Genomic DNA, 57,306 nt, shown 5'->3' on the forward strand with positions numbered 1-57,306 from the left:
GCACCGGCGTTTTCGGATGTCAAATAGCGGCAAGGGCGACAGCGAACCGCTCGCGCCGTTCGATGGAGCCGTGCTGGCGTACCACCCCGATCACATTGATCTGGGCGGTGTGACGGTTTGTGAGAGGAGCCAAAGAGGCTGTGCCTGGCAGATTCTGCAGGTATTGAGAGCAGAAGATGATAGGGGGCAACGAGTTCACCTGAAGAGCACGGCCCTGGCCCGCCGGCTCAAACCCCAGCCCATGCAGAACACGTTATTCCGCGCGATATCCACGCTCCGGTCACGATGCACCAAGGCGATGAATCGTTGCGGCAAACAATGCGATCCGGAAAACGTGATCGCTCGGGACGACGGTGGCTATCACTTGACAGAACGGATCGTCGTGGAAGTGTACGACGAAGGCGGCACCATCGTAGGTGAATCAGACCGGCTCGAACAGAAGGCTAGCCCACCGAAGGGTGCCGGATCGCCACTGCGGCTCAACGATAAACAGCGATGGGTGATGGCTCAACTGGCGTCCGAGGGCAAGCTGACTCGGCGTGAGGTCGAAAAAGAATTCGGCATCAGCGACCGCACTGCCAAGCGCGTGCTGGGCGAGCTCACGGATGCGGGGTTGGTCGAGTTTGACCGGACGACGCATCCCGGCTTCTACCGGCTCAAGCGAGTGTAGCCCATGACCACTGTGCAACAGCCTGGAGGAGCCGAAGGTCCGCCGAAAACAATGGCAGCGATGGAGGCGGCGTGGATCAACGATGAGCTGATTGCTCGCACGCAGGACGTTTGGGGTCGCCATCTCCGGCGTCGGGTGAACCGGGGGGAAGCCATCGAGATGCTGCTCAACGTCCAAAGCCTGGCGATGGCCTTCAACCTGGCCAATACCGAAATCGAGCCGTCCGCATGAACGTCGTGATCTGGGCACGGGTATCGTCACGCGAGCAGAGCGAGGGGTATTCGCTGGACGCCCAGATACGCATCAACCGCGATAGGGCCGAACGCGAGGGCTGGACGGTCCTTCGGGAATTCGTCGTGGCCGAGTCCGCACGTCGTGGCGTAGAGCGTGCGGCCTTCAATGAGATGTACCGGTGGGTCAAGCAGCAGGCCAAGCGGAAGAAGATTGAGGCGGTCCTGGCCCACAAGCTCGACCGCATCTGCCGGAATATGCGCGACGCGGTGCGGATGCAGGAACTCGAAGACGCCACCGGGGTCAAGATGGTCTTCGTCGACAATGAATTCGGCCCCGGTGCAGCCGGCGCTTTCAGCTTCAACGTCATGGCGGCCGTCAGCCAGTATTACAGCGACAACCTTCGCCAGGAAGTCCGCAAGGGCCAGGACGAGAAAATCCGCCAAGGCTGGATGCCGTGCGGCGTTCCTTATGGCTACATGAACACGCGCGACCCGGACGAGCCGATCCGGCCGGACCCGGAGAAGGCGAAATTGATCGTGCGCGTCTTCCAGCTCTATTCGCAAGGCGGCCTGACGATGCGAATGATCGCCGACCAATTGCACCGCGAAGGGTATGTCCATCGACCAAGCCAGCCTCGACTGTCACCCGGCACTATCTCCTACATGCTGGCGAACCGCTTCTACGTCGGCGAGCTTCCTTGGCGGGGTCAGGTCTATCCCGGCAAGCATCAGCCCTTGATCGACCGGCACACCTTCGCTCTGTGCCAAGCGAATCTTGCGGGCAAGAACCGCCGTACCCGGCGGATCACGCACACATTCGCCAGCGGGCTCTTTCGCTGCAGGCACTGCGATGCCACGATGACGGGCGAGCGCATCCGCCGCAAGCAGATGGACGGCTCGGTCAAAATCCATTGTTACTACCGATGCGCGAACAACCGCCCTCCGGCAAGGCATCCACGCGTTCGGTGGCGTGAAGCGGACATCGAGCAGGCGGTGCTCGATCAGTTGAACTACCTGCGAATGCCCACGCCCGAACTGCGTGATTGGCTTTTGGACGTTCTCAAGCAAGCGACGGGTCAACTGCACGACGAGCAGGTGAAGCAGATACGCATGTTGAAGCGGCGGGCGACTGAGCTGTCAAAGCAGCGCGATCGGTTAATGACGCTGTACCTGCAGGACGAGGTCAACACGGCCAGGTTCCGGGAGATGAGAGACAACCTGCAGCAACAAGTTAACCAGATCGAAGCAGCGATCTCCAGGCTCGGCAGCGAGGGGGCAGTCGGTTCGGGCGTCGCCGAGCGAGCGTTCGACTTCACGCAGAACCCAGTGGAAGGATGGCGGCAGCTCGATATGGCCGGCAAGCAGCGGATTCTGCGGGCGGTGTCGACGCGCCGCACGCTGACCAGAAAACGTGTCAACTTGGAGTTGCGAAAACCGTTCAGCTTGGTCAAGTTCCACCGGCTTGGTAACGCCGAGCATGTGGACTGATGGCGGTGGGGGGCGGAGAATGCGAAAAGGTGAGATTTTGAGACTTCGGCCCAAAAACCGACGTTATTGGCTTTGAATCGCGGCTTTTGGATGTCTCAAAAGTCTCAATGTGCAGCGGCGATGAGACTGCTTGGCAAGGAGAGGCGGAGAACTCGAAAACGGGCGATTTTGGCACTTTGGGTCGAAAATCGGCCCTCGTAAGCTGGAATCGAGGGTTTTGGCAGTGTCATGATTCGCGCCGCTGGCACTCTTTTGACACGCGCCCCGCCGTCATCGGAAGCGGGATTATGGTCCCAGTTGCTTGAAGGCCTCGCGCGGTTTGCCGTAGTGACGGGACTTATCACACGCCAGTGCTGACAGTAGATAGTCGTTGAGCTTAAACCCGACATCGTGTGGCGCGATATCCCCATCGGCGAGCAAATCCTTGGCAGCAGCGACGAGTTCATTCATCGATCCGGTGACCGTTCGGTTCAGCGCCTTGCGGAACCGGATCGTTCCGGTGGCGGGCGCGATGAACTGCCGGTAGACAAATACCAAACCGTCATCCTGCATGAACTCACGAATGCTGCTGAACGCGCGCACAATGAATTCGTGGTCGCTGGTGATGCCTCTGCCGTACATCACGGACGAGTAGAGTGATCGGGTGTTGCTGATGAGGATGTACTGCGTCCGGTCGGCGGTGAACAGCCGGGCCGACCAGTCCACGTAGGGATTCTCGTCGAGCGGTGCGGCTGCCATGGAGCCGACTTTGATCTTGGTGTTCAGGTTCTGCGCGAGTCGAAAGATCATCGGGTCTCCCCAAGCGCGGCGCGTTCATCCTTAATTGTGACGGCGTCGATCGATCCGCCGTGGTAGTAGGTGGCAACCTTGAGCAGAATCAGGTCGGAGTCGTCACAGAATGGTTTGAGTTGATCCGCGATGGCCAAGGCGTCATTGGTGCTGGCGGCTGACCATTGCATGTCCCGCACGCCTTCCATTTCGGTTGTCTCGAACGGGTCTTGGCCGGCGGCTTTGATCAATTGCTCGAGCAGGCCGGGTGCATCAGCCGATACACGAATCCAAGCGGTCACGATGCACTGTGTCGTCTTCATTCGCTCATCGTACAACGCCAGCGGATAGGTGAAAACCGATCTACGGTGGATCATGGATCGTAGCTTGTCCCCGGTCCCGGTCCGCAAGACGAAGCAGTGCCAGGCCGGTGCCATTGCAGTGCCAATCCACGATGGCACCGGTGCCAAGTCGTCTCTGTCACCGGTCGAGACGCGAAATCGGCCCGCCAAAGAGCCCAATTTGCCGGTTTCGGGGCCACTCCGATGATCTTCGCGTGTCCCGGTATTTCCCTCCATTGTGCGACACTGAACGAAGTCCGACGCCGCCGACGGCGGGCCATGCACGGTTTCGTGACACTCCGGCCGGAGGCACGCCATGCCGCATCGCATTTCGCGTCGCACGTTCCTGACCACCAGCGCCGCCGCCTTGGCCGGCGCACCGCTCTGCCGTGCGGCGGGCCACGCCCCCGCCCCGACGGCGGAAGAGGCCATCGCGTTTTTCCACATCGGCGATACGCACTACCGCGCCGACGAGAATACGCCGACGAAACTGCTTGAGGACTCCGCGACGACGACCCGGGGCCTGATCGACACGCTCAACCGACTGCCCGGCGAGGCGATTCCCGATGCCGCCGGCGGCGGGCAGGTCGCCGTGCCGCGCGGCGTGATCCATGCCGGCGACCTGATCGACTCCGGCGACAAGAACGGCGACGTCCATCAGACGATGCAGCAGACGGAATGGGCGGCCTACGCGGCCGACTTCGGCGTGGTCGGCGGCGACGCTCGGCTCCGGTACCCCGTTTACGAAGTGCATGGCAATCACGACGGACCCGGCGGCAGGGGACTGGTCATCGACCGCATCATCGAGCGCAACCGCCGCCGCACCGGCATCGATCACATCAGCGCCAACGGACTGCATTACGCATGGAGCTGGGGAGCTGTACGGTTCATCAACCTCGGCATCGTCGTCGGGTCGGACCCGGCGGTGAAACAGCACCGCCGCTACAACCCGCTGGACAGTCTGGACTTCCTAGTCGACGATCTGCGGGGGCACGTCGCCGACAAATCGACGCCCGTCGTCATCACGCATCACATCGACGTCGCCCGCTACTGCACCGCGCCGGACCCGGCGGATGCCGCCAACGAAAACCGCGAGTGGAACCCCTGCGATGTCGCCGCGTACTTCCGCGCGATTGAGCCGTACAACATCGCGGCGATTCTCTACGGTCACACGCACGCGCGGAACGTCTTTACATGGGACGGCCGCTCCGCCAAGGCCGCCGAGGGCATCGGCGTCTTCAACGTCGACAACTCTTCGCACTTCCATTCCGAGACGCAGAGCTTTTTCTATTTCGAGATCTCGCCGCGGCAGATCGTCGCCCGCGAGTACACGACCAAGGACCGCTGGCGGAGCGGTTTCTGGACCCCGCAGGTCTGGCGCAAGACGTTCGCCTGATTCCCGGGCCATCGACGCAGATCATGGGCAAGAGGGCTTTTTGCCCCGCCGGTGCGTTCCCGCGCTTCGATTAGGGAAATCTCGCACGCGCAAAACATATCTATTTGGATATACTTAACCAAAATATGCCGATCATGGCACTAGCGGGACATTCGTATCTACAGACAGCAGCAGGAGTCCACGATGAACGGCTCGTTTGGCAAGGACGCCCCACCGGCGGCGATCGGGCGGAGCGGGAAAGATGGCGGGTCGGGCGGTGCGGCGGGGGCGGAGGCCTCCGCCCCCGCGCCGATCCTTGAGCGATTCACTTACGACGACGCGATCGTCCGCATGTTCGCCGCGGCGACGGTGATCTGGGCGCTGGTGGCGATGGCGGCGGGCGTGTTCATCGCGCTGGAATTGGCGTTTCCGAATCTGAGCGGGGGCATCGGCTACCTGAGCTTCGGCCGGCTCCGCCCGCTGCACACCAACGCCGCGATCTTCGCCTTCGCCGGCAACGCCATCTTCGCCGCCATCTACTACTCGACGCAGCGCCTGTGCAAAGCCCGCATGTACAGCGATACGCTCAGCCGCCTGCACTTCTGGGGCTGGCAGCTTGTCATCGTCTGCGCGGCGCTGACCTTGCCGCTGGGCATCACGCAGAGCAAGGAGTACGCCGAGCTGGAGTGGCCCATCGACCTGCTCATCGCGGTCGTCTGGGTGGGGTTCTTCGGCGTGAACTTCTTCGGCACGCTCGCCCGCCGGCGCGAGCGGCACATGTACGTCGCGCTCTGGTTCTACATCGCCACGATCATCACCGTCGCGGTGCTTCACGTGTTCAACAACCTTGTCCTGCCCGCCAGCTTTCTCAAAAGCTATTCGATCTACGCCGGCGTGCAGGATGCGTTCATGCAGTGGTGGTACGGACACAACGCCGTGGCCTTCTTTCTGACGACGCCGTTTTTGGGGTTGATGTATTACTTTCTCCCGAAGGCGGCGCAGCGTCCGGTGTTCAGCTACAAGCTGAGCATTCTGCATTTCTGGTCGCTGGTGTTCATCTACATCTGGGCCGGTCCGCACCATCTGCATTACACCGCGCTGCCCGAGTGGGCGTCCTCGCTGGGCATGGTGTTCTCGCTCATGCTCTGGATGCCCTCCTGGGGCGGCGGGATCAACGGGCTATTGACGCTTCGCGGCGCCTGGCACAAAGTCACCGCCGACCCCGTGCTCAAGTTCTTCGTCGTCGGCATCACGTTCTACATGATGTCCACCTTCGAAGGCCCGATGCTCTCCATCAAATCCGTCAACGCGCTGAGCCACTACACTGACTGGACCATCGCGCACGTCCACTCCGGCGCGCTGGGCTGGAACGGATTTCTCGCGTTCGGCATGATCTACTGGCTTTTACCCCGTATTTTTCAGGCCCCGCTGCATTCGCAGCGCCTCGCCAACACGCACTTCTGGCTCGCCACCATCGGCATCCTGCTCTACGTCATCGCCATCTACGTCGCCGGTCTGACGCAGGGGCTCATGTGGCGCGCGATGGATGATCAGGGCGGGCTGACCTACAACTTCGTCGAAACGCTCACCGCGATCCTGCCGATGTACTACGTCCGCGCCGTCGGCGGGGGCATGTACCTCATCGGCGCGTTCATGCTCGGGTACAACTTCCTTCGCACATGGCAGGCCCGCCCCGCCGTGTACGAGACCCCCGAGCACACCGCCCCGCCGCTCGACCCCGGTTACATCGAGCCGCCGGTCAAGTCCCGCCTCACCGGGCACACCACCGCGGAGTGGGGCAAGAAGATGGACATCTTCACCCGTCTCGGGTGGCACCGGAAGTGGGAAGGACTGCCCGCTCGATTCACAGTCTGGGTGCTCATCGCTGTGCTGACCGCGTCGCTCTTTGAGATCATTCCAACGTTCCTGATCCGCTCCAATGTGCCGACGATCACCTCGGTCAAGCCGTACACTCCGCTGGAGCTTGCCGGGCGCGACATCTATGTGTCGGAGGGTTGCTACAACTGTCATTCACAGATGATCCGTCCGATCTTTGCCGAGACGCAGCGTTACGGGAAATATTCGCAGGCGGGCGAGTTCGTGTATGACCATCCGTTCCAGTGGGGCTCGCGCCGGATCGGGCCGGACATGGCGCGCGAAGGCGGACTCAAGTCGGACCTGTGGCACGTGCTGCACTTCCGCAATCCGCGCGACATGACCGCTCAGTCGATCATGCCGGCGTATCCCTACCTGCTGACCAACCCGATCGACTTTGACGCACTGGCCCGCGCGGTGCGTGCGAATGCGGCGTTGGGCGTCCCCTACACCGACGACGAAAAGGCGCATGCCGTCGAACTCGCCAAGGTGCAGGCCGCACGGATCGCCGCCGACATCGTCGCACAGGGCGGCCCGGCGGACCTCGCCGACAAACAGGTCATCGCCATCACCGCTTACCTCCAGCGCCTCGGCACCGACCTGACCGGCAAACCCGCACCCGCACCGACCTCAACCCCCGCCCCCGCCGTCAGCGCCGCACCGCACGAAGGAGCACGATGATGCTCAGCGAATCCGTCGCACAAAGCGGCACCGCCCTCTTCGCCATCGCCGCCCTGGTGATCTTCTTCACCTTCTTCACCGCGATGTGCTTCTGGGTCGCCCGCCGACCCGCCGATCAGATGGACCGCTCCGCTCATCTGCCCATCGACGACGCCCCGCTCTCCAACGAAAGCGCCAACCATGAGTGACGAACACAAACCCGACATTCTCTCCGACCACGAATACGACGGCATCCGCGAGTATGACAATCCGATGCCCGGATGGTGGGTCGCCGTCTTCTGGATCACCATCATCTTCGCCGGCCTTTACATGATGTGGTACCACGGCAGCGTGTACGGCTCGTCCGTCCGCGGCGAATATCAGGCCGCCGTCGAAGCCAACATGCTCAAACAACTCGCCGCCTTCGGCGAACTCAAGCCCGACGCCCCCACCCTGATCAAACTCACCGAAAACGAAATCGCCATGAACCGCGGGCGCACCATCTTCCAATCCTACTGCATCGCCTGTCACGGCCCCGAAGGCCAGGGACTCGTCGGCCCCAACATGACCGATGACGCCTACAAGAACGTCAAGGTCATCGCCGACATCCCCAAGGTCGTCGCCAACGGCGCCGCCAACGGCACGATGCCCGCATGGAAAGCCATGCTCTCCGAGCCGGACATCATCATCGTCTCCGCCTACGTCGCCACGCTGCGCGGCAAGAACCTCCCCGGCCCGCGACCGGCCGAGGGAAACGTCATCGCCCCGTGGAGCGCCGACGAAAAGTGAGCGACACGCATCATGGGCGAACCCCAACGCACATCCCTGCTTGACGCGCCCGAGCATGTGCTCTCCACGCTCCAAAAGGACGGCTCGCGCCGATGGCTGCGCCCCCGACTTTCGCATGGACATTTTCTGACCGCCCGCCGCATCGCCGCCTATCTCCTCATCGTGATCTTCACGGCGATTCCCTACACCTCGATCAACGGCAAGCCGACGATCCTGCTCGATGTCGTGCACCGGCAGTTCACGCTGTTCGGCAAGACGTTTTTACCGACGGACACCGTGCTGCTCGCGCTGGGCATGGTCGGATTCATCATCACGATCTTCCTGTTCACCGCGGTGCTCGGGCGCGTGTGGTGCGGGTGGGCATGCCCGCAGACGGTCTACATGGAATTCGTCTTCCGCCCCATCGAACGCCTCTGTCACGGCACCGCCGGCCGCGGCGGCGCCGCCAATCGACCCGTCCCCAAATGGCGCATGGCCCTCAAGCACGTCCTCTACTTCCTCATCAGCATCTATCTCGCGCACACCTTCCTCGCCTACTTCGTCGGCGTCGAAAACCTGCGACATTGGATCCTCGGCTCGCCGTTCGAACATCCCGTCGCGTTCGTCGTCATGACCGTCACGACGCTTTTGATGCTTTTCGACTTCGGCTACTTCCGCGAGCAGATGTGCATCCTCGCCTGTCCCTACGGCCGCTTTCAGTCCGTGATGCTCGATCGCCAGTCACTCATCATCTCGTACGACCCGCAGCGCGGCGAACCCCGCGGGAAATTCGAAAAACACGTCGCATCGGGCGCCCGCAGGTTCGGCGACTGCGTCGATTGCCATCAGTGCGTGACCACCTGCCCGACCGGCATCGACATCCGCCAGGGCCTGCAACTTGAATGCATCGGCTGCGCGCAGTGCATCGACGCCTGCGACGCGGTCATGGTCAAGCTCGGCCGCTCACCGGGACTCATCCGCTACTCCTCGCAGGACGCCATCGACGGCAAACCCCGCCGCCGGTTCCGCCCGCGCCTCGTGTTCTATCCGACGCTGCTTGTCATCATCGCGGCGCTGCTGGCCGTGGTGGTGTCGCATCGACAGCCCGCCGACATCACGCTCATGCGCAATCCCGGTCTGCCCTTCGTGCTCAACCCCGACGGCCGCGTCGCCAACAACCTCCGCGTCAAGATCACCAATCGTCAATCCTCCCCCGCTTCGTTTTCCGTTTCGATCATCGACGACCCGCAGGCCCAGCTCACCATGAGTTCCAACCCCGTCATGGTCAAGCCCGGCGAAAGTCTGACCGTCGGCCTCGTCATCACGCTGCCGCGCGAGGTCTTCGTCGCAGAAAAACACCCCCTCAAACTCCGCGTCACCGACGGCGACGCGGTCAATCGGCAACTGGACTATCAGATGATGGGCCCCAGCAATGGAGCGAACCATGAATGACACGACTCTTCCATCGCGCGGTCTGTTCTGGCCCGGCCTGGTCATCGGGCTCATCGTGATGCAGATCGCATTGTGCGTCATCGCCGCCGTGCTCGCGACACGCGCCCCGGGCGGGCAGATCGTGCGCGACGTTCCCGTGACGCCCGCACCCTCCGCCGCTGTGTCGGAGCACGGGCGATGACCGCACTTTTGATCACCGTCGCCCTGGCGAGTCTCGTCGGCTCCCCGCATTGCGCCGGCATGTGCGGCGTGTTCGTCGCTTTCGCCACCGGCGCCCCCGACGCCCGCGCCATCCCGCAGCGCGATCTCATGCTCGCCTATCACGGCGGTCGCCTGCTGACTTACACCCTGCTCGGTGCGATCACCGGCGCGATCGGCGGCGCGATCCAGACCGGCGGCGCGCTCCTCGGCGTGCAACAGGCCGCCGCCGTCGCTGCGGGGGCGATCATGGTCCTCTTCGGTCTGACCGCCATCGCCCGGCACATCGGTCTGACCGTCGCCCCCCTCTCGATCCACACGCCCTTCAAACGCCTGCTCATGAACGCCAGCGCGCCGCCATGTCCATGTCGCCGATCCGCCGGGCGATGACGATCGGCATGCTCACCACGCTCCTGCCGTGCGGATGGCTCTGGGCCTTTGCCGTCACGGCGGCGGGCACGGCCTCGCCGCTGATCGGCGCGGCCGTGATGGCGGCCTTCTGGATCGGCACCCTCCCGATGCTCGTCGCCCTCGGCGCCGGCATGCGACAGTTCGCCCGGCGCGCCACGCCCCGCCTCGCCCTCCTCATGTCCATCCTCATCGTCCTCGTCGGCCTCTACACCATCTACACCCGCGCCGGCATGAGCATCGAGCCCGTCGCCGCCGCCGCCACGCCGACCGACGCGGCGCAACAGGTGCGGATGCTCAGCCCCGACAAAACCTGCTGCAAACCCCAACCGTGACGAACCTCGCCGCACATCCCGGCTCGATCCTCCGCTCGCCATCGGCGGCGAAGGCGCTCTGTACGCACTGCCGTCTGCCCGTCCCCGCCGGTCTGATCGAACCGGGCGCCGCGCAGCAATTCTGCTGTAGCGGCTGCCGCACCGCGCATCAGATCATTCACGAATGCGGCCTCGATGCGTTCTACAAGCTGCGCGAATCCGGCGACGCCTTCAACGAGCCGACCCGCGGGACCGATGCCGCGTACGGCGAATATGACGATCCGCAGTTCATCGCGCTCTACGCCGCGCCCGCGCCGGCGGGGTGCCGGAGCATCGACCTGCGCCTCGAAGGCGTGCACTGCGCCGCCTGCGTCTGGCTCATCGAGAAACTGCCGCGCGTGCTGCCGGGCGTAATCGAAGCGCGGCTCACGATGCACAAGGCGACCGTCCGCATCGTGTGGGACCCGTCGCGCCTCGCCCTCTCGCGCATCGCCCGCGTGCTCGACAATCTCGGCTACCCCTCGCATCCGTCGCGCCGCACGCCCGCGCAGCAGATCAACACGCTCGAAGACCGCCGGCTTCTTTGGCGCATCGCCGTCGCCGGCGCGATCGCCGGCAACGTGATGCTCATGGCCGTCGCCCTCTACGCCGGGATGTTCAGCGGGATGGACGCGTGGGAGCGCACGCTCTTCCGATACGGCAACATGCTGCTGGGCGTCCTGGCGCTGGCCTGGCCCGGGCGCGTGTTTCTGCGCGGGGCCGTCGCCGCCGTCCGCACCCGCACGCCGCACATGGACCTGCCCATCGCGCTGGGCCTCATCGCCGGGGGCGTGGCGGGCGCGGTCAATACGATTCGCGGCTCCGGGGAAATCTACTTCGATTCGCTCACGGTGCTGATCTTTCTGCTGCTCGTCGGCCGCTGGCTTCAGCATCGCCAGCAGCGCCGGGCCGCCGACGCGCTGGAACTGCTCTTTTCGCTCACGCCCCGCAGCGCCCGGCGCATCGTCGGCGACGCCATCGAATCGATCGCCGTCGAATCGTTGAACGTCGGCGACCTCATCGAGGTGCGGGCCGGCGAGAATCTCCCGGCGGACGGGCGGATCGTGGAAGGTCATTCGGAGTTGGACCGCTCGCTGTTGACGGGCGAATCGGCCCCCTGCGCGGTCGGACCCGGCGACGCGGTGCTGGCGGCGATGGTGAATATCGCCGCGCCGCTGCGCGTGCGCGTCGAGGCCTCCGGCGCGGACACGCGACTCGGACAGCTTGTCCGTCTCGTGGAGGAATGCACCAGCCGTCGCGCCCCGATTGTCCAGTTCGCCGACCGCATCGCCGGCGTGTTCGTCATCGTCGTCATCGCGCTGGCGATAGGAACGTGGGGCGTGTGGCAATGGATCGATCCGGCGATGGCGATTGATCACGCGGTGGCGCTGCTGATCGTGGCGTGTCCCTGCGCGCTGGGGCTGGCCACGCCGATGGCGCTGGCCGTCGGCATCGGCCGCGCCGCCAAACGGCACATCCTCATCAAAGGCGGCGACACGCTCGAACGCCTCGCCGCCCCGGGTCCCGCCGGCCTGCTCCTGCTCGACAAAACCGGCACGCTCACGACCGGCATCGCGGCGATGCGCCTCTGGCACGGCGACCCATCGCTCAAAAGCGCCGTGCTCGCCATCGAATCGCAATCGACGCATCCGCGCGCCAGGGCCATCGTCGCGGCGCTGCAAGCCGAGGGCGTCACGACGAGCGACGAAACATGGCAGGTCCGCCAACTCACCGACGGCGGCATCCGCGCCGACCTTCAGGGCCGCCGAATGGTCATCGGGTCGATCGACCTGATGCATCGATTCGCCATCACGATCGACGAGGTCCGCGGCGCATGGATCAACGATTGTCTGGACCGCGGGCTTTCGCCGGTCTGTGTCGCGATCGGCGATCGCATCGAAGCGGTGATCGGCTTCGGCGACGAGTTGCGCGAAGACGCCCGCGCGGCGATCCGGGCGCTGCGCCGGATGGGATGGCGCATCGGCATCGCGTCCGGCGATCATGCGCGCGTCGTGCAACGCATCGCGCACGAACTGGAGATCGATCCGGCGATGGCGATCGGGCGGATGTCGCCGGAGGACAAGCTGACGATGGTCGAGCGCGAGCGGGAGCGCGGGCCGGTCGTCATGATCGGCGACGGCGTCAACGACGCGGCCGCGCTGGCCGCGGCGACGGTCGGCATCGCGGTGCACGGCGGAGCGGAAGCGAGCATGGCGGCGGCGGATGTGTACCTCGGCGAGCCGGGACTGGCGGGGATTGTGCGGATCATGCACGCGGCCCGGCGGACGGTCCGCGCGATTCACCGCAACCTGTACGTCTCGCTGGGCTACAACGCCGCGGCGGTCGGACTGGCGATGCTCGGCCTGCTCAACCCGCTCATCGCCGCGGTGCTGATGCCGCTCAGTTCGCTATCCGTGCTGGGCCTGTCGATGGGCGTCCGCACGTTCGGGGAGGACGGGCCATGAGCGTGCTGTACCTGGTGGTGCCGTTGGCGATTCTGCTGGCCGGCGGCGCGCTGGCGGGCTTCGCATGGGCCCTGCGCGGCGGGCAGTACGACGACATGGAAACGCCGGCGGTTCGCATGCTTTTTGATGATGAGGATGAACGCGGCGCGTCATGAAAGAGGCCCGCGGCGCGACGGAGCGATTGGGGCATTTCACCCACTTGGCGCACCGCGGTGGCGCGATGGGCGCACGGGGATGACACTTCGGACGCGGTTATGCGCAAGCAATGATGTAAGTCCTTATTCGATCGCGCACCGGCGCGCCGAGGTTTCCGCGCCGGTGCGCACAGGACCGCCCGGTGCGCGCGTGATGCAGCGAAACCGCGGTAAAATCCCCGATTCCGGCGCAGGAACGAAGGCGCACAGGAGGGTCAGAATACCGAGGGGCGGGCGCGCCGGTGCGAATGGGCAATGGAACACAGGCGCGAGCGCAAGAAGAAGCCCACGGCGCCACGCCGTGGGCTTCGGGGTTGAAGTTGTTGGACCGGTTCAGCGGTCGAACTGGCCGTCGAAGGCGATGTTCGAGCGGGGGAAGTCGACGTCGCGGACGAAGGCGGCGGCTTCGGCGGCGCCGTGCTCGCGGTCCATGCGGCTGTCCTCCCATTCGACCGACAGCGGCCCGTTGTAGCCGACGTCGTTGAGGGCGCAGATGATCTGCTCGAAGTCCACATCGCCATGTCCCAGCGAGCGGAAGTCCCAGTAGCGTCGCGGGTCGGCGAAGGTGGTGTGCCCGCCGAAAACGCCGACGGTTCCGTCGCCGCGGTTCCACTGAGCATCCTTCATGTGCACGTGATAGATGCGCTTGCCGAACGTGTAGATGAACTTGACGTAGTCGACGCCCTGATAGCCCAGATGCGACGGGTCGTAGTTGAAGCCGAAGCGCTTGTGGTTCTTCACCGCTTCGAGGGCCCGCTGGGCGCTGGCGATGTCGAAGGCGATTTCGGTCGGGTGCACTTCGAGGGCGAAGTTCACGTTGACCTTGTCGAAGGCATTGAGAATCGGCGTCCACCGCTTGGCGAAATCGTCGAAGCCGCGCTGCCAGAATTTCTGATCGGTCGGCGGGAAGGCGTAGATGCTGTGCCACACGCTCGAACCGGTGAACCCGTTGACGACGGCGGGGAACGGATCGGCCTTGCCCTTCTTGTTGGGATTGGCGTCGACGAATCGGCGGCAGGCCTTGGCGGTGTCGATCATCTCCTTGGCCGCGCGCTTGCGAACGCCTTCGGGCTTGCCGTCGCCCCAGAGACGCTTGGGCAGAATCAGCTTGTGCCGCTCATCGATCAGGTCGCAGACGGCCTGGCCCACGAGATGATTGGAGATCGCGAAAGCGGTCAGCCCGTGATCGAGCAGAATCTCCCAGCGGCCCTTGCAGTAGCTCTTGTCCTTGAGCGCCTTGTCGACCTCGAAGTGGTCGCCCCAGCAGGCCAGTTCGATGCCGTCGTATCCGAACTCGGCGGCCTTGGCGCACATGGTTTCAAAGGGCAGGTCGGCCCATTGGCCGGTGAAAAGCGTGACGGGTCGTGACATGGTGAGCGTACCTCCAGGGGGATGAACGGATGATTTATCCAGCTTGCCTAAACGGAAGTTCACATGATCGCTGCGAAAGCCCGTGGCGTCAATTGGCCGTTTTCACGCTGAAAATCGCGCCGCGGGAATGTAAGTTTTCCTCAAGGCGGGCCGATGATTTGGATAGCCCCATCTCGGACACGCCTATGACCACCACCCACCAAACCGTCTGCGCTCCGTCACTGGTGGTGCACCGCAATCGGCTGTGCGCGATCCTGCGTCTGCCCGCCTGCAGCCCCGTCGTGCTCGCCACGCCGGAGGCGCTGAGCAAACTCGTGGAGGATCATGGCCTGACGCTCACGGACGAGATGGAGGCCCTGCTCAAGGAAGTCGCCGCCCGCTTCGCCACGTATCGACAGGACATCAACGAGATTGTTGCCGAGGGCGTCGCGCCAAAGCCCGGTCGCGATGGCGACATCGAATGGGTCCCGCAGTATTCGCCCGATCATGTCGCTCGCCCCGAAGCGCCGAACGGCGAGGCGATCAACTTCTATGAAGTCTCCGCGTTCCAGTTCGTCGAGGCGGACGTGCATGTGGCGACGCTACTGCCGCCGCGTCCGGGCAAGGCGGGCGTCGACGTGTTCGGTCAGCCGATCGCATCGGAAGCCGGCAAGCCCTTCCCGCTGGTCTGCGACAACTCGATCAACGTGCTGCCCGACGGACGCGTGATGACCGCGAAGGCGGGCATCATCGAACATCGTGATCAACATCACCTGCGTGTCAGCCCCATCCTCCGCATCCCCGGCCACGTCGACTTCTCCACCGGCAATGTCCGCTTCGACGGCACCGTGCAGGTCGGCGGCGATGTGCGCGATCAATTCGAGGTCGACTGCACGGGCGACGTGCAGATCGGCGGATCCATCGAAGCGGCGCACATCCGCTGCGGCGGCACGCTCCGCGCCGCCGGAGGCATGGCCGGCAAGGACACCGGCCGCGTCGAAGTCGGATCGCACATGTGGGCGCGCTACCTCGATGGCGTGCGCGGCACGGTGCGCGGACGGCTTTGCGTCACGCGCGAAATCCTCATGTCCCAGCTCATCGTGCTCGGCGACGTGCAGCTCATCGGCGGCGCCGGCTCGGGCAACGCCATCATCGGCGGACTCCTCTGCGCCGCCGGGGCCGTGACCGTGCAGAGCGTCGGCAGCCCCGCGGGTATCACGACCCACCTGCGCCTCGGATTCGTCCCCGAAGTCGGCAAGAAACTCGACGAGCTGCGCGAAACACTGAGGAAGATCGACGCGGATCTCAAGTACCTGCATCATCAACATGACGAGGCAAGCGACGACGACGACATTCATTTCCTCGCCGGCCGAATCGCGAATCTTGAAGCCCGCCGGCGCGAATCAGCGATGGAGTACGCCGGTCTGAGCCGGGAATTTGAGAAGCGGTGCTTCGTGAAGCTGTCGGTGACAGGCGCGATTCACCCGGGCGTGTTCATCACCATGCCGCAGCTTCGGCTCGAAGTCCTGCGGACGATGAACGGCCCGCTGCGTCTGATGCGGATGCCCGACGGCCGGCCGCGCCTCGAGAACGGGCGGGGTGAGGAAATGAACTTCGCCGAATATTGCCGCATCGTCGAGACGGAATCACTCTGATACGCTATGATCCTCGCCAAGTGGGACCCTGTATTTCGGAGCGGATCGTGTTCTTATTTCCAGCGATTGATCTGCGCGACGGCAAAGTCGTCCGGCTGCTCAAGGGCGATTACGACAAGCAGACGACCTACGCCGCGAACCCGGTCGAGCAGGCCAAGGCGTTCGCAGACGCCGGCGCGACCTGGCTTCATGTCGTCGACCTCGACGGCGCGCGGGCCGGCGAGCCGGTCAACCTCCCCATCATCGAGAGCATCTGCAAGGCGACGAAGATGCACGTCGAAGTCGGCGGCGGCATCCGCAACGACACCACCATCCGCCGCCTCCTCGACGCCGGCGTCCACCGCGCCGTGCTCGGGTCGGCGGCCCTGCAGAACTGGGAATGGTTCAAGTGCACCGTGCACGACAACTTCCCCGATCAGCTCGTTCTCGGCCTTGACGCCCGCAAGGGCAAGCTCGCGGTCGAAGGATGGGAAAAGGAACTGGAGATGACCGCCGTGATGGTCGCCGAGAAAGTCAGCGACTGGCCCCTTGCCGCGATCGTCTTCACCGACATCGCCACCGACGGCACGCTCGCCGGCCCGAATGTCCAATCGACGCGCGAAATCGCCGAGCTGACCCGCGTGCCCATCGTCTCCAGCGGCGGCGTCGGCACGCTCGATCACCTCCGCGCCCTGCGCGATCTGCCCTTACAGGGCGCGATCGTCGGACGCGCCCTCTATGATGGTGCATTCACCATTGCGGAGGCGATCCGTGTCTTTGAACGCGGCGGATAAGGTCATCGGGATTCTGCTGTGCATCGTCGCATCCGCCTCCGCGCAGGTCAGCGACGATGCGAACATGAACTATCTGACCAATGATCATCTGCGGATCGGCGTCGATCTGAATCGCGGCGGTGCGATCGCCTACCTCGGTTTCGCCGGCGAAGACCGCAACCTTATCAACACGCACGATACCGGCCGCTACATTCAGCAGTCGTATTACAGCGGGCCGCGACCTTATGGCGCGGCGCATCCGGCGTGGAAGGACTGGCCGTGGAACCCGATCGGCGCGGGCGATGTGTACAACCATCGCGCGACGGTGCTTGACCACCAGAACGACGGCAAAACGCTGTATGTCAAAACACGCCCGATGCAATGGGCGCTCGACAACGTTCCCGGCGACTGCACTTTTGAAACATGGATCACGCTCCGCGACAACGTCGCTTCAGTGAAATGCCGACTCAACAACGATCGCAATTTCGACAAGGACTACGGCTCCTTCTCGCAGGAACTCCCGGCCGTATACGTCATCGCGTCGCTCGATCAGCTTGTCACCTACGCCGGCGACGCCCCCTTCACGAATCAGCCGGTCACGCACATCGATCATGTCGGCATTCCGTGGACCGCATGGAACAGCACCGAATGCTGGTCCGCCTTCGTCGGCAAGGACGGGCGCGGCGTCGGACTCGTGCAGACGCATACCCTACGCTGGATCGGCGGCTTCAATATCGCGCCGGGCGAAGGCGACACGCACGCCGATGCGACCGGCTACTTCGCCCCCGTGCGCGACGAAATTCTCGATGCGCATATTCATTACGACTATCACTACCAGATTGTCCTCGGCTCGGTCGACGACATTCGCAAAGTCGCTCGACAAGCCGCCGATGATGTGCTGCTGGATTTTCACTTTGAGGCGACCGGTTCGCGGCTCGGTTGGACCTATCGACACGCCCGCGATATGGGCCTGCCGACGACCGGGCCGCTCAAGGTGGTGCTCGAAGAGGACGACCCGCAACTCCTCAGTCCGCCGCAGGCCTGGCAGGCCGATCGCACAAAAGTACTGCGACTCCGCGCTGCGTTCCGCACGAACCAGCCCACCGCCCGGCTCTTTTGGCGATGCCTCGGCGATGCGGACTTTACCGAAGAAGAGTCGCTGGATTTCCCGGTGATATCGGATGGTCAGATGCACGCATACCAGCTCATGATGCACGATCAACCGACATGGCGCGGCATCATCGTGCAGCTTCGCCTGGACCCCTGCGAACGCGGCGGAGCCGGACAATGGGTCAACATCCGCGACCTCCGCGCCGACCCCGACAACTGATCGACCCGCCCGCCGGGCATCGGCGCGGGCATCCGAGTAGAATAAGAGCTATGCACGCCATCTTCGAGGACCGACGCTATCTCATCCCCTTCCGCTCGGCGCTCCTGCCGCAGATCTTCACCGATGTGCTGGTCGTCGGCTCCGGCGTGGCGGGACTCAGCGCGGCGATGTCCGCCAGCGCGCACAGCGATGTGATCGTGCTGGCCAAAAGCGCGATGGACCTGTCCAACACCGCATGGGCCCAGGGCGGGATCGCTGCCGTCGTCGATGAAGGCGACACCACTGATTCGCATATCCGCGAGACACTCGAAGCCGGGGCGGGACTGTGCGATGAACCCGTCGTGCGACGCATCATCGAAGCCGGCCCCGAGCGCGTGCAGCAACTCATCAAGATGGGCATGCCATTCGATCGTGACGAAAGCGGCGCTCTCGCCCTCGGTCGCGAAGGCGGTCAATCCGCCCATCGAATTCTCCACGCCGACGGCGACGCCACCGGTCACGCCCTCGCGCAGACCATGATCCGCGCCATCGCCCGACACGATCGCGTGCGCGTCTTTGATCACTGCTTCGCCCTCGATCTGCTCACCGACCCTTCCCCCGGCGAAACCGGCGGCCGATGCCTCGGCGCGATCACGCATCATCCCAAATACGGCCTGCAAGTCATCTGGGCCAAAGCGACCATTCTCGCCAGCGGCGGATGCGGCCAAATCTACCGCGAGACCACCAATCCTCCCGTCGCAACGGGCGACGGCATGGCGATGGCCTATCGCGCCGGCGCGAAGCTCGCCGACATGGAGTTCGTGCAGTTTCATCCGACCGTGCTCTACATCGCTGGTGCGAGTCGCGCTCTGATCAGTGAAGCCGTGCGCGGCGAAGGGGCGTATCTCGTCGACCGGCGCGAGCGAAGGTTCATGCTCGACGTGCATGAACTGGCCGAACTGGCCCCGCGCGATATCGTCGCCCGTGCCATCAATCGTCAGATCACCAGCGGCATCGACGCCAGCGTCTACCTCGACGCCCGGCACATCGGCCGCGAACGATTCACCGCACGATTCCCCGGCATCACCGCCCTGCTCGCCCGCTTCGACCTCGATCCCTCGCAGGACCTGATCCCCATCCGCCCTGCCGCACACTACATGTGCGGCGGCGTCTGGGTCGATGAACAGGCCCGCACCAACATCCCCGGCCTCTACGCCTGCGGTGAAGTCGCCTGCACCGGACTCCACGGCGCCAACCGCCTCGCCTCCAACAGTCTGCTCGAAGGCCTCGTCTGCGGCAACGAAGCCGGGGCGGCGTGCCATGAATCCGTGTCGCAGGCCGTGCCCCTGCCCATGAAGATCGTCTCCGACATCCGCCCCTCCGATCGCAGCGAACTCGACCTGCCCGACGTCCTCTCCACGCTCCGCAGCGTCATGTGGCGACACGTCGGCATCGAACGCAGCGGCTCGCAATTGGAGGACGTTTCGGAAATGTACGAATTCTGGGCTAGATACACGCTTGATAAAATCTTCGATGATCGCACCGGATGGCAGGTTCAGAACATGCTCCTCATCGGCGCTCTGATCACGCAAGCCGCCAACTGGCGCACCGAAAGCCGAGGCGCGCACTACCGCACCGACTTCCCGCACGACGACCCCAACCTCCGTATGCACGCCTGCTGGCAACACGGCTTGTCCGAGGCCCAGACCCTCCCCGTTCGTGACCCCATTCCGGCTGTTTCATGATCGATACCCATTGCCATCTGACCTTCCCCGAGCTTCATACCCGGCTCGACGAAGTCCTCGCCGGCGCCGCGTCGGCGGGCGTCGATCGGATGATCACGATCGCCACGACTCCCGCCGACGCCGTCAATGCGCAAGCCATCGCCGAAGCGCACCCGCAGGTCCATTTCGCCTGTGGGGTCCATCCGCACTATGCAATCAACGTCGCCCTCAACGAGCTTCCGCCTTTGATCGCACGGGCGGGGCATGATAAGTGCGTCGCCTTCGGCGAGATGGGCATCGACTATCATTACCCCGATCCCCCGCCCGCCGTGCAGCACGAAATGTTTCAGGCCCAGCTCGAACTGATCCGATACAGCGAGATGACCAAGCCGATCATTTTGCATTGCCGCAAAGCCGTCGACGACACGATCGGCCACATCAACGCCTCCGGCCTCGACCCCCGCCGCTTCGTCTTCCATTGCTGCACCGAACACCCCGCCGAAGTCCGCAAAATCCTCGACCTCGGTTCGATGATCTCCTTCACCGGTGTCGTCACGTATAAGAACGCCCCTGAAGTCCGCGAATCCGCCCTGCTCGTCCCCGATGGCCGTATCATGATCGAGACGGATGCGCCTTACCTCACGCCCGAACCCCATCGCAAAATCCGCCCAAACGAACCCAAATTCGTTCCCGCCACCGCCGCCTTCCTCGCTGACCTGCGCGGCATGTCCCTTGACGATTTCATCCAGCTCACTGACGCCAATGCCCGCCGGTTTTTCCAGTTCTGATCGACTATCCCCATCCTGCCAAGACGCGCCGCAATCGCTCCATCGCCCGCCCGGGTTCTAAGAATGATCATGGCGCTTTGATGACAACGTCATCAAGATACATTTCATCCTTGCCGACGACGAAGGCGATGTTGCTCTTAGTGGCGTGAGCGATGCCTTCGGACTGGTAGGATCCGACGTCCTTGCCGTCGATGACCAGTTCCATCGTGTCGCCCTTGATGCGGACGACGGCTGTGGACCAGTCGGCCCCGGTGATCGGAAAGTCGACGAATTTCTGATGTGCGGCGATGACGGCCTTGGATTCATCATTGAGCGAACCATCTTTTTCCTTCTGTGCGTAGACCTTGTTCGAGAACACGCCGAACTTGCCGTCCTGGAATTTGACGCCTTTGGGCGTCAGGGCGACGCGGCAGATGTGGCCGGCGTGGGAGTCTTTGTAGCTGCGGTCGTTGAAGGCGATCTGGAGGCCGATGTTCTTGTCGACGGGCTTGAAGCGAACGCTGACTTCAAAATCGGGGCCGGGCTCGACATTGACGTTCTGCACGGCGTTGTGTCCGGGTTTCATGATGCAATGCAGCTTTCCGTCCTCGATGCGCGCTTCCGACGAGTAGAGCCGCCACGTCTTGCTCAACTCCGCGGCGGAAAAGTCGTCCTGAAAGAGTACCTTGCCGTAATGATCGGCGGGGATTTCGCCGGCGGAGAGCACCGTGACGGATGCGACGATCAGAAGCGCGGCGGTGACGATAGTGGTTCGGGTCATGGCGGGTGGGTTCCTGTGCAAGAAGGTACCAGACGCTTCACTGCGCTCAGCGCCAGCGTGACGATTATTGTAGTTTCTCCGAGGATTTCAGGTTTTCGAGGATATTCTGCGAGACGACGGAGCCGAGGAACTCGTAGCCGGGGGCGCCGTAGTGGCAATGGTCCTTGGGGTTCTGCCATTCATCGACGTGCGGGAGAATCGCGGTGTAAAGATCATCGATGGCGACGCCGCGCTTTTTCATGAGCTCGGCGGCGGCGGCGTTGAAGTCAATGATGCCCTGACGATGGGCGTCATCGGTGTTGAGCGGTGTGGAAGTGGCCCAGACGAGCTTGGCGCCGGTGGCCTGAAGCCGATCGATGAGCTTATTTAAATTAGCGAGATAGTCGGCGCGCGATGTTTTGCGATTGACATCGTGGATGCCGAAGTTGAAGTGGATCAGATTCCAGTGCCCGTCACCGAGCCATGCATCGAGATGGTCAAGCCCATAAGAGGTCGGCCCGCAGTTGGCGGGGGCGCGGTGGAGATTGACTTTGCCGTCGAGGGCGTGGCGTGTCGGCACGGTGTAGCCGCGTGAGATGGAATCGCCGATGAGCAGGACGCGCGGCAGGGATGGATCATCTTTGACATAGTCCCAGGCCGTCTCCTCGTGCCGATCGACTTTCTGCATCTGATAGATCGGCAGATAGAACGAGCCGAGGTTTTCGGCGAGCACGTGCTCCCACTTCTGCTGATCAGGCGGCAGCGTGGCGACCCAAGCGTCGAAGGCGGCGGCCCGGCGGGCGTCCTCCTTTTCCTTGGCGGCCTTTTCGGCGGTGCCATCGGGTTCGCCGGTGGCGGCGGGCGCGACTTGGAGGGCGTGCAAAGCAAACAGGATCGCGAAGATCACGAGCGTCGATGAGCAGGCGGGTCGTTGCATCGGGGCTCCTGTACGGATGTACCAGACGCTTCGCCGCGACGGCTCAGCATCGGCGTAGGGTCAATCTTCGGGTTCGTTCGATTTCGTCGGGGCGGTGTCGGGGTCGTGGGTGTTGTCCCATGAAATGTTGCGATCGTTGGGTTGATCGGGTCCGGGCGTGGAGCGGCCGGATTCGACCTGATGCGCGAGGAGCGTTTTGAGCTCGGTGACGATGGACGGCTGGGTGTCGTAGATGTTCTTCGTTTCGCCGATGTCGTCGGTGATGTGATAAAGCTGACCGGGCTGTTTGGCGACGCCGTTGCTCCAACCGCCGGAACCCTTGCCGAGGATCAGTTTGAAGTCGCCCTTGCGGATGGCGAACAGACCGTTGAGACCCTGACTGATCGCCGAGTCGCGGACGGGGTGATCCTCGCCGCGGAGGATCGGCAGGAGACTGACGGAGTCTTCGCCGGCCGTCGGCGGGAGTTTGTAGCCGACGATTTCGGCGAAAGTCGCCATGAAATCGGCATGCTCGGCGAGCTGGTGGGTCACTGTTCCCGGTTTCGTCACGCCGGGGTAACGGATGATGAAGGGCACGCGATGCCCGCCTTCCCATGCATCGCCCTTGTACCCGCGCAGCGGGCCGCTGGCGTGATGGCCCATCTTCTCCATCCGATCGACGCCGATGTACGGAGCGCAGCCGTTGTCGGAAGTAAGGATGACGAGGGTCTGATCGGCTTCGCCGGAAGCGTCAATGGCGGCGAGGACGCGGCCGATGATGGCGTCGGTTTCCATCACAAAATCGGAATACGGGATCATGCCGCTCTTGCCGCGCCACTCGGGCGTGACGGCGAGCGGCGTGTGCGGGGCCGTCAGCGGAAGATACAGGAAAAAGGGCTTGCGCGCTTTGGCGTTGTTGACGATGAACTTCTCCGCGCGATCGGCGAGCGTCGGAAGAATGGCATCGAAGTCCCAATCCTTGAGGGCCGGTCCCTGCTGCGAAGCGAGATGACCTTCGAACTGCCTGGGGGGGAGAAAATCAGAAGGGATGCCGAGCGTGTGATCATTTTCGATGAAGCAGTACGGAGGCCAGTTGGGGACGTCGGTTCCGAAGTAGGTATCGAATCCGCGCGTGGTCGGGCCGCCGGCGATGGCGCGGGAGAAGACGGCCTTCCAGATTTCGCGATCCTTATCGGTTGGGTTGGCGTTATGTGCCGCCTGCCGGAAGGCGGAGCGTTCGCCCTTTTCGATGGGCCAGTCCCAGCCGAGGTGCCACTTGCCGATCGCGCCGGTCGTGTACCCGTTGGCCTTGAGCATCGAAGCGAGCGTCATGCGATCGGGTGCGATCAGCGGATTCTCCCAGAGGCCGACGATACCCCGGGTGAGGCGCGTACGCCAATGATATCGGCCGGTCAGGAGCGTGTAGCGCGAAGGGGAGCAGACGCCGGAACTGGAGTGACCATCGGTGAAGCGAAGTCCCGACGCGGCGAACTTGTCGATGTTCGGCGTGGGAATCTTGCTCTCGGGATTGTTGCAGTGCGGGTCGCCGTAGCCCAGATCGTCGGCGAGAATGATGACGATATTCGGTCGCGGCGTCGGTTCGACCGCGTGTGCGGGCATCGCCGCCAAAAGCATCAGCACGCCCGCCATCGCCAGGAGGCGTGGGAAGAACGGATACGGCCTTTCAAAAGAGGAGGTGATGCGGCGAGAGGTCGGAAACATGTCATGATCCCTTCGTACATAGTCGTCGGCGGGTTTTTGTATTATGAACATTAACCCAATCAGACGCGGCGGGCGAATCGTGGCGATGCTCTGACAGAACGGCGGCGAAGTCGTGTTTAATGCCTCGATCGCAGCACACTTATCCGGCATCCGGGATATACTGTGGAACCCGCCAGGCCTCCCGCCGATATTGAAAACCCCAAGCCGAACCCGCCGCGGCAATCACAGCACCGCCATTTTTGAAGTGGACCCTCATGCATCACACGATAAGACGCCGCATCTACGTTCTGTTCTTCGTATCGCCCATGCTGGTTTGGATCGCCGGTTCGCCGGGGGCGGAGCCGACGACGTCCGTGACGACGACGGTGATGACGGATCCATTTGAGAATGTCGCGCCGGTCGCGCGGGATCGCAGCGTGGTGGTGGAGGCGGGGACGACGACGGTGACGCCGAGCGTGCTGCTGGGCACGTATGACGTGGAGAACGATGCGCTTTCGGTGGCGGACTGCGCGAAGCCGGTGCACGGCAAGGCGACGGACAATCACGACGGTACATTCACCTACACGCCCGACGCGGGCTACCTCGGCGACGATGCGTTTGCGTTCATGATCGCCGATGCGCGCGGGGCGCGGTCGTCGGCGACGATGCACGTGCGCGTCATCAAGCCGACGAATACATGGTCGACGACGCACTTCATCGACCTTGCCGACATCGTTGTCAACGGGCAGCCCGTGGTTTTTGACAAGTCCGCCACGACGCCGCGTGCAGTCGATTACGATGGTGACGGGCTGATGGATCTGCTCGTCGGCGCGGACGGGACGGTTCTGCTGTATCGCAACGTCGGCACCGCCCACGAGCCGCGCTTCGCGGCGGCGCAGAAGCTTCGCGGCGCCGACGGCGAGATCGCGTTCAAGGCGTCGCGCGTGTCGATCTGCGTCATCGACATGGACGGCGACGGGCGGACGGACTTGATGGTCACGCCGAATTCGGATCGTCAGCCGCGCTGGTACCGCAATGTGAGCGACAAGCCCGGCGGCATGGAACTGGCCGCACCGCTCATGCTGCACAATGCCGACGGTTCGACGCTGGTCGCAGCCGATCAACGCATCGACTTCGGCGACCTCGACGGCGACGGTCGCGTCGACCTCATCACCGGCACGGGCGCCGGCCCGATCAAACTCGCTCGCAATGTCGGCACTGCGTCATCGCCCGCTTTCGCCGAGCCAACGACGGCGCTCGACGGGGACGGCGCGACGATCGACGGCGCGTACAACCTCAACGTCCGGCTGATCGACATCAATCACGACGGCGCGGTCGATCTGCTCGTGTCGTACAACTGGGGCACGATCAACTACTACCTCAATCATCCGACCGGCGGGTCCGCCCGGCTCGACAGCCCCAGCACATTGAGCGTCGTCGGCCCCGACAGCGCGGCGGTCAATCTGCATCAACTGACCGACGGCCCGATCATCGACCTGGCCGACTTCAACGGCGACGGCACGCCCGACCTCGTCATCGGCAATCAGTCCAATGGCAAGCTGCGACTGGCGCGCGGTGACGGAGCGGCCGGATATGTCCAGCAGATCAACGACATACTCGCGGCGCATCCGAAGGACCTAGACGCGGCCCTCAACGACGCCGCCGACGACACGCTCAAAAAGAAGCTCATCAATCTGCACATCGCGCTCTACGACTACGTGATGAACTTCGCCACGCCGTCGCAGCGGCACGCCATCGCCGAGTCGATGTTCGCGATGATCGAGCGCTATCCGCAGTATTTTCATCATCAGCAGTTTCCTTTCGACAAGAAGGGGAATCTGCCGGCGCTGGCGGCGCAGACGTGGGTGACGTTGATGATGACCGATTACTACAATCCGGCGCACCGGCAGCGGCTCGTCAAGGCGGTCGGGTTCACCGATGCGTACGCCAAGCTCATCGTAGACACCGGGCTCATCTACGTCGACAACCTCAACAATCCGCGCGGCGCCGAGGCGATTTACCAATGGCTTCGCACGGTGCCGCGGCATGTGTATCCGGGCGTGTGCATCACGGCGGCGGACTGGATGGGCGACAGGTCGCTGTTCGTGCGCGGCCACGCCAAGAACACCTTCAACGGCAAACCCGTCGACGTCGGGGAATACGCCTTCGGCCCCGACGCCCGCAACATCATCGGCGATCGCGGCAGCGAGAACTGGTTCATGACCGTCGTGCACCATGAAGCGTGTCACGATCTGGATGCGTACGTGCGGCAGTTTCCCGATCTGTCTCGGCGATGGGGACAAGTGCTCGTCGCGGCGGGCGGTCCGGATGTCCGCGCCGATCCGAAGACCGGCTGGTTCAGCATGAAACTCACGCAGGAGCACTTCAAGGAGGCGGGTCTTTGGGACGGGGAGGGCAAGACGTGGGACGAGGCGTGGAAGCAGTACTGGTCCAAACCGCCGGGCTCCGAGTGGAAGGAATTCGGGTTCATGCGCGGGAACGTCGCATGGTTCCTCGTCACGTCGCAGGAATCGCTCGCTTCGCAGGGCAATCAGTATTTCAACAGCGGCGAAGGCCGCATCCAGGTCGCCATCGACCGCTTCCGACGGGGGTACAAGTCCAACCTGACCGAGGTGCTGTTTTTCATGGACATCTGGTCGGTCGGGCTCGACAAGATGAAGCTTTACGAGAACGACAACGCCTGCAATCAGATCATCCGCTTCGTCAAACTCGGCCGCAATGCGCAGGGCTACATCGACCGCGTCGATTTCGGCGATCACGCTTATGAATTCAAGGTGGATGAACGCGGCGTTGTGACGGAGATCATCGCCGCGCCGTGATGACCAAAGGTCCGATTCAGCGCAAACGCCACGACCCGTAGCCATAGCCCGGCTCGCTGGAGAGATCGACTTCCGAGCCGTGGGGCGTGCGGACAAGCCAGTCGTACATGTTGGCGCCGGACTCGGTGAACGGGACGGCGGCGGCGGAGCCGTCGAAGCAGGCGTAGTTGCTCATCCCGTCGGGATGCCAGATGCCGAGTTGGTCGGTATTGCCGGTCGTCATCTCGACGTTGACGAAATTGATGTGGTTGGCAGGGTCTTCTTCGAACATGAGCGGCGTGGGGACATTGGTCCATGTGCCGAGCTTCGGATCGCGGACGCGCGCTGTGGTGCGAATCTGATCGAGATAGGCACCGGCCCATGTCCCGGGGACGGAGTAGTCGAAGAAGCCGTTGGACCCGATGCCGCTGTTGAGCACGCCGTCGCGCAGGCCGGGGCAGCGGTACAGACGCGTGAACTGATGCGGAATGGACTGTCCCGGCGGGGTGTCGAGGCCGATGTACGGGGCGAGCAGGCCGGTGTGGTTCCATCCGAAGACGGCATGCGCCTTCTCGCCGACTTCCGCGCCGAACCAGGGTTGTGCTTCATAAGGATTGAGCGCGCTCCATCGCCACCACACGCCGCCGGGCAGAATCTGCCGGTGCTCCCCGGCGAACATGAAGAAGGCGATGCCGACCTGCCGCTGCTGCGTGCGGCAGACGACCATGCGAGAAATCGCCGTCGCGCGCTGAAGACTCGGCAAAAGAATCGCGATCAGCAGCGCGATGATGGCGACGACGACGAGCAGCTCGATCAACGTGAAGGCGCATTGAGCGGCGAGGCGCGTCGCCGGGCGTGTTTCAGAATGGATCGATGCGTCATTCATGTATCAACAGATTCAAAGCGACGGCCCGATCTTCACCGGGCTGCCGCATGCAGGCAGACATCGGTTAAGACGCCCGGCGTTGGCGAGCGCCCGCGAGCATCGCCAAAAGCGTCAATCCGGCCGGCAGCGCTTCGGGCGTCGGAATCATGACGCCGAAGAAATTCATCTGCGCCCCGCCGACGTTCCCCGCCGGCGGATTCTGACCCGTCACCGTGATTTTCAGATACTGCGCAACCTGCTGAGAGAACATGTATGCGTGCAGCAACTGGTCCGCAGCGAACGAGGTGATCGTCGTCGTCGGATCCGAGCCGTCGAAGATGTTGTCCATGCTGAACTGGATGGTGATCGAATCGGGCAGGTCATTGAGGAACCCGCCGCTGTCATTGCGGTTGGCCCAGTTGATGCCGTCGATCTGCGCGACGCCGCCGAGGTCGAGCGTGAACGAGGTCGGACCTTCGCCGTTGGCGGCCCAGTCGGCGTTGACGCCGGTGAGCTGATTGTCGAAAAGATGATCGACGACGTAGCGCGAGCTGAACTCGGAGGGGTGGGTCAGAATGGTGGGCGTGGGAAGTTCGCGGCGTTCGTAGAAGATCATCTCATTGACGCCGGTGTTGTTCGCCCCGCCGGTCGCATCGAGACGGACATAGCGGGCGTTGATCGGCGTGCTGAAGGTATCGCTGTCGGCGGCGCCGCTCTTGGTGTAGCTGAGCGTGGCGACGGTCGTGGCGAAATTCGAGACGTTCGAGAAGATCAGGTCGTAGGACGAGAGCTGATCGCTGGATGAAAGACGATCGATGAAATCGAACCCGCTGATGGGCTTGGTCGCACCGAGATCGAAGTCGACGAACATGTTCGTACCCTGCCCGGCGGACGCGTATTCGATGCCCGCGGGGACGGAGCCGCTGAAACCGACAACGTTGTTGACGGCGTTGGCGGCGACATAATTGCCGTTGAAGGCGGTGGCGGCGTTGTAGGCGCTGACGCCGGAGACGATGCTCGAATGATGCGGCGTGCGGAGGAAAATCGCCTCCATCAGGCCGACGTTGTTGTTGCCGCCGGTAGCGACCTGGGTGTCCACATCGAAACGAAGGCCCTGCGTGTAGAGGCCTGGCGTCAGGGCGTAGACATCACTGCGGCCTCGAATGCCGGCGGTGACGATGCTCTGTGAGCCCGCGTCGTAGGTCAGCGTGATGTTCTTGAATAGATCATCCGCCGCGCCGGAGTCACGGTTGATGAGAATCGCGCGATCGACCGCCTGCACCGAACCGAAGTCGAACTGCACGAAGGTGTTCACCCCGCCGTGCAGCGACGCATAGTCGGCATTGTTGCCGTTGATCGCATTGGAAGCGGGAAACGAGCCGCTGAACGCAGTGAACGCGCTGCTGATGGAGACCGGCTCGACGATCTCCGCCCGTGCCGATCCGATCATGCCGAATGCCACCACCATCATGCCGGTCAGGCCTCTGACGACGCGAACACTCATCATCCTGGTCATTTCGATTCTCCTGAAATGGAATGGCTCTCCGCTGGTTGTCTGCCCGCGGGAGAATGGATTTGGTCCGTTGTGACCTCGGTCGCCGTCTCATCGCCGAAGAACTGAATCAGCGAGGCGCCCGGGTGCGATCGGGGATCGCCGTTCCCGATGAACAAGACGCGCACATACCGCCCCGTCATCGGCGTCATCAGGTACCGATGCGCCGCCGCGTCCAGCTCGGGCTTGATCGCGATCGGCGGAAAGTCCGCAAAATCGCTCGAATCTGAGGCGGCGAGTTCGAGTCGCGTGATGCGGTCCACGTTCGCATCGCCGCTGTCGCGCCGATGCGCGAAGCGCAGTCCGCGCACCGTCACACGCTGATGGAAATCGACGATGACCCACTGCGGATCGCTCCCGTCGCCGGCCCAGTCGCCGCCGATCACCGCCGCCTGTTCCTCGAACAGATGCGCGACCGCGAAACGATTCGGGTCGCCGCGAAATACGCTCGACGCCGCGACGACCTCGGGCGTGACCAGCGGGTTCATCGAAAGCTCGTCCGCCACGATCGCCGCGCTGCGGAACGGCTCGACCTTGCCGTCCGCGCTCAAACGCCAGCCCTGCCCCGCCGTCAACCCGATCGCGTTGTCGGCGCTGGCGATGACGATCTGCCCCTGCTGCACATGCACAACCGTCGCGCCATCGGGCCTGATGCGCATCAGGAATTGCGTGCCCAGGTCGGTGACGCGATAGCCCAGCGGCGTATCGACCGTGAAGCCGCGCGCCTGTTTGGGGACGATCGCCATAAGCGTGCCATGCGTGAGACGGCCGCGATTGTCGGTCGTCGCCTCGAAGCTGCACGGTCCGGCCAGCTCGACCACCGCGCCGCGATCGAGCATCACCTGCGCCTGACCGGACACAAGCCGCAGCGCATCCGGCGGCAGGTCCGAACCGAGCCGAAGCTGCGACTGATCATCGGCGAAGACGGCGTGGTTCAAGTCTGTAAGCATCGCCACCGCCGCGCCGCGCCCCGTATGCCCCGCCGCGCCGCGGTCCGCTTCATGTGGTCCGAGCAACCACCATCCCGCCGCCGTCACGAGCATCACGATCGCCGCCGCGACCGCCATCGCCGGACCGATTCGCCAACGGCGATGCGCCGCCGGGCTCACCGCCGCGCGCGCCCCGCTTATTTCCCATGACAATTCCGCGTTCAGAGACATCAGCTCGACGTATGCCCGCCGCGCTTCGTCGCTCTGTTTAAGCAGGCCGATCAGCGACGCCGTGTCCCCGCCGAGCATGACGCTCGCGAGCGTGTCCTGCGTGTCGGATTCGGTCAGGTCGAAGTTCATCGTTACAGTTCCGCCACCGTTTTGCGGATGCACGCCAGCAGCAGGTGATGCGCCTTGGCGATAAGCCGGTAGACGGTCTTGTCTGATCGCTCGATCTCGCGGGCGATGCGGTCGATGGGCATTTCCTTTTCGTAGAACATGCCGATGAGCCGGCGTGACTCTTCGGGCAGTTTGGTCAGACATACCGCCAGCGCTTCGCGTCGCGCGTCGTACTGCTCGTGCACCGCCGCCGCCTCGTCAGCGAGCTGCTCGAAAAGCTGATCGTCGAAGAGCGTCTGTTTGGCCGACGCTCGCCTGCGGAAGTTCATGACCTCCAGCCGCGCCGTCGCCAGCGCCCACGCCGCGAAGTCCGACCCGGGTTCGAACGTATCAAACTTCCGCCACAGGATCGTCACCGTCTGCTGCACCAGGTCCTCCGCGTCGGCCGGATTGGCGACCAGCGAGCGGATGAATCCGTAAAGCCGCCGCTGATGGGCGGTGAACAGGTGCATGAAGGTTTCCGGGTTCGGCTGCGTCAAAGTGGATCATTCCCCAAGCGCGGATCGCCCCGCTGATGGGGATACGTCGCGCGCCCCGACATTTTCTCATCTTCAATTTTACCAGCCGCGACATGACCCTGGGAAGGGGAATTTCGCCCCCCGGAGCGGTAAAATGCTGTCCCCGATTTCCAGAAGGAGTTTCCATGGCCCGCAAAATGACGATGACCGAGCAGATTCTGGCCCGCCACGCCGGTAAAACCGAGGTCCGCCCCGGCGATAATATCTGGGTCGACGTCGATGTCCTTATGACCCACGACGTCTGCGGGCCCGGCACGATCGGCATCTTCAAGGAACGCTTCGGCCCGAACGCCAAGGTCTGGGACCCGAGCCGCGTCGTCATCATCCCGGACCATTACATCTTCACTGCCAACGAAATCTGTCACCGCAACATTCAGATCCTCCGTGACTTCGTCCGTGAGCAGGGTCTGCGGTATTACTACGACCCCGAGTTCGTCAAGAACGAACCGGGCATGCCCAATCCCTACCGCGACCCGACCAAGACGAACTACAAGGGCGTCTGTCACAAGGCGCTGCCCGAAGAAGGTCACATCCGCCCCGGCGAAATTCTGCTGGGCACGGACAGCCATACCTGCACCGCCGGCGCGTTCGGCCAGTTCGCCACGGGCGTCGGCAATACCGACGCCGCGTTCACCCTCGGCACCGGCAAGACCTGGCTCAAGGTGCCGCCGACGATGAAGTTCACGTTCCATGGCCAAATCCCCCCGTACCTGACCGCCAAGGACCTCATCCTCGCCGTCATCGGCGAGATCAGCGTCTCTGGCGCGACCTACAAGAGCATGTACTTCACCGGCGAAGGCATCGGCTCGCTGACGCTCGAAGACCGCATGACGCTGACGAACATGGCGATCGAAGCCGGCGGGAAGAACGGCATCTGTGATGTCGATGAAAAAACGCTCAACTACGTCAAGGCCCGGTCGAACCGGCCCGAGTGGCACGTCGTCGTTGAAGATGACGGCGCGGCGTATTGCTACGAACATACGTGGGACCTTGGCACGATGGAGCCGATGGTCGCCAAGCCGCACAGCCCGGACAACAAGGACCTGGCGCGGAACTGCACGGAGGTGAAGCTCGACCGCGCATACATCGGCTCCTGCACCGGCGGAAAGATCACCGACATGATCTTCGCCGCCGCCCTGCTCAATGGGCACAGCGTCAGGATTCCGACGTTCGTCGTGCCCGGCTCGACGGAGGTCCACGCCGACATGCAGCGCCTCAACGTCAAGGGCGAAACGAAAAAGCCCGGCGAAAAGTCGATTCAGGACATTCTCCAGGACGCCGGCTGTCAGGTCGGCCCCTCCGGCTGCGCCGCGTGCCTCGGCGGCCCCGCCGACACGTTCGGCCGCCTCAACGAACCCATCAACTGCATCAGCACCACCAACCGCAACTTCCCCGGCCGCATGGGCCACAAGGAAGCCGGCGTCTTCCTCGCCAGCCCCCTCACCGTCGCCGCGTCCGCCCTGACCGGCCACGTCACCGACCCCCGCGAATACATCTCCGAACCCATCGCGACGGGCTCGGCGGGATTGGTGTGAGGATCAACCATGCGGTTCGAATGGGATGCCGGCAAGGCGCGGAGTAATGCCGCCAAGCACGGCATCACATTTGACGAGGCAGCGACTGTATTCACAGATCCGACGGGCCTGTTGATGCCGGACCCCGAGCATTCTTCGGAAGCCGAAGATCGTGCGGTGCTTCTGGGATACAGCGACCGGCTACGGTTGCTAGTCGTTGTGCATGTGGAATTCAGCAATGAAACCATCCGCATCATTAGCGCACGTCGCGCAACGAATCGTGAATCTGAGCAATATCACCGACGGTTGGCCTAGAATATGACCATGCGTGACGAATATGACTTTTCAAACGCGATGCCCAATCGGTATGCGCAGCGCATGGCGGCTCAACCGATTTCCACGCCGACGACGCGCGGAGAGCAGCCGCCGACCGGGGTGATTCAGATTTATCGCGACACGCGGGACGAATATCGTTGGCGCCTCGTGATCGCAAATGGCGAAGTGCTTGCGACCTCCGCGCAAAGCTATCCGAATCTTGATGCCTGCCATCGCGCTGTTGATGCATTCGTTCGCGCAACGGCTCATCCCGCCACAACCGAAAGTGGCGCGGCGTAGCAACAACTTCGACAAATGAAAAAGGCGGGGAGACTTAAGTCTCCCCGCCTCGTTCATCCTTGGATATGGTTACAGCCGCGACCGCAGGCGCGGAATCAGAGCGGGGACTTGGGTGCGGTAGGCGGTGTAGTTGTCGCCGTGGAAGCGGATGAGGTCGCGCTCTTCGAAGGGGATGGCGATGAGCATGTAGCCGGTCAGGCCGATTGCCATGACCAGATGCGCGACGGTCATCGTGGGCGTGGCCCAGAAGGCGATGGCCCAGCCGACGTAGAGTGGATGGCGGATGTGTTTGTAGACGAGCGGCGTGCGGAATGGCAGGTGCGTGTACTGCTGGCCTCGGTTGTGGAGCCAGACCTGCCGCATGCCGAACAGGTCAAAGTGATTGATGAGCAGACTCACCAGCGGCACGGCGAGCCAGCCGAAGGCAAACAGCGCATACATGATCCCGCGCGGCACCGGCGAGCGGATGTCCCAGATGACGCCGCCCATCGGTTGCCATTGCCACATGAGCAGCGCCAGCGCGATGCACGAGGCGAGCACGTAGGTGCTCCGCTCGATGGGTTCGGGAATATACCGCGTCCACCACTTCTTGAACCACGGCCGGGCCATCACGCTGTGCTGCAAACCGAACGCGAGCATCAACACGAGATTGACCGCCAGCGCTTCGCCCAGCGGGGCATGCACCGGCCCGTCGATGGACCGCGGCACGAGGAAATTGCCGAAGAATCCCGCCATGTACAGATATGTTCCGAAGAACAGACCGTAACAGGCCAGACCGTACGTGAAGAAAAGTTTGCGTTGCATGATGCGTCCTTTCAGTTGTGCATCGAAGCCGGATACCCGGTGTCTGACGTCACTGTACGCTTGGGGTTGCGGCGGACAAGTTGACTTACGGTGCACCCCGGGGTTGACTCGCGGTGAACCCCCGGCGCTCCGCCCCGTTGACCGGCGCATGAGCCGGCGGTACATTCTGCCCGGCCGGGCGATCCGCGCCGTTGCGGACGAACCGGCTGGAGTTTCACTTCTCACGGGGTCGAGGGTTTTCACCATGGGCTTCATGCAGGAATTCAAGGAGTTCGCGGTCAAGGGCAACGCCATGGACATGGCCGTCGGCATCATCATCGGTGCGGCGTTCAACAAGGTGGTGCAGTCCATCGTCAACGACCTGATCATGCCCCCGATCGGAATGATCATCGGCGGCGTGGATTTCAAGAATTTGCAGATCGTGCTCAAGGACGCAACGGTGTCGGACGCTGGCAAGGAGATTCCCGCCGTAGCGATCCGTTACGGCATGTTCCTCAATACGTGTATCGAATTTCTGATCATCGCGTTCTCCGTGTTCTGCATCGTGAAGATGATGAACCGGCTGATCCGCAAGCGCGAAAAAGAAGAAGCGGCGGCGTGAGCATGGGTCTGACGAGCAAACAGCGCCGGGTCCTGCGGGCGCACGGGCAACGACTCAAGGACGATGCGCACCTGGGCAAGGCGGGGCCGACCGATGCGTTCCTCGCCCATGTCGGGACGCTGCTGGACCGCAAGGAGCTCGTGAAGCTGCGCTTTGACGATGTGGACGGCGCGGACCGGCAGGCGCTGGCGGACGAAGTCAGCGCGATGCTCCAAGCCGAATGCGCCGGCGTGGTCGGGCGCACGATGCTCCTCTACCGCGCCAACGAATCGCTCGACGACGCGAAGCGCATCGCGCTGGATTGACATGAAAAAAGCGCGAGCGAGTCGATGAGACCCGCCCGCGCCCAATGGGGTGACGCAATTCTGATTTCGCTCATTTGAGCATCTTGCGGAACGATTCGTACTCGCGGAGGAAGCCGACGAATTCGCGGCGGTGCTCCTCTTCCTCGCCCTTGAGCTGGATCGCCATGTCCTGCGTCACCGGGTCCACGATGTCGCTGGTCATCTCGATGATCTTCTGGTACTGATCGATGGCGGCGTCCTCGGCCTCGATCACGCCGCGGATCACCGACTCGACGTCGATCGTGCTCTCGGGCGGCTGAAGCGAGGTTTGCTCCATCTTCAGATTTTGCGATCCGGGAATCTGCCCGCCGAGAATCTTGATCCGGTGCGCCACGCGATGGGCATGACCGAGTTCCTCCGTCACGTCCTTGGCGAGCGATTCCTTGACTTCGGTGGCGAGCAGGCCGTCGAGGTGGATCGAGTTGGCGACGTAGTTGGCGACCGTCTCGATCTCCATGTTGTAGCTGTGCTGCAGGGCCGCGACGATCTGATCGCGCTCGGCGTCGGAGAGGGTCTGCTTTTTTTTGATTTTTGTTGCGGTGGTCATGGTGAATTCCTTTCTATAAACTACGATGCACCAGAAGAGGCCAAATTACACCCTGCGTCCCTGTGCAATACCCGCCATTGATACGCCGTTGGGACTGCCGTGGTTCAATAGAATCGTGTCAAGGAGCCAGGATTCATGCAATTCAAGCACTTATCGATGCTCGCCGTGCTGCTGACGATGTGTGTCCCCGCAATGCGTTCGCAGGGCGCGGAAAAACCCAACATTCTTTACATCTTCGCCGACGATCTGTGCTTCGAGACGATCAACGCGCTGGGTTATTCGGAGGTGCAGACGCCGAATCTCGATCGTCTGGTGACCGAAGGCACGACGTTCACGCATGCGTACAACATGGGCGCGTGGCAAGGCGCGGTGTGCGTGTCGAGCCGGACGATGCTCAACACCGGGCGATTCCTCTGGCGCGCCGACGCGGTCAAGGACCATCTGGGCGAGGAGGCGAAAGGGCATCGGATGTGGTCGCAGATCATGAGCGATGCGGGCTACGAGACATACATGACGGGCAAATGGCACGTACGGATCGAACCCAAGAGCATTTTCGATCACGTCAAGGACGAACGGCCGGGGATGCCCAATCAGACGCCCGCCGGGTACAACCGCCCCGTCGAAGGCGAGCCGATGAAGTGGCATCCGTGGGACGAGGAGTACGGCGGATACTGGAAAGGCGGCAAGCACTGGTCGGAGGTGCTGCGCGACGACACCCTCGAGTTCATCGACGCCGCCAAAAATTCCGACAAGCCGTGCTTCATGTACATCGCGTTCAACGCCGCGCACGATCCTCGGCAGTCGCCCAAGGAATACGTCGAGCGCTACAAGCTCGACGACATCGCGGTGCCGGTGAACTTCATGCCGGTCAATCCGTTTCACGAAGCGATGGGCCTCGGGCCGGCATCGCCCAAGGCGCTGCGCGACGAGGCGCTGGCGCCGTTTCCGCGGACGGACTACGCCGTCAAGGTCAATCGGCAGGAGTATTACGCGCTGATCACGCACATGGATACGCAGATCGGCATGATTCTCGACGCGCTGGACAAGAGCGGGAAGCGCGACAATACATGGATCATCTTCACCGCCGATCACGGGCTGGCCGTCGGGCAGCACGGGCTCATGGGCAAGCAGAGCATGTATGACCACAGCGTGCGCGTGCCGTTCATGATCGTCGGGCCGGGCGTGGCGAAGGGCGCGAAGATCGACACGCGCATCTATCTGCAGGACGCCATGGCGACCGCCATTGACTTGGCCGGTGCGCCCAAGCCCGAGCATGTGGAGTTCAAGAGTCTGCTGCCGCTGCTGCATGGCGAAAAAGATGCGCACTACGGCCAGACGATCTACGGCGCCTACATGCACTTTCAGCGCATGATCACCGATGGGGACTGGAAGCTGATTCTTTATCCCAACGCCAAATCGGTGCTGCTCTTTAACATCACCGACGATCCGAACGAACTGCACAACCTCGCCGACGATGCGAGCCAGAAGGCGCGGATCCACGGGCTGTTCGAGAAGCTGCTCGAATTGCAGAAGCAGATGGACGACAAGCTCGACCTGAAAGCGACGTACCCCTCGCTGTAATCCGATTCGTTCATCAAACATCGACCTTTTTTGCATGCGCCGACATTCCAACATTCTCAAGAATGTTGGAATGTCGGACGTGCCAATTACGAAAGACAGCCGGGCCGCTACGCGGCCCTGGACCAGGGTCGCGTAGCGACCCGGCTGGAGGGGTCGCGTCAGGAATGTCAGTTTATCAGGCGGGCTTGACTTCGACGAAGCGGGCGACGCTGCGGAGGGCTTCGAGGACGGCGAAGTCGCTCTTGATCTTACCGCTCTCGCCGACGATGCCCTTGACGGGGGCGAGCTTGGTGGGCGAGGTGGAGTACATGCGGCCGCCGCGCTGCTTGGTGATGGTATTGCGTTCGCGGACCTTCTTGTCGATGGCGACGACGCGGGCGTGAGCGGGGTCCTTGGCCAGGATGCGCTGGAGGGTCTTGACGGCGGCGCGGTTGGACGGTGCTTTGACGATCTTGACGTCCAGAACGGTGCCGGGCTTGACATCGGGAATATTGGCGGACATGGCGGTCTCCGGGCCTTTGGGCCGAAAAGTAGAGTCGAGTATTGTTGACGGGATGGGCGCGTGAGTCAAGGCATGCGACAAGAATCGCGTCCTACCACCGGAGCACCCTCACCCCGGCCCTCTCCCGGGGGGAGAGGGGGTGTGCTGCTAGGTATTTCGATCATTCGTCGGCGATGGTGACTTTGACCATCTTGTCACCCTGCTTGATGGCGTCGACGACTTCCTGGCCTTCCAGGACCTTGCCGAAGACGGCGTGTTTGCCGTCGAGCCAGTCGGTTTTGAGATGGGTGATGAAGAACTGGGAGCCGTTGGTGTTCGGCCCGGCGTTGGCCATCGAGAGGATGCCGGGGCCCGAGTGCTTGAGCTTCAGGGCGGACGGCTCATCGGCGAACTTGTAGCCGGGCCCGCCGGTGCCGGTCCCCTGCGGGCAGCCGGTCTGGACCATAAAATCCGGGATGACGCGGTGGAACTTGAGCCCGTTGTAGAAGCCGTCGTTGGCGAGCTTCTCGAAATTGGCGACGGTCTTGGGGGCTTGGTCGGCGAAGAGTTCGAGGCGGATGGTGCCGCGGGTGGTTTCGATGGTGGCGGTCTTCATGGGGTCTCCAAAGATCGGGGGTGTGACGAATGGGCCATGATGACGAAAAGATTGCCAAGCCGCAAGCGGCTCACTGGGCGACGAGGCGGAGGATCTTGGACGTGACGAACCAGCGCAGCTCGGCGGAGCCCGTGTTCAAGTCGGCGGTCAGACACGCGCAGCCGGCCTTCTTGAAATCGACGAACGCCTCGCAGCGGCCCTGTGAGCAGAGCGTGCTGACAAGATGGCTGAACGTCGGTTCATGTCCGACGATCATGACCACCACCTCCGGCCGGGCCGACAACTCCGCGATGATCGCCGACAGATCGGATCCGCCCAGTTCCTTCATCGTCTCGGGCGTTCGGCCGAACGCGCGACCCGCGATCTCCGCCGTCTGAACCGCGCGCGTGAGCGGGCTGGTGAGAATCACATCGGGACGATCGGCGAACTTCGCCAGTCCCCGCATCGCCAGTTCCGTCGCTCGAATTCCGTCGTCCGTCAACGCGCGTGAGAAGTCTGAGCCATCCGCACTGACATCCTCCGCCTGACCATGTCGAACCAGCATGAGAATCATCGAAACGCTCCCGTCGAAGCATATCCTATCCGTTCCGCGGGCGGTTCGGTTGAAAATCATGTCGGAAGGATGGACAATTGCCGGATGGACTGGATTCAGACCTACAGCGGGCGGCAATTTTTCGTCCTCGAGCCCCGCGTCGCCGACATCGACATCGGCGACATCGCCCATGCGTTAAGTCTTCAGTGCCGCTTCAACGGCCACTGCCGGGAGTTCTACAGCGTGGCGGAGCACTCGGTGCGCGTGTCGCATCTGCTCGAAGGTTCGGACGCGCTCTGGGGGCTGATGCATGACGCGGCGGAGGCGTACGTGGCGGACCTGCCGCGCCCGGTCAAACGGCAGATGCCGCAGTTTTCGGAGATGGAAGAGCGGGTGCTCAAGGCGATCGTCGAGTCGCTGGGGCTGGCGTATCCGATGCCCGAATCGGTGCGGCGGGCGGACGATACGCTTTTGGCGACGGAGCAGCGGGATGTGATGGCGCCCCCGCCGGCGGATTGGCTGCTGGACCCGACGCTCGCGCCGCTCGCCCAAAGAATTACGCCCATGAATCCCGCCGAAGCCGAACGGGCGTTTCTGGCGCGATATACTCAACTGACCGCACACGGAGTTTTGACATGAGCGAGGCGCCCCCCACGCCCCAGCCCCAACCGTCCGTCGACCGCATCGTCATCTTCCGAGAGGAAGGCGTGACACGCATGTCCTTCCCCCGCGACAACGTCGATGGAACGACGGTGCGGGAGATGTACGAGATGACGGCATGGCTCATGGACGAAGACAACCTCAAGCTGCTCATTGACTTTACGGATATCCCGCTGGTGACGTCGGGGGCGATGGGGATGCTCGTGACGATGCGCAAGAAGCTCATGAGCACCGGCGGGCAGATGCATGTGGCGATCCCCAACGAGATGGTGCTCGGATCGTTCAAGATCATGAAGCTCGACATTGTGCTGCACCTGTTCGACTCGGTGGAAGCGGCGCGCGGGGCTTTTAAGGCGTAAATCGGCATTGGGGAATGCCCCGATGGCGATTTGTGGGCCAGGTGCGTTTTATTTGACGATTCATGAAATATGACGCCGCCCCGTGTTGCCGGGGGGGCGAAGGATGCTATTATTGAGTCCGCTAATGTTGCGGATTCAGGCGATCGACCCCCGCCCCGCTCCAGCGTCCGACCGTGAAACGCTCCGACGCTCACCCCCCCGCCAAATACAAGGAATCGTTCATGGCCCAGCAGCAGGATGCGACCCCCACATTCGCCAAGCGCGGCATCAACTGGTCCAGACTCGACTGGCCCGTCGTGCTCGGCATCGGCGGGATGCATATCGCCGCGCTCTTCGCTCCGTTCTATTTCACCTGGACCGGGCTGGTGCTCGCGCTTCTGTTCATGTGGCTGACCGCCAACATCGGCATCACCCTCTGCTACCACCGCCTGCTGACCCACCGCAGTTTCAAGACGCCCAAGTGGTTCGAGTACATCCTCGCCCTCTGCGGGTGTCTCGCCTGGCAGGGCGGGCCCGTGCAGTGGGTCGGCGTGCACCGCATCCATCACAAGCACTCCGACGAAGAGACCGACCCGCATACGCCCAATCATGGATTCACCTGGGCGCACATGCTCTGGTGCATGCACAAGGAATGCGAAGGCCGCCGGGGCGTCGACGCGGCCAAGGACCTCCTCCGCGACAATGGGCTCCGCTTCATCAACAAGTGGTTCTGGATTCCGCAGATTGCCCTGATCCCCATCCTCTACTTCCTCGGCGAATACGTCGGGTCGCTCGGCTACTCGGCCAGCGGGCTTTCGTGGGTGCTCTGGGCCGTCGCCCTGCGGACGGTCATCGTGTACCACGGCACATGGTTCGTCAACTCCGCCGCTCATACCTGGGGCTACCGCAACTTCCAGACGAAGGATCATTCGACCAATCTCTGGTGGGTCGCCCTGCTGAGCTTCGGTGAGGGTTGGCACAACAATCACCACGCCTTCCAGCGCTCCGCCGCGCACGGCCTCCGCTGGTACGAAATCGACCCCACCTACTGGATCATCCGCCTCCTCGGCGTCGTCGGCCTCGCCAAGGACATCGTCCTCCCCAAACCCGAAGAAATGCCCAAGTAACCCTGAAATCAGACCTCAGATATCCCCGAAGCCCACGCTTTAAAAGCGTGGGTTTTTTTCATCCCGCCCGTTCCGTCATGCGCGTTTGATGCTGTCGTTCGGTGAGTCCCCGCCCCGCGATGAGCCGATACACCTGCACCTTCACCATATCGTTGACCAGAAACCACCCGATCGCGTACACCCACACAAACCCCGCCAGCTTCCATCCGATCGCCGGCATGAGCCATCCTTGGGCCGCGAACACCGTGGCGACAAGCTGCGTCGACTCCGACGCCCCGAGCAGCGCGAGTCCGGGAAACGGGCGCTGCCAGAAATGTTCGTCCGCCGTCCGCGCCAGGTAGATCGTCATGTGCCCCGCCACCGTCAATTTCAGAAACATCAACGTCTGCACCGTCGGCCGCGCCAGGTGCAGATAGTTCTCGCCCAGCCAGAACATCACGAAACTCGACACCACGCCCAGCAGCCCCAGCGTCGTCGCTACCGTCAATACCCGATGCATGTCCCACCGGACCGGCCGGTCCGGCGCGATCGCCCGGTCATAGGCGATCATCAGAATCGGCCCGTCATTGAGCAGCGCCAGCAAAACGATCATCACCGTCGTCACCGGATAAAAATCGAACACCAGAATCGCCAGCGTCATGAACAAAAGCACGCGGATCGTCTCCGCGATCCGGTAGATCGCGTAGCTCGTCATCCGCCGGAAAATCCGCCGTGATTCGGTGATGGCGTCGACGATGACGCTCAAGCCCGGTGCCGTCAGCACCAGGTCCGCCGCCTGCCGCGCCGCGTCCGTCGCGCCGTCGACCGCCACGCCCACGTCCGCCTTCTTCAAGGCAGGCGCATCGTTGACCCCGTCGCCCGTCATGCCCACAAAATGCCCCAATCGCTCGAGCGTCTCGACGATGGCGAACTTGTGCTCGGGGAACACCTCCGCGAACCCGTCCGCTTGTTCGACCCGCTGATCGAGCGACGGGTCGTGGTCCTCGAAGATCGTCCCCGCCGCACTGATGTTGGACCCGAGCCCGAGCTTGTCCGCGATCTGTCTGGCGATCGCCAGATGATCCCCCGTGACCATCTTCACCTCCACGCCCAGCTCGCGCGCCGTCGCGATCGTCTTCGCCGAGTCCTCCCGCGGCGGGTCCGACAATGGCAATAATCCGCGCATCCGCCACTTGCCCGCCGCGTCCGTGCTCGCCACCGCCAGCGCCCGCTCGCCCCGCCCCGCCATCGCCTCCGTCGCCGCATTCACTTCGCCCGCCGGCGCCCCGTCGCACATCGAAACAATCGCCTGCACCGCGCCTTTCGCCACGCTGAACGTCGCGCCCCCGCGCGACACCGTCGCCACCGTCCGCTTCGTCACCGGATCGAACGGCTCGAACTTCTCAACCGTATACCCGCTCACCGGCGCGCCACGCTTTGCGATGATCGCCGTGTCAATCGCATCCGTCGATTCCGCCTCGCTCGCCAGCGCCGCCAGTTCGATCACCTGCCACGCGTCCGCATCGCCGAACACGACCGGCTCCCCCACCGCCAGTTCATTCTTCGTCAGCGTCCCCGTCTTGTCCGAGCAAAGCACATCCATCCCCGCCATCTCCTCGATCGACACCAGCCGGCTCACGATCGCCTGCTGCTTGGAGAGTCGCATCGCCCCCACCGCCATCGTGACGCTGAGCACCGCCGGCAGCGCCACCGGGATCGCCGCCACCGTCAGAATCAGGCAGAACTGCAAGGTTTCAAGCATCGGCGTATCGCGATACAGCGCCACCAGCAGAATGAGCACCACCAGCGCCGCCGTCAGCAGAATCAGAAAATGACCGATACGCAGCACCGCCTTCTGATAGTGGCTCACCGTGTGCGCCTTCTCGACGAGCGCCGCCGTCTTCCCGAAGCGCGTGCGCATCCCCGTCTGCGTCACGACCGCCTCCGCCTCGCCCTGCCGTACGATTGTTCCCGCGAACGTCTCCCCGCCGTTGTTCACTTCCACCGGCAGCGACTCGCCCGTCAGCGCCGACTGGTCCACGCTCAATCCCGCCGTCGCGATGAGCTTCACATCCGCCGGCACCCGATCGCCCAGCCGCACGCGCACCACATCCCCCGGCACCAGTTCCTCCGCCGGCCGCGTCACCCACTGACCATTCCGCTTCACGCGCGCCGACAGCGCCAGCTTCTTCTTGAGCATCTCCAGCGCATGATCCGCCTTGAATTCCTGCCAGAACCCGATGACCGCGTTCATCAGCAGCATCACGCCGATGATCGCCGCGTCCGCCCAATCGCGCACCACAAGCGACAGCCCCATCGCCGCCTCGATCATCCAAGGAATCGGCCCCCAGAAAAACGCCAGAAATTTCAGCGCCATCGGCGTGCGGTGTTCCACCAGCGCATTGGGCCCCACCTCCGCCAATAACTTCGCCGCTTCCGCCGCGCTCAGTCCCCCCTCCGACGCCTTTGCTTCCAGCGACGCCATGTCGAACCCCCTGCGGCATCACGCTCCGCGTTCATGCCGGTCGGTGTCTCCCTGATTCTATGACTCGACCGCGGGCATCGGGCCTTCTCCCGCTTCGTGCGCCGATGCATGCGATGGATGTTTGCGGGCATGCCGCCGCGCGAAGAAGCCGCGCATCGACTCCATGTACAGATAGAACACCGGCGTCACGTACAGCGTCAATAGCTGTGAAAACACCAGCCCGCCCACCACCGCCAGGCCCAGCGGCTGGCGCGATTCCGCGCCCGCCCCGATGCCCATCGCGATCGGCAGCGTGCCCATCAGCGCCGCGAACGTCGTCATCATGATCGGACGGAAACGGATCACGCACGCATCGTAAATCGCCTTGCGCGGGTCCGTCTCGCCGTGACGCGCCGCGTCGATGGCGAAGTCGACCATCATGATCGAGTTCTTCTTCACCAGCCCCACGAGCATGATCACGCCCACGAACGCGTACAGGTTCAGGTCCAGCCCGAAATACATCAGCGTCACCAGCGCCCCGAAGCCCGCGAACGGCAGACCCGTCAGGATCGTCAACGGATGAATGAAGCTCTCGTAGAGAATGCCCAGCACGATGTAGATCACCACGATCGTCAGAATCAGCAGCGTGCCCAAGCCCTTGAGCGACGACTGGAACACCTCGGCGGCGCCCTGGAAGCTCGTCGTGATCGTCGGCGGCAGCACGGCCGGGATGATTCGATTGATCGCCTCCACCGCATCGCCCAGGGCGTAGCCCGGCTTGAGGTTGAACGACACCGTCACGCTCGGGAGCTGACCCGTGTGCGTGATCTGAAGCGGGCCGACGCTCCGCGTCACCTTCGCCAGCGCATCGAGCGGCACGAGCTTTCCGTCGGCATTGCGCACATACAGAAGCTGAATCGCGTCGGGCGTGGCCTGAAACTCGGGGCTCAGTTCGAGAATCACCTTGTACTGATCATCGTCGCCGAAGATCGTCGACACCTGCTGCGTGCCGTAGGCGAAGGCGAGCGACTTTTCGATCTGTTGCGCGCTGACGCCGAGACTGCGCGCCTTGTCGCGATTGATCGCGACCTCAAGCTGCGGATTGCGGATGAGCATGTCCGTCGTCGGATCGATCACAGACGGTATGCCCTCCAGCGCCTCGACCATCTTCGGCGCATTCTTGTACAGGTCATCGAGATTCGCCGACTGGAGCACGAGTTGGTACTGGCTCTTGGTGAGGTTGCCGCCGATGCGGATGGGCGGCAGGTTCTGCATGTAGACGTTGATGCCGGGGATTTTGGCGAACTTGGGGCGGAGCCGGGCGATCATCTGGTCGACCGACTCGCTCCGCTCGCTGCGCGGCTTGAGCGTCACGAAATAGAACCCGCCGTTGGAAGCGCCGAAGTTCCCGCGCGCGCCCACGTTGGTCAGAATCGCCCTCACCGCCGGCTCGGCCGTCCATATCTTCTCGGCCTCGAGCTGGTGCTCGACGAGCGCATCAAATCCGATGCCCTCGGCGGCCTCGGTGATGGCGAAAATGCGGCCGGTGTCTTCAGAGGGCAAAAACCCCTTGGGAATCACGATAAAAAGATGAACCGTCCACACCAGAATGATCGCCGACACCAGCATCGTCGTCAGCCGCCACCGCAGTACGACGCGCAGCGTCCATGCATAGACGGCAAGCATGGCGTCAAAGAACTTCTCCGAGATGCGGAACAGAAAATTGTGCCGCTCGGGCGGGGGTTTGAGGAAGCGGCTGCAGAGCATCGGCGTGAGCGTCAGCGAGACGAAGCCGGAGATCAGAATGGCGCACCCGATGGTGATGGCGAATTCGTTGAGCAGGCGGCCGATGATGCCGGACATGAACATGACGGGCAGGAACACGGCGGCGAGCGAGAGGGTCATCGACACGATGGTGAACGCCACTTCGCGCGAACCCTTGAGCGACGCCTCCCAGAGCGTCTCGCCGTTCTCCATATGTCGGACGATGTTTTCGAGCATGACGATGGCGTCGTCGACGACGAAGCCGATGCACAGCGTCAGGGCCATGAGCGAGAGATTGTCGAGACTGAAGCCCAATGCGTACATCAGCGCGAAGGTGCCGACGAGCGACATGGGAATCGCCAGCGCGGGGATCAGCGTCGCGCGGACGTTGCGCAGGAACAGGAAGATCACAAGCACGACGAGCGCCAGCGTCAGGACCAGCGTGAACTTCACGTCGGCGACCGAGTCGCGGATCGCCTCGGAGCGATCGAAGATCACATCGAGCTTCACGGAGGCCGGGAGCTGCTCGCGGAAGATCGGCAGAAGCGCGCGGACCTTGTCGGTGACTTCGACGGTGTTGGTGCCGGGCTGGCGCTGAATGGCGAGGGTGATGGAGCGCTCGCCGTTGAACCATGCGGCGGTCTTGTCGTTTTCGACGCTGTCGATGACCTTGCCCACATCGTCGAGCCGGACGGGATGCCCGTTGCGGTAGGCGATGATGAGCGGCCCGTAGGCGGCGGCGTCCTTGAGCTGCCCGTTGGCCTGCACGGTGTAGGCGGTGTTGCGGCCGTAGAGCACGCCGGTCGGGAGGTTGACGTTGCCGGCGTCGATGGCGCCGGCGATTTCATCGATACCGATACCGCGCGAGGCGAGTTGACGCGGATCGACCTGCACGCGGACGGCGTATTTCTGCGGGCCGTAGAGCAGCACCTGCGCCACGCCGGTGATGGTCGAGATGCGCTGGGACATCATGATCTGCGCGTAGTTGTTGAGCGTGTAGAGCGGCAGCGTCTTGCTGGTCAGGGCCAGGTAGAGAATCGGCTGATCGGCGGGGTTGACCTTCTTGTAGGAAGGCGGACTGGGCATGTTGGAAGGGAGGCGCGGCGTGGCGCGCGCGATGGCCGCGGCGACGTCCTGCGAGGCGGCGTCGATGTTGCGCCCGAGGTTGAACTGAAGCGTAATCGAGGCGCGGCCGAGGTTGCTGGTGGAGCTCATCGAGTCGAGCCCGGCGATCGTCGAGAACTCGCGCTCCAGCGGCGTGCTGACGGACGAAGCCATCGTCTCAGGACTCGCCCCCGGCAGCTCGGCGTCGACCTGCAGCGTCGGGAAGTCGACGTTGGGCAGGTCGCTGACGGGCAGAAGCTGGTAGGCCATCGCGCCGAAGAACAGAATTGCCGACATGACCAGCGTGGTCATGACCGGTCGACGGATGAACGGTTCAGCCAGGTTCATGGCGCCGCCTTTCCGCTGTCCGCGTCGGCGGGCTTCTTCGCGTCGGTGATGATCTGGATGCCCATGCCCGGCGCCAGGCGAAGCTGACCGTCCGTGACGATCGTCTGCCCCGGTTCGACGCCGGTGAGGATCACCGTGCTGCCGGCGTGCTGACGGCCGATCGTCACGGGGACGCTCTCTACCGTGTTGTCTGGCTGGACAATGTAAACGTACGTGCCGTTCTGCCCGGTCTGAATCGCGGTGTCGGGGACGAGGACGGCGCCAGTGTCGGTGCCGATGTGAATCGATGCCTGCACATACAGACCGGGCCAGAGCCGCAGCGACGGATTGTCGAAGACGGCGCGGAGCGTGATCGTGCCGGCGTCTTCGTTGACGGTGTTGTTGATGAAGGCGAGGCGGCCGACTTCGGGCTTATCCTCCTCGCCGGCGATCGTCACGTCGACCGGCACGTTGCCGCTGTCCATCGCCGCGCGGATCGCCGGCAGGCGGTCCTGCGGGACGGCCATCTCAACATAGATCGGCTGGACCTGTCGCAGTACGATCAGTTCCGTGTCATTTTCCTTGACGACGTTGCCCGCATCGGTAAGCGTCGGGCCGACGTAACCATCAATCGGCGACTTGATCGTGCAGTGCTCGATCTTGAGCTGCGCATCGTGAATCATCGCCTCATCGGCGGCGACCTGCGCGTCGGCGGCCTTCGCCGTCGCCACCGCCTGCTCGAGCTCCCATTCGCTGGCGGCATTTTTCGTGACAAGCTGCTTGTCGCGATCCGCCTCGGCGCGGGCCTTGGACGCCAGCGCCTTGTCGCGCTCCATGTCCGCCTGTGCCTGCGCGAGCGCGGCCTCGAACGGGCGGGCGTCGAGCGTGTAGAGGACCTGCCCGACCGTGACGTGATCGCCGGGCTTCATGTGCTTTTTCAGCGCCATGGCCGAGACCTGCGGCTTGACGGTGATGATGCTGAACGCCTTGACCCATGCGATGGCGTCCACCGACACGGGCACATCGGCCTTGACCGACTGCGCGACGCGGACGGGCATCTTCGGCGGGGCCTTGGGCGCGGGCGGCGCGGCGCCTTGCGCCTGGGCCGGTTCCTTGCTGCATCCGCCGATCGACAGCGCCATCCCGATCAACAGCGCCGTCACCGCCGCGGCGCGACCACGTATTGCCTGCACGATCACGTTCATGATGACTCCACCGGCGCGGCCGAACGACGATGTTTGCTCCGACGCGCCTTTGCCGGGTTACATGCCTATGATAAAAACTGACCGGTCAGTCAGTTTAGACCGCGCATCATAGGCCGCGCCGGCCGCAGGGGCAAGCCGACGACACGGACGATCGACCCTCATCGAAGGAAACACCATTGCGGACACTGGATCGGGCCAAGCAGACGCGCATCATCGCCGCCGCGACACAGCTTTTCGCCACAAGGCGTTTCGACCAGGTGCGGCTCGAAGACGTGGCGGCGATGGCCAGCGTCGGCAAGGGCACCGTCTACCTGCACTACAAGGACAAGGAGCACCTGTATCTGTCGCTCCTGTACGAGGGCTTTTCCGAGATGGTCGACCGGCTCCGCAAGCGGGACATCCCGCATGACGGGACGGCGGCGGAACAACTGCACATCGTCATCGACGAGCTGGTGCGGTTCTCGTTCGCCCAGCCGGGGTTTTACGAGTTGACGCGCCGCGTGGGCGTGCCGACGGGCGAGCCCAAATGGCAGCGCAAGCGGCGGGAACTTTTTGAATTGATCGAGCAGGTCATCCGCTGCGGCATCAAGCGCGGCGAGATGCACGATGACAAGCCGCATCTGACGGCCCGCTATCTGCCGTCGATGATCCGCGGCGCGCTCTTGTTCGCACCGGCGAAGCTGACGGCTAGGGCGCTGACGCGGCACATCCTGAGCATGACGCTGCACGGGCTGTGTGTCGGCGCCGCGACGCCAACGAAAAAGCCGCGGCGCCCGAAGCGCCGCGGCTCCTGAACCGATCCGGACGGAAGTCCGTCCGGTGTGCGGTTACTCCTTGGTGACGGCGACGTCGGACGCCACACCGTCGGTGTGCGTGACTTTGGCCGCGGCGCCGGCGACGAGCACGTCGTCCTTGCCGGCGGCTTCGCCGTTGATGGTGTACTTGGTGTCGTCGTTGACGGTGACGGTGACCTTGTCATCGCCGACTTGGAGGACGAAGGTGTGATTGTCGGAGTCGACGCTGACGATCTTGCCCGAGACCGTCTCCGCCGCCATGACCTTCGACACCGGGGCCGCCACGAACAGAGCCGCCAGAACGAACAACACCAACGCCGCCGACATTGCGCTGCGAGACATGATAGATGCCTCCTTATGATGAGCGCCCGTGGAACGGACGCACCGCCAACATGGCGATGACGCCGATTCCGATTCAGTTGTTTGAGGGAACAAGTGCCAGAAGTGCGGGCGACGCGGTCAACGAATCCCGACAGTCGAAAGACGATCGACTCTGAATTGACCCGTCGCGGGGGGAACGCATGGTCCCGTTGCGTAATGCGTCGCTGCTCCATCGCGCGGCCTTCCCATCCCGGGGCACCCGCACGATGCGAGGATTCTACAATCGCCCCCCCTGGAGTCAAGTCCGATTTTCCCGCACCCCGCAGTGCCGCGCCGATGCGGTAAACTGATACGCATGCGTGAATTGATGTTTATCGAAAGCGTTCTTACAAAGGCCGCGGCCTATGTGCGCGAACAGTACGGCCGCCGCGGCGCTCTTTCCATCAAGACCAAGACGTCGGATGTCGACCTGGTGACCGAAGCGGATGTGCGGACGCAACAGATGCTCATCGACGCCATCGAAGCGGCGTTCCCCGGCGACGCGATCGTCGGTGAGGAGAACGGGCGCGATGTCCTGCCGACGGATCGGGGGCGGCGATGCTGGGTGATGGACCCGATCGACGGAACACACAACTTCACGCGCAGTCTCGTTCCGAGTTTCGGCGTGGCGCTGGCGTTCATCGAAGGCGGCGCGGTGCAGGCCGGGGGCGTGGCGATGGCGGGACTCGACACGTTGTTCCTCGCCCGGCGCGGCGGCGGCGCGACGCGCGACGGCAAGCCGATTCACGTGTCGACCATCGACGCCATCGAACGCGCGAAGATCGAAGTGGACTTCTCGCGCCCGGTGATTCGCGAGCGCGTGCTGGGGACGATCGGGCGGATTCTCGAAGACGCCGGCCAAGTCCGCTCGCACGGCTCGGCGGTGACGGCGTTGTGTGCGGTCGCCGGCGGGGATGCGGAAGCGTATGTGCAGCCGCGTTTACAAATCTGGGACTACGCCGCCCCGTCGATCATCATCACCGAAGCCGGCGGCGTGATCACGCACCTGGACGGCTCGCCGATGGACCCCTTCGACAACCGCGGCGACATTCTCGCCTCCAATGGCGCGATTCATTCGACCATTCTGCGGCTATTGGAAAAGTAGATGTCAGCGGTCAGCCGAAATGGTACTGCTGATGCCTGACACCTGACAGCTTCATCACAATCGATCTTCGCTTGCGTCCCCCGCTTCGGCGCCGCCTTCGGTGGATTCGACTTCGTAGGTCGAATCCTCATCGTCCGGGCCTTCGGCAGCTTCGGTCTCGACTTCCTCGGCTTCGTCGAGCGCGGCGGCGTGCTGCGGGTCCATGGTCACGGCGGTCTGCTCGAGCAGGCGGTTGATCCGTTTGCGGACAAAAAACAACAGCGGGACGTTGTGAATCCGGCGCAGTTCGCTTCGGCCGGTCGCGCTGTAGACGATCAGCGTGCCCGCCCCGCAAAGCAATAGCTCCAGCAGGTCGGGATACGTCGTGCGAACGCGCTTGGCGCCCCGGGCCAGCGAGTCGTCCGCCCGGCCCCATGAATACTGCTCGAACTCGTTGTGCGTGATGCGCCATTTGTGCTGCATCCGCGACCAGAAGATCATCACCGAATACGGCAGCGCCAGCATGATGCTCATCGATAGCCCCATGCCCCGGTCGTACTTGATGTTCATGTCGGCGAACCAGTTGTAGATCTCGCCGAAGAACATCTTGAAACCATGTCGCTCCGACAGCGCCCGGCCGATGAAAAAGAACAGGAGGAGAATCACCGCCCAGAAGACGCCGTGATTGCGCTCCACGTCGACGCCGATCGTCAGAATGACGAGCCAGACGGCGAACATGTAAAGCCAGGCGAGCACTTCCAGGGCCCCGTCGCCGTTGGCGGCGAGCGTGATGAGCCAGAACAGCGGGCCGATGGCGATGAGCGGCCAGATGTACAGCAGTTTGGGATAGGCGTAGAAGACCACGGCGTTCGGAGCGGGCGGGGTCGGCTTATGCGTTTTGGCGGATTTGGAAAAGACCATGTGCGTCGCTCCGGGCGTTAATCGAGCGGTCCATGCACATGTTTACGTCGGCGTGACTCCAGTTTCAAGCCCGCCGGACAGACCTTTGCAGAAATCGCACGCTCCGAACCGAAAATAACTTCGGGGAGTGGTGCGTTGTACCGCCGGTATCGTATGATAGATCGGTCGGAGCCAGCCGGTCTTCCCGTCTATCTAAGAAGTCAGACGCGCCGATGTTGCGCGATCCCGCTGGGGATGATCAACGATGTCCAAACGTGACCCTGAAAAATCAAAGCGCGACCCTGAAAAGCTGACGCATCAACTGCATGAGAACATGCAGTACCTGTATCGCACTTATCGCCAGCTTCGCAACCGCACCGTGCGGCTCGAAGAGGCCAAAGCGGCGATGGAAAACACCCGCCGCCGCCTCCTTCAGGAGCAGCAGCGTCTCGAAACCGACTGGGCTGCCCTTCAGCAGCAGCAGCAGATGCTCGCCAAGACCGTCGCGCAGCTCGACACGCGGCAGAGCGAACTGGCGGCGACTGGTGCGCAGATCGAAGAGCGTCAGAAGGAACTGGACGCCCGGGCGGCGGACATCGAGCCGGCCCGCGCCAAGGCGGCGGCGCTTCAGGCGGAGCTCGACGAGCAGAAGAAGGCGCTGGCCGAGCAGACGCACGCGCTCAACGAGCAGCGGGAAACGCTTGCGGAGCAGCAGCGGGATTTTGCCACGCGTCACGCCGACCTGACGGCGCGCGACGCGGAGCTTGCCGCCGAACGCGATCGGCTCGCCAGCGAGCAGGGCCAGGTCACGCAGACCCGCGCGGAGCTTGATGCCCTTCGCGGCGAGATCGACACGGATCGCAAATCGCTGGCGGAGCTCGAAGCGGCGCTGGCCAAGCAGCGTGAAGAAATTGCACAGTCGCAGCGCGCCGCCGCCGAGCGTGCCAGGGAGCAGGAATCGGTCATCGTTCAGCAGCGCGAAGCGCTCGAAGCCGACCGGAAGGCGTTCGACGCCCAGAGCGTCAAGCTCAAGGCCCTGATGGCGCAGCTCGATGAAGAGCGGGCGGAGATGAACACGTTGCGTGCGGAGATGGCGGAGCGTCAGGGCGCGCTGGCCAAGCGTGAAGAGCATCTTGACGAACTCATCGCCAAGCAGAAGGATCAGGCCCAGCAGCTTGATCAGCTTCATCACATGCTGGAGATGACCGTCGACGAACTCGAAGACGCCAAGCAGCAGCTTCAGGACACGCCGCGACCCGAGGAAGACGAGGCGGACAAGACGCGGGCGCCCAAGCCGGCGGCGCCGCAGACATGGCTGGTCATGTACATGGCCAACGGGGAAAGTCGGCGGATTCCGGTGAACAAGCCCGTGATGAGTTTCGGGCGCGAGGACATCTGCGATGTGCGGATCGTGCTGCCGACCGTGTCGCGCGAGCACTGCCGCATCGAGCAGCATGACGACGGCCTGTGGCTCCTCGATACGCAGTCGCGCAATGGCACGTATGTGAACCAGCATCGCGTGGACAAGACCAAGCTCAACGCCGGCGACACCGTCACGATCGGGTCGGTGCATATGACGCTCGAAGTCGATGGTCAGCCCGCCCCGCCGCCGGCGAAGCGGAACGTCAATCACCCTGACGACAGCGGCGCGCCGCTGGAGCCGATCAGTGCGGTGTGAGCAGGGGATCAGGGATCGTGGGTTGGGGATCAGGGGTTGACAAAGGCAAAAGGCCGTGCTCGAGGTGTGGTAATCGTGCATCGTGCACGGTTTTCCGGGCGTTTTTGTTTAAGCCAGCGCATGAAAAAGGCCCGCGATGCGATGCACCGCGGGCCGACTCCGTTGGGGTGGACTGTGGTGACAGTCCCGTCGGACTGCCTATTGGCACAGTCCCTTCCTACAGCATGCTTCGTTAGACACTGGATCACCTCCTGTTCAGACGGTTTTCACCAGCCGTCGCCCGCCGCCCCTTCGGAAGGTGTTCACATGACCTCACGTGAACAGGGGTTCGGGCCGCCAGTTGATCCATGTCGCGGAACGTCTCCGCGACACCACGCTCGCCGCACATTGATGCGACGCTCGACCGGCTCGATCGGACGGATTCGTCACGGGTTCGCCGCGGCGGCGTCCATCCGATCGCTGACCGGTATAGTGATTATCGACCGGCGATGCGCCGGAGTCAAAATTTTTTATGTGAATACGGCTCTGGGCGATCGACGCGCCGCGTGAGTGTCACGGAACCCGACGGATCGCGACATCTTCGTAAATCAGAAGCGCATCCGCGCATTGCCATTGGTATGGCCTTGAAGCCGACTGACCGTCGCCGGCGCCGGGTTCGGCCGCTTGATGGCACGATCAGCAGCGTGATTGGGCGTGCCGGCCCGATGGCGGGGAGGGGCTCGATCCGTTCGCGCCGTGCGAACGTAGACAATCGCCGATGAACGCACTAAGATGCTCGCATATCGGTTCTAACCGATGACTCCGGGACACTCTTGTGATGAGCGTCCTATCGGCCAGATGAGTGTTTGTGCTGGAGATGGGGGCTCGCGCACACATTTCAATTTGGCCAAGTATTGGCTGGCGTGGTCCACGAGTCGATCACGCCGATCCGGGTAACCGAGGTGCCCGTGCGCCTGACGTTCAGGACTCCGATATGGCCAAGGACAGGACCCGTGGAAGCCGCGACGCCTCCAAGTGGCAACGCCTGCATGATGCGGGCATGAGCGCGGAAGAAATTGCAAAGACATTTGGCGTGGAGACGGAGGCGGTCGTCGATGCCATGCGCGAGTTTAATAAGATCGCGCTGCCATCGACACCGACCGCAGACGCCGCGGCGCGCGGGCCCGCCGGCGCATCGCCGCGCCGACGCGGTCGCCGACCCATCGCCAACGCCGCGATGATCGAAAACTGGAAAAAGAGCTACCAGTCTGGCAAGACGCTCGCGGAAATCGCCCAGGTCGCCGGCGTGAGCGTCCAGACCGTGTCCTACGCTCTTCGCAAACTCGGCGTCACGCCCGGCAAGCGCGGCCGGCCCCCGGGCAGGCCCGGCAAGAAACAACCTATTGAAAATTCCAAGTACGCCCGCATTCTTCCCAAATGGATCGAGTCCTACCAGAACGGTGCATCGGTCAACCAGATCGCCGGCAAATACAAGTTGCATCCCTACAGCGTGCAGTACGCCCTGTCGCGGGCCGGCGTGAATCTCCGCGGCGCCCGGCGCGTCCGCATCACCGAGGCGATGATCCGGGAATGGACGGAACTGTATCACAAGGGCATGGGCTCCCGCGCGATCGCCCGCAAGTACGGCGTGAACGAAACCACCGTCCGCCGCCGCCTCAAGCGCAAGGGCGTCCCCATCCGCTCCAACTCCCTGCGACACAAGCCCTGAAACGACACCATTGGGCTCAATCAGCATTGTTTTACAGAAATACTCCGCGATTCCATCAAGTTGCGCGAACCGGCGATCTTGTCAACAGTTAAATCAGCCGCCCCGAAATATCCAACGTCGCCGGTCAGTCCGCCGACGCCGCACGCGACAGGGATCGCTCGGCGGCGACGATCGTCTGCGTGATGGCCTCGTCATCGTGCGCCAGACTCACGAACCACGCCTCATACTGGCTGGGCGGCAGCGTCACGCCATGATCGAGCATCGCGCCGAAGAAAGACGCGAAACGCTTCGTATCCGATGCGGTCGCTTCATCGTAATTCTTCACCGGCTTGGAGGTGAAGAACGGCGTGAGCATGGAGCCGACGCGGTTGATCTGAAGCGGGACGCCGATTGACCTGGCGGCTCGGGCCAATCCGTCGGCGAGTTTCGCGCTGGCGTCCTCAAGCTGTTTGTACACGCCGGGACCGCGGAGGATTTCGAGCGTCGCCAACCCCGCCGCCATCGCCACGGGATTGCCGCTGAGCGTCCCCGCCTGATAGATCGGCCCGACCGGCGCCATCTGCTCCATGAGCGCCCGCGATCCGCCGTAAGCAGCACAAGGCATGCCTCCGCCGATGACCTTGCCCAGACACGTCAGGTCCGGCTTGACGTTGTAGATCGACTGCGCCCCGCCATAGGCGACACGAAAGCCCGTCATCACCTCGTCGAAAAGCAGAATCGCGCCCGAAGCCGTGCAAAGCTCGCGCAGCTTCGCCAGATACCCCTCCGCCGGAGGTACGCAGCCCATGTTCCCGGCGATCGGTTCGATCATGAGACACGCAATGTCCCTGCCATGCTCGGCGAAAAGCCGCTCCGCCCCGGCGACATCGTTGTAGCCCAGCAGCAACGTCTCCGCCGCGATCGCCGCCGGCACACCCGGCGAACTGGGCACGCCCAATGTCGTCGCCCCGCTGCCCGCCTGCACCAGCAAGCCGTCCGCGTGCCCGTGGTATCCCCCGATGCACTTGATGATCTTCGATCGCCCCGTCGCGCCGCGGGCCAGTCGGATCGCGCTCATCGTCGCTTCCGTCCCGCTGTTGACGAAGCGCACGACTTCGATGGAGCTGACCGCCGACACGACCGCCTCGGCAAGCTGCGTTTCCAATTCCGTGGGCATGCCGAAGCTCATCCCGTGCGACGCCGTCTTGAGCACCGCGGCGACAACGGCTTCGTGAGCGTGTCCGACGATGAGCGGGCCGTAGCTGCCGACGTAGTCGATGTAGCTGTTGCCGTCGACGTCGGTGACGCGACAACCCTTGCCTTCACGGATGACGATCGGACTGCGCCCCACCGCCTTGTACGCCCGCACCGGCGAGTTGACCCCGCCGGGCAGAACCTTGCATGCGGCCGCGTGAAGCAGACTCGACCGCGCGTAGCGATCGGACGTGGTGCCGGAGCTTGTATTCATGATCCCGACAGTGTATCGCAAACGTCGGCGATCAACATGCCGAGGGATGCTCACGCACTGACGCCCATGAAGCGCTTCAGCGCCGCGACACACGCGGGATCAAGCTGATGCGGCGTCATGTCATCGATGATGCAGAATGCCTTTTCGATCGACATGCCTTCGCGGTAGTGCCGCTGCTGGGTCAGCGCATCAAAGATGTCGGCGACGGCGAGCACGCGGGCCTTGAGCGGGATTTCCTCGCCGACGAGCCCATCGGGGTAGCCGGAGCCATCGAGTTTTTCGTGATGCGCCGCGGCGATGAAGTCCAGCCCGCGCAGCTCATCGGTGAACTCGATGCGGCTCAAAATCCGGCGGCTCTTGGCGGCGTGGTCCTTGATCTGAGCGAACTCCTCATCGCTGAGTTTGCCCGGCTTGGTGAGCACCGCCTCGGGCACGCCGATCTTGCCCACGTCGTGCAGCAAGCCCGCGATGCGGATCCATTCGATCTGCGGCACCGGCAGCCCCATGTGCCACGCCAATCCCATCGCATAATTGGCGACATTGAGCGAATGCGTGCCCGTGATCGGATCGCGCATTTCGATCGCCGTCGAAAACGCGCGGACAAAGCTGTCGAACTGCCGGCGCTGCGCATCGTACAGCCGGGCGTTGTCCAGACTGATGCTCACCTGCACGGCGATGGCTTCGATGAGCGGCAGGTCGTCTTCGGTGAAGTAACCGACGCGGCGGTCCATCACCTCAAGCACGCCGTCGCATCGCCCCGGCCGATGATACACCGGCACCACCATCATCGACCGCGGCACGTAACCCATGCGCTCGGCCAGGTGACGATCGAACATCGGCGACTCGAACGTGTCCGAAAGCACGAACGGCTCGTGCGTCTGAAACACGCGCCCCACCATGCCCTGATGATCCGCAATCCGAATCGGCTCCGCCGCACTTTCCATCCCCTGCGCCACGCAACTCAATAGCTGATGATGCGACGGATCATGCACGAACAAGCTGGACCGATCCGCGTCGAACGCCGCCGTGACGTGACCCATGATCCGGCCCATCAGGTCCTTCGTATTCTGAATCGTGCCCAACGCCATCGACACCTGCAAAAGCGTCTGAAGCTGCTTCTGAATGCGCGACGGCGGCGAGGCCAACTGCTCGGCGAGTTTCTCAGAGATGGATGCGGACATGCACGGTCCTTTCTCGATCCGACATCACAGTATCGACCATCCTCCGACCCGACTGCGACAGCGTCCCCCCGCATCAAGCATTCCACCCGCCGATTCCGCCCGCACAGTCGCTACAATCGGCACATCATACCATGCCAGGTTGCGACACTGACATCTTTTGCGTCGATTGAATGCGGTTGCCCCCCCGCCGCCGATGCGGTTATAATCTTCTCGTTTGTGAAAATGGTTTCCGCGGCGAGCCTTTCCCGGATGGTGCCGGGATGCGGATCTCCCGCTCGGCGGCAATT

Annotated in this window: 52 protein-coding genes; 30 read left to right on the plus strand and 22 right to left on the minus strand. The window is 63.3% G+C overall.

Annotated elements, in window-relative coordinates; all coding sequences use genetic code 11:
- Positions 1-673: 673 nt before the first annotated feature.
- Both GC162_14915 and GC162_14920 read left to right on the plus strand, forming a co-directional pair.
- Positions 674-901: a hypothetical protein gene (locus GC162_14915; GenBank protein ID MBI1369931.1), complete on the plus strand. Its 228-nt coding sequence runs from the start codon at positions 674-676 to the stop codon at positions 899-901.
- Positions 898-2,391, plus strand: a complete 1,494-nt coding sequence (locus GC162_14920; GenBank protein ID MBI1369932.1) for a hypothetical protein — start codon at positions 898-900, stop codon at positions 2,389-2,391. Before GC162_14915 ends, GC162_14920 begins: the two co-directional genes overlap by 4 nt.
- A gap of 285 nt (positions 2,392-2,676) precedes the next feature.
- On the opposite strand, the gene GC162_14925 is transcribed toward GC162_14920, so the two are convergent.
- Together GC162_14925 and GC162_14930 are read right to left on the minus strand one after the other, a co-directional pair.
- Positions 2,677-3,180, minus strand: a complete 504-nt coding sequence (locus GC162_14925; GenBank protein MBI1369933.1) for a hypothetical protein — start codon at positions 3,178-3,180, stop codon at positions 2,677-2,679.
- Positions 3,177-3,482: a hypothetical protein gene (locus GC162_14930; protein MBI1369934.1), complete on the minus strand. Its 306-nt coding sequence runs from the start codon at positions 3,480-3,482 to the stop codon at positions 3,177-3,179. Before GC162_14930 ends, GC162_14925 begins: the two co-directional genes overlap by 4 nt.
- Positions 3,483-3,816: 334 nt before the next feature.
- Here GC162_14930 and GC162_14935 point away from each other — a divergent pair, with 334 nt between their 5' ends.
- The 9 genes from GC162_14935 to ccoS all read left to right on the plus strand — a co-directional run bounded on the left by GC162_14935 (position 3,817) and on the right by ccoS (position 13,209).
- Positions 3,817-4,896 carry a hypothetical protein gene (locus tag GC162_14935; GenBank protein MBI1369935.1) on the plus strand — a complete coding sequence of 360 codons (1,080 nt, stop codon included), beginning with the start codon at positions 3,817-3,819 and terminating at the stop codon, positions 4,894-4,896.
- A 183-nt stretch (positions 4,897-5,079) separates the two neighbouring features.
- Positions 5,080-7,431 (plus strand): cytochrome-c oxidase, cbb3-type subunit I, encoded by a 2,352-nt coding sequence (gene ccoN, locus GC162_14940; protein MBI1369936.1) that lies wholly within the window; start codon positions 5,080-5,082, stop codon positions 7,429-7,431.
- Positions 7,431-7,619, plus strand: a complete 189-nt coding sequence (locus GC162_14945; GenBank protein MBI1369937.1) for a hypothetical protein — start codon at positions 7,431-7,433, stop codon at positions 7,617-7,619. The genes ccoN and GC162_14945 overlap by 1 nt, the downstream gene beginning before the upstream one ends.
- Positions 7,612-8,199, plus strand: coding sequence for a c-type cytochrome (locus GC162_14950; GenBank protein ID MBI1369938.1), 588 nt, complete (start codon positions 7,612-7,614; stop codon positions 8,197-8,199). The genes GC162_14945 and GC162_14950 overlap by 8 nt, the downstream gene beginning before the upstream one ends.
- A 12-nt stretch (positions 8,200-8,211) precedes the next feature.
- Entirely contained in the window at positions 8,212-9,630 is a 1,419-nt protein-coding gene (gene ccoG / locus GC162_14955; protein ID MBI1369939.1) for a cytochrome c oxidase accessory protein CcoG, read from the plus strand.
- Positions 9,623-9,811 carry a hypothetical protein gene (locus GC162_14960; GenBank protein ID MBI1369940.1) on the plus strand — a complete coding sequence of 63 codons (189 nt, stop codon included), beginning with the start codon at positions 9,623-9,625 and terminating at the stop codon, positions 9,809-9,811. Before ccoG ends, GC162_14960 begins: the two co-directional genes overlap by 8 nt.
- A complete protein-coding gene (locus GC162_14965; protein ID MBI1369941.1) occupies positions 9,808-10,218 on the plus strand; it encodes a hypothetical protein in 411 nt (136 codons plus the stop codon). The genes GC162_14960 and GC162_14965 overlap by 4 nt, the downstream gene beginning before the upstream one ends.
- Before the next feature lie 34 nt (positions 10,219-10,252).
- Positions 10,253-13,054 (plus strand): heavy metal translocating P-type ATPase, encoded by a 2,802-nt coding sequence (locus GC162_14970; GenBank protein ID MBI1369942.1) that lies wholly within the window; start codon positions 10,253-10,255, stop codon positions 13,052-13,054.
- Positions 13,051-13,209 (plus strand): cbb3-type cytochrome oxidase assembly protein CcoS, encoded by a 159-nt coding sequence (ccoS, locus tag GC162_14975; GenBank protein ID MBI1369943.1) that lies wholly within the window; start codon positions 13,051-13,053, stop codon positions 13,207-13,209. The genes GC162_14970 and ccoS overlap by 4 nt, the downstream gene beginning before the upstream one ends.
- Before the next feature lie 372 nt (positions 13,210-13,581).
- Here ccoS and GC162_14980 read toward each other — a convergent pair whose 3' ends face one another.
- Positions 13,582-14,619 carry a TIM barrel protein gene (locus tag GC162_14980; protein ID MBI1369944.1) on the minus strand — a complete coding sequence of 346 codons (1,038 nt, stop codon included), beginning with the start codon at positions 14,617-14,619 and terminating at the stop codon, positions 13,582-13,584.
- Between the two features lie 29 nt (positions 14,620-14,648).
- Between GC162_14980 and GC162_14985 the strand changes: the two genes are divergently transcribed.
- The 5 genes from GC162_14985 to GC162_15005 are packed head-to-tail and all read left to right on the plus strand — an operon-like array spanning position 14,649 to position 20,826.
- A complete protein-coding gene (locus GC162_14985) occupies positions 14,649-16,253 on the plus strand; it encodes a DUF342 domain-containing protein (GenBank protein MBI1369945.1) in 1,605 nt (534 codons plus the stop codon).
- A 44-nt stretch (positions 16,254-16,297) separates the two neighbouring features.
- A complete protein-coding gene (gene hisA, locus GC162_14990) occupies positions 16,298-17,026 on the plus strand; it encodes a 1-(5-phosphoribosyl)-5-[(5-phosphoribosylamino)methylideneamino]imidazole-4-carboxamide isomerase (protein ID MBI1369946.1) in 729 nt (242 codons plus the stop codon).
- Positions 17,004-18,335, plus strand: a complete 1,332-nt coding sequence (locus tag GC162_14995; protein MBI1369947.1) for a hypothetical protein — start codon at positions 17,004-17,006, stop codon at positions 18,333-18,335. Before hisA ends, GC162_14995 begins: the two co-directional genes overlap by 23 nt.
- Before the next feature lie 50 nt (positions 18,336-18,385).
- Complete coding sequence (nadB, locus tag GC162_15000; protein MBI1369948.1) at positions 18,386-20,059, plus strand: L-aspartate oxidase; 1,674 nt, start codon at positions 18,386-18,388, stop codon at positions 20,057-20,059.
- The gene (locus GC162_15005) at positions 20,056-20,826 is read left to right on the plus strand and encodes a YchF/TatD family DNA exonuclease (GenBank protein ID MBI1369949.1); all 771 of its coding nucleotides are present in this window, start codon (positions 20,056-20,058) and stop codon (positions 20,824-20,826) included. The genes nadB and GC162_15005 overlap by 4 nt, the downstream gene beginning before the upstream one ends.
- A 67-nt stretch (positions 20,827-20,893) precedes the next feature.
- Here the strand turns inward: GC162_15005 and GC162_15010 are convergent, their stop codons facing one another.
- From GC162_15010 to GC162_15020, 3 genes are all read right to left on the minus strand, one after another.
- Positions 20,894-21,586 (minus strand): hypothetical protein, encoded by a 693-nt coding sequence (locus GC162_15010; GenBank protein ID MBI1369950.1) that lies wholly within the window; start codon positions 21,584-21,586, stop codon positions 20,894-20,896.
- 64 nt (positions 21,587-21,650) lie between these two features.
- Positions 21,651-22,502 (minus strand): SGNH/GDSL hydrolase family protein, encoded by an 852-nt coding sequence (locus GC162_15015; protein MBI1369951.1) that lies wholly within the window; start codon positions 22,500-22,502, stop codon positions 21,651-21,653.
- Between the two features lie 60 nt (positions 22,503-22,562).
- Complete coding sequence (locus GC162_15020) at positions 22,563-24,353, minus strand: sulfatase-like hydrolase/transferase (GenBank protein MBI1369952.1); 1,791 nt, start codon at positions 24,351-24,353, stop codon at positions 22,563-22,565.
- A gap of 104 nt (positions 24,354-24,457) precedes the next feature.
- Here GC162_15020 and GC162_15025 point away from each other — a divergent pair, with 104 nt between their 5' ends.
- Positions 24,458-27,022 carry a hypothetical protein gene (locus GC162_15025; GenBank protein ID MBI1369953.1) on the plus strand — a complete coding sequence of 855 codons (2,565 nt, stop codon included), beginning with the start codon at positions 24,458-24,460 and terminating at the stop codon, positions 27,020-27,022.
- A gap of 16 nt (positions 27,023-27,038) precedes the next feature.
- On the opposite strand, the gene GC162_15030 is transcribed toward GC162_15025, so the two are convergent.
- From GC162_15030 to GC162_15045, 4 genes are all read right to left on the minus strand, one after another.
- Entirely contained in the window at positions 27,039-27,887 is an 849-nt protein-coding gene (locus GC162_15030; protein ID MBI1369954.1) for a prepilin-type N-terminal cleavage/methylation domain-containing protein, read from the minus strand.
- Positions 27,888-27,951: 64 nt separating this feature from the next.
- Positions 27,952-29,382 carry a hypothetical protein gene (locus GC162_15035; GenBank protein MBI1369955.1) on the minus strand — a complete coding sequence of 477 codons (1,431 nt, stop codon included), beginning with the start codon at positions 29,380-29,382 and terminating at the stop codon, positions 27,952-27,954.
- Positions 29,379-30,707: a hypothetical protein gene (locus GC162_15040; GenBank protein MBI1369956.1), complete on the minus strand. Its 1,329-nt coding sequence runs from the start codon at positions 30,705-30,707 to the stop codon at positions 29,379-29,381. The genes GC162_15035 and GC162_15040 overlap by 4 nt, the downstream gene beginning before the upstream one ends.
- A 2-nt stretch (positions 30,708-30,709) precedes the next feature.
- Positions 30,710-31,198, minus strand: coding sequence for a sigma-70 family RNA polymerase sigma factor (locus GC162_15045; GenBank protein ID MBI1369957.1), 489 nt, complete (start codon positions 31,196-31,198; stop codon positions 30,710-30,712).
- A 203-nt stretch (positions 31,199-31,401) separates the two neighbouring features.
- Between GC162_15045 and GC162_15050 the strand changes: the two genes are divergently transcribed.
- Genes GC162_15050 through GC162_15060 form a run of 3 tightly spaced genes read left to right on the plus strand, consistent with a single transcriptional unit; the run spans position 31,402 to position 33,393 of the window.
- Positions 31,402-32,799 carry a homoaconitate hydratase family protein gene (locus GC162_15050; GenBank protein ID MBI1369958.1) on the plus strand — a complete coding sequence of 466 codons (1,398 nt, stop codon included), beginning with the start codon at positions 31,402-31,404 and terminating at the stop codon, positions 32,797-32,799.
- A gap of 9 nt (positions 32,800-32,808) precedes the next feature.
- Positions 32,809-33,093: a BrnT family toxin gene (locus GC162_15055; GenBank protein MBI1369959.1), complete on the plus strand. Its 285-nt coding sequence runs from the start codon at positions 32,809-32,811 to the stop codon at positions 33,091-33,093.
- A 3-nt stretch (positions 33,094-33,096) separates the two neighbouring features.
- The gene (locus GC162_15060; protein MBI1369960.1) at positions 33,097-33,393 is read left to right on the plus strand and encodes a DUF1508 domain-containing protein; all 297 of its coding nucleotides are present in this window, start codon (positions 33,097-33,099) and stop codon (positions 33,391-33,393) included.
- A 69-nt stretch (positions 33,394-33,462) separates the two neighbouring features.
- Here the strand turns inward: GC162_15060 and GC162_15065 are convergent, their stop codons facing one another.
- Positions 33,463-34,197, minus strand: coding sequence for an isoprenylcysteine carboxylmethyltransferase family protein (locus GC162_15065; protein ID MBI1369961.1), 735 nt, complete (start codon positions 34,195-34,197; stop codon positions 33,463-33,465).
- A 244-nt stretch (positions 34,198-34,441) separates the two neighbouring features.
- Here GC162_15065 and mscL point away from each other — a divergent pair, with 244 nt between their 5' ends.
- Both mscL and GC162_15075 read left to right on the plus strand, forming a co-directional pair.
- Entirely contained in the window at positions 34,442-34,798 is a 357-nt protein-coding gene (gene mscL, locus GC162_15070) for a large-conductance mechanosensitive channel protein MscL (protein MBI1369962.1), read from the plus strand.
- Positions 34,795-35,103: a ribosome assembly RNA-binding protein YhbY gene (locus GC162_15075; protein MBI1369963.1), complete on the plus strand. Its 309-nt coding sequence runs from the start codon at positions 34,795-34,797 to the stop codon at positions 35,101-35,103. The genes mscL and GC162_15075 overlap by 4 nt, the downstream gene beginning before the upstream one ends.
- A gap of 70 nt (positions 35,104-35,173) precedes the next feature.
- Here the strand turns inward: GC162_15075 and GC162_15080 are convergent, their stop codons facing one another.
- Positions 35,174-35,689 (minus strand): rubrerythrin, encoded by a 516-nt coding sequence (locus tag GC162_15080; GenBank protein ID MBI1369964.1) that lies wholly within the window; start codon positions 35,687-35,689, stop codon positions 35,174-35,176.
- A 135-nt stretch (positions 35,690-35,824) separates the two neighbouring features.
- Between GC162_15080 and GC162_15085 the strand changes: the two genes are divergently transcribed.
- Positions 35,825-37,270: a sulfatase-like hydrolase/transferase gene (locus GC162_15085; protein ID MBI1369965.1), complete on the plus strand. Its 1,446-nt coding sequence runs from the start codon at positions 35,825-35,827 to the stop codon at positions 37,268-37,270.
- Positions 37,271-37,445: 175 nt separating this feature from the next.
- Here GC162_15085 and GC162_15090 read toward each other — a convergent pair whose 3' ends face one another.
- From GC162_15090 to GC162_15100, 3 genes are all read right to left on the minus strand, one after another.
- A complete protein-coding gene (locus GC162_15090; GenBank protein MBI1369966.1) occupies positions 37,446-37,772 on the minus strand; it encodes a hypothetical protein in 327 nt (108 codons plus the stop codon).
- A gap of 160 nt (positions 37,773-37,932) precedes the next feature.
- On the minus strand, positions 37,933-38,367 hold the full coding sequence (locus GC162_15095) for a peptidylprolyl isomerase (GenBank protein MBI1369967.1): 435 nt from the start codon (positions 38,365-38,367) through the stop codon (positions 37,933-37,935).
- A gap of 70 nt (positions 38,368-38,437) precedes the next feature.
- Positions 38,438-39,091, minus strand: a complete 654-nt coding sequence (locus GC162_15100; GenBank protein ID MBI1369968.1) for a hypothetical protein — start codon at positions 39,089-39,091, stop codon at positions 38,438-38,440.
- Between GC162_15100 and GC162_15105 the strand changes: the two genes are divergently transcribed.
- From GC162_15105 to GC162_15115, 3 genes are all read left to right on the plus strand, one after another.
- Positions 38,990-39,538, plus strand: a complete 549-nt coding sequence (locus GC162_15105) for a phosphohydrolase (protein MBI1369969.1) — start codon at positions 38,990-38,992, stop codon at positions 39,536-39,538. The two genes, GC162_15100 and GC162_15105, sit on opposite strands and share 102 nt — an antisense overlap.
- Entirely contained in the window at positions 39,535-39,918 is a 384-nt protein-coding gene (locus tag GC162_15110; GenBank protein MBI1369970.1) for an STAS domain-containing protein, read from the plus strand. Before GC162_15105 ends, GC162_15110 begins: the two co-directional genes overlap by 4 nt.
- Before the next feature lie 221 nt (positions 39,919-40,139).
- On the plus strand, positions 40,140-41,024 hold the full coding sequence (locus tag GC162_15115) for an acyl-CoA desaturase (protein ID MBI1369971.1): 885 nt from the start codon (positions 40,140-40,142) through the stop codon (positions 41,022-41,024).
- 58 nt (positions 41,025-41,082) lie between these two features.
- Here GC162_15115 and GC162_15120 read toward each other — a convergent pair whose 3' ends face one another.
- Genes GC162_15120 through GC162_15130 form a run of 3 tightly spaced genes read right to left on the minus strand, consistent with a single transcriptional unit; the run spans position 41,083 to position 47,867 of the window.
- Positions 41,083-43,488 carry a plasma-membrane proton-efflux P-type ATPase gene (locus tag GC162_15120; protein MBI1369972.1) on the minus strand — a complete coding sequence of 802 codons (2,406 nt, stop codon included), beginning with the start codon at positions 43,486-43,488 and terminating at the stop codon, positions 41,083-41,085.
- Positions 43,489-43,545: 57 nt separating this feature from the next.
- The gene (locus GC162_15125) at positions 43,546-46,683 is read right to left on the minus strand and encodes an MMPL family transporter (protein MBI1369973.1); all 3,138 of its coding nucleotides are present in this window, start codon (positions 46,681-46,683) and stop codon (positions 43,546-43,548) included.
- Positions 46,680-47,867 carry an efflux RND transporter periplasmic adaptor subunit gene (locus tag GC162_15130; GenBank protein ID MBI1369974.1) on the minus strand — a complete coding sequence of 396 codons (1,188 nt, stop codon included), beginning with the start codon at positions 47,865-47,867 and terminating at the stop codon, positions 46,680-46,682. The genes GC162_15125 and GC162_15130 overlap by 4 nt, the downstream gene beginning before the upstream one ends.
- 176 nt (positions 47,868-48,043) lie before the next feature.
- Here GC162_15130 and GC162_15135 point away from each other — a divergent pair, with 176 nt between their 5' ends.
- Positions 48,044-48,661: a TetR family transcriptional regulator gene (locus GC162_15135; protein ID MBI1369975.1), complete on the plus strand. Its 618-nt coding sequence runs from the start codon at positions 48,044-48,046 to the stop codon at positions 48,659-48,661.
- 33 nt (positions 48,662-48,694) lie between these two features.
- On the opposite strand, the gene GC162_15140 is transcribed toward GC162_15135, so the two are convergent.
- A complete protein-coding gene (locus GC162_15140; GenBank protein MBI1369976.1) occupies positions 48,695-49,003 on the minus strand; it encodes a hypothetical protein in 309 nt (102 codons plus the stop codon).
- A 334-nt stretch (positions 49,004-49,337) separates the two neighbouring features.
- Here GC162_15140 and GC162_15145 point away from each other — a divergent pair, with 334 nt between their 5' ends.
- Positions 49,338-50,126 (plus strand): hypothetical protein, encoded by a 789-nt coding sequence (locus tag GC162_15145; GenBank protein MBI1369977.1) that lies wholly within the window; start codon positions 49,338-49,340, stop codon positions 50,124-50,126.
- A gap of 54 nt (positions 50,127-50,180) precedes the next feature.
- Here GC162_15145 and GC162_15150 read toward each other — a convergent pair whose 3' ends face one another.
- The gene (locus GC162_15150) at positions 50,181-51,026 is read right to left on the minus strand and encodes a hypothetical protein (protein ID MBI1369978.1); all 846 of its coding nucleotides are present in this window, start codon (positions 51,024-51,026) and stop codon (positions 50,181-50,183) included.
- A gap of 244 nt (positions 51,027-51,270) precedes the next feature.
- On the opposite strand from GC162_15150, the gene GC162_15155 reads away from it, so the two are divergent.
- Together GC162_15155 and GC162_15160 are read left to right on the plus strand one after the other, a co-directional pair.
- Positions 51,271-52,683, plus strand: a complete 1,413-nt coding sequence (locus GC162_15155; GenBank protein ID MBI1369979.1) for an FHA domain-containing protein — start codon at positions 51,271-51,273, stop codon at positions 52,681-52,683.
- Positions 52,684-53,524: 841 nt separating this feature from the next.
- Positions 53,525-54,391, plus strand: coding sequence for a LacI family DNA-binding transcriptional regulator (locus GC162_15160; GenBank protein ID MBI1369980.1), 867 nt, complete (start codon positions 53,525-53,527; stop codon positions 54,389-54,391).
- 124 nt (positions 54,392-54,515) lie between these two features.
- Here the strand turns inward: GC162_15160 and hemL are convergent, their stop codons facing one another.
- The gene (gene hemL, locus GC162_15165) at positions 54,516-55,838 is read right to left on the minus strand and encodes a glutamate-1-semialdehyde 2,1-aminomutase (GenBank protein ID MBI1369981.1); all 1,323 of its coding nucleotides are present in this window, start codon (positions 55,836-55,838) and stop codon (positions 54,516-54,518) included.
- Between the two features lie 50 nt (positions 55,839-55,888).
- Positions 55,889-57,019 (minus strand): HD domain-containing protein, encoded by a 1,131-nt coding sequence (locus GC162_15170; protein MBI1369982.1) that lies wholly within the window; start codon positions 57,017-57,019, stop codon positions 55,889-55,891.
- Positions 57,020-57,306 lie beyond the last annotated feature (287 nt).

This window comes from Planctomycetota bacterium, from assembly GCA_016125255.1.
In the GTDB taxonomy this organism is placed as follows: domain Bacteria; phylum Planctomycetota; class Phycisphaerae; order Phycisphaerales; family Zrk34; genus RI-421.

Excerpts from the sequence above, each read along its gene's own strand:
- GC162_15110 (MBI1369970.1), top strand. The coding sequence starts at position 39,535 with ATGAGCGAGGCGCCCCCCACGCCCCAGCCCCAACCGTCCGTCGACCGC.
- GC162_15125 (MBI1369973.1), bottom strand. The coding sequence starts at position 46,683 with ATGAACCTGGCTGAACCGTTCATCCGTCGACCGGTCATGACCACGCTG.
- GC162_15015 (MBI1369951.1), bottom strand. The coding sequence starts at position 22,502 with ATGCAACGACCCGCCTGCTCATCGACGCTCGTGATCTTCGCGATCCTG.
- GC162_15145 (MBI1369977.1), top strand. The coding sequence starts at position 49,338 with ATGCGTGAATTGATGTTTATCGAAAGCGTTCTTACAAAGGCCGCGGCC.
- GC162_14960 (MBI1369940.1), top strand. The coding sequence starts at position 9,623 with ATGAATGACACGACTCTTCCATCGCGCGGTCTGTTCTGGCCCGGCCTG.
- GC162_15155 (MBI1369979.1), top strand. The coding sequence starts at position 51,271 with ATGTCCAAACGTGACCCTGAAAAATCAAAGCGCGACCCTGAAAAGCTG.
- GC162_15120 (MBI1369972.1), bottom strand. The coding sequence starts at position 43,488 with ATGGCGTCGCTGGAAGCAAAGGCGTCGGAGGGGGGACTGAGCGCGGCG.
- GC162_15095 (MBI1369967.1), bottom strand. The coding sequence starts at position 38,367 with ATGAAGACCGCCACCATCGAAACCACCCGCGGCACCATCCGCCTCGAA.
- GC162_15100 (MBI1369968.1), bottom strand. The coding sequence starts at position 39,091 with ATGGGCGATGTCGCCGATGTCGATGTCGGCGACGCGGGGCTCGAGGAC.
- GC162_14920 (MBI1369932.1), top strand. The coding sequence starts at position 898 with ATGAACGTCGTGATCTGGGCACGGGTATCGTCACGCGAGCAGAGCGAG.
- GC162_14980 (MBI1369944.1), bottom strand. The coding sequence starts at position 14,619 with ATGTCACGACCCGTCACGCTTTTCACCGGCCAATGGGCCGACCTGCCC.
- GC162_14925 (MBI1369933.1), bottom strand. The coding sequence starts at position 3,180 with ATGATCTTTCGACTCGCGCAGAACCTGAACACCAAGATCAAAGTCGGC.
- GC162_14950 (MBI1369938.1), top strand. The coding sequence starts at position 7,612 with ATGAGTGACGAACACAAACCCGACATTCTCTCCGACCACGAATACGAC.
- GC162_15065 (MBI1369961.1), bottom strand. The coding sequence starts at position 34,197 with ATGCAACGCAAACTTTTCTTCACGTACGGTCTGGCCTGTTACGGTCTG.
- GC162_14935 (MBI1369935.1), top strand. The coding sequence starts at position 3,817 with ATGCCGCATCGCATTTCGCGTCGCACGTTCCTGACCACCAGCGCCGCC.
- hemL (MBI1369981.1), bottom strand. The coding sequence starts at position 55,838 with ATGAATACAAGCTCCGGCACCACGTCCGATCGCTACGCGCGGTCGAGT.
- GC162_15020 (MBI1369952.1), bottom strand. The coding sequence starts at position 24,353 with ATGCCGGATAAGTGTGCTGCGATCGAGGCATTAAACACGACTTCGCCG.
- GC162_15150 (MBI1369978.1), bottom strand. The coding sequence starts at position 51,026 with ATGGTCTTTTCCAAATCCGCCAAAACGCATAAGCCGACCCCGCCCGCT.
- GC162_15025 (MBI1369953.1), top strand. The coding sequence starts at position 24,458 with ATGCATCACACGATAAGACGCCGCATCTACGTTCTGTTCTTCGTATCG.
- GC162_15035 (MBI1369955.1), bottom strand. The coding sequence starts at position 29,382 with ATGACCAGGATGATGAGTGTTCGCGTCGTCAGAGGCCTGACCGGCATG.
- ccoG (MBI1369939.1), top strand. The coding sequence starts at position 8,212 with ATGGGCGAACCCCAACGCACATCCCTGCTTGACGCGCCCGAGCATGTG.
- GC162_14930 (MBI1369934.1), bottom strand. The coding sequence starts at position 3,482 with ATGAAGACGACACAGTGCATCGTGACCGCTTGGATTCGTGTATCGGCT.
- GC162_15060 (MBI1369960.1), top strand. The coding sequence starts at position 33,097 with ATGACCATGCGTGACGAATATGACTTTTCAAACGCGATGCCCAATCGG.
- GC162_14945 (MBI1369937.1), top strand. The coding sequence starts at position 7,431 with ATGCTCAGCGAATCCGTCGCACAAAGCGGCACCGCCCTCTTCGCCATC.
- GC162_15115 (MBI1369971.1), top strand. The coding sequence starts at position 40,140 with ATGGCCCAGCAGCAGGATGCGACCCCCACATTCGCCAAGCGCGGCATC.
- GC162_14915 (MBI1369931.1), top strand. The coding sequence starts at position 674 with ATGACCACTGTGCAACAGCCTGGAGGAGCCGAAGGTCCGCCGAAAACA.
- GC162_15050 (MBI1369958.1), top strand. The coding sequence starts at position 31,402 with ATGACGATGACCGAGCAGATTCTGGCCCGCCACGCCGGTAAAACCGAG.
- GC162_15030 (MBI1369954.1), bottom strand. The coding sequence starts at position 27,887 with ATGAATGACGCATCGATCCATTCTGAAACACGCCCGGCGACGCGCCTC.
- GC162_15170 (MBI1369982.1), bottom strand. The coding sequence starts at position 57,019 with ATGTCCGCATCCATCTCTGAGAAACTCGCCGAGCAGTTGGCCTCGCCG.
- GC162_15105 (MBI1369969.1), top strand. The coding sequence starts at position 38,990 with ATGGACAATTGCCGGATGGACTGGATTCAGACCTACAGCGGGCGGCAA.
- GC162_15040 (MBI1369956.1), bottom strand. The coding sequence starts at position 30,707 with ATGAACTTCGACCTGACCGAATCCGACACGCAGGACACGCTCGCGAGC.
- mscL (MBI1369962.1), top strand. The coding sequence starts at position 34,442 with ATGGGCTTCATGCAGGAATTCAAGGAGTTCGCGGTCAAGGGCAACGCC.
- GC162_15130 (MBI1369974.1), bottom strand. The coding sequence starts at position 47,867 with ATGAACGTGATCGTGCAGGCAATACGTGGTCGCGCCGCGGCGGTGACG.
- GC162_15055 (MBI1369959.1), top strand. The coding sequence starts at position 32,809 with ATGCGGTTCGAATGGGATGCCGGCAAGGCGCGGAGTAATGCCGCCAAG.
- nadB (MBI1369948.1), top strand. The coding sequence starts at position 18,386 with ATGCACGCCATCTTCGAGGACCGACGCTATCTCATCCCCTTCCGCTCG.
- GC162_14985 (MBI1369945.1), top strand. The coding sequence starts at position 14,649 with ATGATTTATCCAGCTTGCCTAAACGGAAGTTCACATGATCGCTGCGAA.
- GC162_15085 (MBI1369965.1), top strand. The coding sequence starts at position 35,825 with ATGCAATTCAAGCACTTATCGATGCTCGCCGTGCTGCTGACGATGTGT.
- GC162_14965 (MBI1369941.1), top strand. The coding sequence starts at position 9,808 with ATGACCGCACTTTTGATCACCGTCGCCCTGGCGAGTCTCGTCGGCTCC.
- GC162_15010 (MBI1369950.1), bottom strand. The coding sequence starts at position 21,586 with ATGACCCGAACCACTATCGTCACCGCCGCGCTTCTGATCGTCGCATCC.
- GC162_15090 (MBI1369966.1), bottom strand. The coding sequence starts at position 37,772 with ATGTCCGCCAATATTCCCGATGTCAAGCCCGGCACCGTTCTGGACGTC.
- GC162_15140 (MBI1369976.1), bottom strand. The coding sequence starts at position 49,003 with ATGTCTCGCAGCGCAATGTCGGCGGCGTTGGTGTTGTTCGTTCTGGCG.
- GC162_15080 (MBI1369964.1), bottom strand. The coding sequence starts at position 35,689 with ATGACCACCGCAACAAAAATCAAAAAAAAGCAGACCCTCTCCGACGCC.
- GC162_15005 (MBI1369949.1), top strand. The coding sequence starts at position 20,056 with ATGATCGATACCCATTGCCATCTGACCTTCCCCGAGCTTCATACCCGG.
- GC162_15045 (MBI1369957.1), bottom strand. The coding sequence starts at position 31,198 with ATGCACCTGTTCACCGCCCATCAGCGGCGGCTTTACGGATTCATCCGC.
- ccoN (MBI1369936.1), top strand. The coding sequence starts at position 5,080 with ATGAACGGCTCGTTTGGCAAGGACGCCCCACCGGCGGCGATCGGGCGG.
- ccoS (MBI1369943.1), top strand. The coding sequence starts at position 13,051 with ATGAGCGTGCTGTACCTGGTGGTGCCGTTGGCGATTCTGCTGGCCGGC.
- GC162_14970 (MBI1369942.1), top strand. The coding sequence starts at position 10,253 with ATGGCTCTGGGCCTTTGCCGTCACGGCGGCGGGCACGGCCTCGCCGCT.